48 protein-coding genes and 1 tRNA gene (2 of these 49 only partly in view) are annotated in these 57,671 nt (G+C 71.8%); 29 read left to right on the top strand and 20 right to left on the bottom strand.

The window, feature by feature from the left end; translation table 11 throughout:
* The 8 genes from OG556_RS25610 to OG556_RS25575 form a co-directional block, all read left to right on the top strand.
* A protein-coding gene (locus OG556_RS25610) for an amino acid adenylation domain-containing protein (protein WP_371519745.1) crosses the window boundary here: on the top strand, window positions 1-696 show its final stretch. It extends 8,862 nt beyond the left edge of the window; only the last 696 of its 9,558 coding nucleotides appear in the window; the start codon falls outside the window, past its left edge; the stop codon is at window positions 694-696.
* A 158-nt stretch (window positions 697-854) separates the two neighbouring features.
* Window positions 855-7,973 (top strand): amino acid adenylation domain-containing protein, encoded by a 7,119-nt coding sequence (locus OG556_RS25605; RefSeq protein ID WP_371519742.1) that lies wholly within the window; start codon window positions 855-857, stop codon window positions 7,971-7,973.
* A gap of 132 nt (window positions 7,974-8,105) precedes the next feature.
* Window positions 8,106-9,152 carry an SAM-dependent methyltransferase gene (locus OG556_RS25600; protein WP_371519740.1) on the top strand — a complete coding sequence of 349 codons (1,047 nt, stop codon included), beginning with the start codon at window positions 8,106-8,108 and terminating at the stop codon, window positions 9,150-9,152.
* Entirely contained in the window at window positions 9,152-10,165 is a 1,014-nt protein-coding gene (locus OG556_RS25595; protein WP_371519738.1) for a histidinol-phosphate transaminase, read from the top strand. Before OG556_RS25600 ends, OG556_RS25595 begins: the two co-directional genes overlap by 1 nt.
* A 201-nt stretch (window positions 10,166-10,366) precedes the next feature.
* A complete protein-coding gene (locus OG556_RS25590; RefSeq protein ID WP_371519734.1) occupies window positions 10,367-11,671 on the top strand; it encodes an MFS transporter in 1,305 nt (434 codons plus the stop codon).
* A gap of 52 nt (window positions 11,672-11,723) precedes the next feature.
* The gene (hppD, locus tag OG556_RS25585; protein ID WP_371519732.1) at window positions 11,724-12,821 is read left to right on the top strand and encodes a 4-hydroxyphenylpyruvate dioxygenase; all 1,098 of its coding nucleotides are present in this window, start codon (window positions 11,724-11,726) and stop codon (window positions 12,819-12,821) included.
* Window positions 12,818-14,005 carry an alpha-hydroxy acid oxidase gene (locus OG556_RS25580; protein ID WP_371519729.1) on the top strand — a complete coding sequence of 396 codons (1,188 nt, stop codon included), beginning with the start codon at window positions 12,818-12,820 and terminating at the stop codon, window positions 14,003-14,005. Before hppD ends, OG556_RS25580 begins: the two co-directional genes overlap by 4 nt.
* A gap of 65 nt (window positions 14,006-14,070) precedes the next feature.
* Window positions 14,071-15,300, top strand: coding sequence for a PLP-dependent aminotransferase family protein (locus tag OG556_RS25575; protein ID WP_371522891.1), 1,230 nt, complete (start codon window positions 14,071-14,073; stop codon window positions 15,298-15,300).
* A gap of 109 nt (window positions 15,301-15,409) precedes the next feature.
* Here OG556_RS25575 and OG556_RS25570 read toward each other — a convergent pair whose 3' ends face one another.
* Window positions 15,410-15,964 carry a MarR family winged helix-turn-helix transcriptional regulator gene (locus OG556_RS25570; protein ID WP_371519726.1) on the bottom strand — a complete coding sequence of 185 codons (555 nt, stop codon included), beginning with the start codon at window positions 15,962-15,964 and terminating at the stop codon, window positions 15,410-15,412.
* 232 nt (window positions 15,965-16,196) lie between these two features.
* Here OG556_RS25570 and OG556_RS25565 point away from each other — a divergent pair, with 232 nt between their 5' ends.
* The 3 genes from OG556_RS25565 (at window position 16,197) to OG556_RS25555 (ending at window position 19,598) form a co-directional block, all read left to right on the top strand.
* Window positions 16,197-17,396 carry a cytochrome P450 gene (locus OG556_RS25565; protein WP_371519723.1) on the top strand — a complete coding sequence of 400 codons (1,200 nt, stop codon included), beginning with the start codon at window positions 16,197-16,199 and terminating at the stop codon, window positions 17,394-17,396.
* A gap of 40 nt (window positions 17,397-17,436) precedes the next feature.
* On the top strand, window positions 17,437-17,631 hold the full coding sequence (locus OG556_RS25560; protein WP_371519721.1) for a ferredoxin: 195 nt from the start codon (window positions 17,437-17,439) through the stop codon (window positions 17,629-17,631).
* A 173-nt stretch (window positions 17,632-17,804) separates the two neighbouring features.
* The gene (locus OG556_RS25555) at window positions 17,805-19,598 is read left to right on the top strand and encodes a hypothetical protein (RefSeq protein WP_371519718.1); all 1,794 of its coding nucleotides are present in this window, start codon (window positions 17,805-17,807) and stop codon (window positions 19,596-19,598) included.
* On the opposite strand, the gene OG556_RS25550 is transcribed toward OG556_RS25555, so the two are convergent.
* A complete protein-coding gene (locus OG556_RS25550; protein ID WP_371519715.1) occupies window positions 19,582-21,738 on the bottom strand; it encodes a tetratricopeptide repeat protein in 2,157 nt (718 codons plus the stop codon). The genes OG556_RS25555 and OG556_RS25550 overlap by 17 nt on opposite strands.
* A 782-nt stretch (window positions 21,739-22,520) precedes the next feature.
* Between OG556_RS25550 and OG556_RS25545 the strand changes: the two genes are divergently transcribed.
* Both OG556_RS25545 and OG556_RS25540 read left to right on the top strand, forming a co-directional pair.
* Entirely contained in the window at window positions 22,521-24,422 is a 1,902-nt protein-coding gene (locus OG556_RS25545; protein WP_371519712.1) for a DNA/RNA helicase domain-containing protein, read from the top strand.
* Between the two features lie 264 nt (window positions 24,423-24,686).
* Complete coding sequence (locus tag OG556_RS25540) at window positions 24,687-24,815, top strand: DUF6408 family protein (protein ID WP_371519709.1); 129 nt, start codon at window positions 24,687-24,689, stop codon at window positions 24,813-24,815.
* Window positions 24,816-24,871: 56 nt separating this feature from the next.
* Here OG556_RS25540 and OG556_RS25535 read toward each other — a convergent pair whose 3' ends face one another.
* A complete protein-coding gene (locus tag OG556_RS25535; protein WP_371519705.1) occupies window positions 24,872-26,947 on the bottom strand; it encodes a DUF2075 domain-containing protein in 2,076 nt (691 codons plus the stop codon).
* A gap of 324 nt (window positions 26,948-27,271) precedes the next feature.
* On the opposite strand from OG556_RS25535, the gene OG556_RS25530 reads away from it, so the two are divergent.
* Window positions 27,272-27,559, top strand: a complete 288-nt coding sequence (locus OG556_RS25530) for a hypothetical protein (RefSeq protein WP_371519702.1) — start codon at window positions 27,272-27,274, stop codon at window positions 27,557-27,559.
* 193 nt (window positions 27,560-27,752) lie between these two features.
* Here OG556_RS25530 and OG556_RS25525 read toward each other — a convergent pair.
* Window positions 27,753-27,839: transfer RNA gene (locus tag OG556_RS25525), tRNA-Pro, on the bottom strand.
* A 576-nt stretch (window positions 27,840-28,415) separates the two neighbouring features.
* On the opposite strand from OG556_RS25525, the gene OG556_RS25520 reads away from it, so the two are divergent.
* A complete protein-coding gene (locus OG556_RS25520; protein ID WP_371519700.1) occupies window positions 28,416-29,573 on the top strand; it encodes a tyrosine-type recombinase/integrase in 1,158 nt (385 codons plus the stop codon).
* A 169-nt stretch (window positions 29,574-29,742) separates the two neighbouring features.
* On the opposite strand, the gene OG556_RS25515 is transcribed toward OG556_RS25520, so the two are convergent.
* The 4 genes from OG556_RS25515 to OG556_RS25500 all read right to left on the bottom strand — a co-directional run bounded on the left by OG556_RS25515 (window position 29,743) and on the right by OG556_RS25500 (window position 32,606).
* Window positions 29,743-29,874 (bottom strand): hypothetical protein, encoded by a 132-nt coding sequence (locus OG556_RS25515; RefSeq protein ID WP_371519698.1) that lies wholly within the window; start codon window positions 29,872-29,874, stop codon window positions 29,743-29,745.
* Between the two features lie 91 nt (window positions 29,875-29,965).
* A complete protein-coding gene (locus OG556_RS25510) occupies window positions 29,966-31,105 on the bottom strand; it encodes a hypothetical protein (protein WP_371519695.1) in 1,140 nt (379 codons plus the stop codon).
* 344 nt (window positions 31,106-31,449) lie between these two features.
* Window positions 31,450-31,596, bottom strand: coding sequence for a hypothetical protein (locus OG556_RS25505; protein ID WP_371519692.1), 147 nt, complete (start codon window positions 31,594-31,596; stop codon window positions 31,450-31,452).
* Window positions 31,597-31,643: 47 nt separating this feature from the next.
* Window positions 31,644-32,606 carry a hypothetical protein gene (locus OG556_RS25500; protein ID WP_371519689.1) on the bottom strand — a complete coding sequence of 321 codons (963 nt, stop codon included), beginning with the start codon at window positions 32,604-32,606 and terminating at the stop codon, window positions 31,644-31,646.
* A 625-nt stretch (window positions 32,607-33,231) separates the two neighbouring features.
* On the opposite strand from OG556_RS25500, the gene OG556_RS25495 reads away from it, so the two are divergent.
* From OG556_RS25495 to OG556_RS25480, 4 genes are all read left to right on the top strand, one after another.
* The gene (locus OG556_RS25495; RefSeq protein WP_371519687.1) at window positions 33,232-33,918 is read left to right on the top strand and encodes a type III effector protein; all 687 of its coding nucleotides are present in this window, start codon (window positions 33,232-33,234) and stop codon (window positions 33,916-33,918) included.
* Between the two features lie 189 nt (window positions 33,919-34,107).
* Complete coding sequence (locus OG556_RS25490; RefSeq protein WP_359913391.1) at window positions 34,108-34,578, top strand: hypothetical protein; 471 nt, start codon at window positions 34,108-34,110, stop codon at window positions 34,576-34,578.
* A 93-nt stretch (window positions 34,579-34,671) separates the two neighbouring features.
* Window positions 34,672-36,639, top strand: coding sequence for a molecular chaperone HtpG (htpG, locus tag OG556_RS25485; RefSeq protein WP_371519684.1), 1,968 nt, complete (start codon window positions 34,672-34,674; stop codon window positions 36,637-36,639).
* Window positions 36,640-36,933: 294 nt separating this feature from the next.
* Entirely contained in the window at window positions 36,934-37,575 is a 642-nt protein-coding gene (locus OG556_RS25480; protein ID WP_371519680.1) for a hypothetical protein, read from the top strand.
* A gap of 561 nt (window positions 37,576-38,136) precedes the next feature.
* Here OG556_RS25480 and OG556_RS25475 read toward each other — a convergent pair.
* The 4 genes from OG556_RS25475 to OG556_RS25460 all read right to left on the bottom strand — a co-directional run bounded on the left by OG556_RS25475 (window position 38,137) and on the right by OG556_RS25460 (window position 40,488).
* The gene (locus tag OG556_RS25475; protein WP_371519677.1) at window positions 38,137-38,301 is read right to left on the bottom strand and encodes a hypothetical protein; all 165 of its coding nucleotides are present in this window, start codon (window positions 38,299-38,301) and stop codon (window positions 38,137-38,139) included.
* Between the two features lie 17 nt (window positions 38,302-38,318).
* Entirely contained in the window at window positions 38,319-38,522 is a 204-nt protein-coding gene (locus OG556_RS25470; protein ID WP_371519674.1) for a CsbD family protein, read from the bottom strand.
* Between the two features lie 936 nt (window positions 38,523-39,458).
* The gene (locus OG556_RS25465; RefSeq protein WP_371519671.1) at window positions 39,459-39,815 is read right to left on the bottom strand and encodes a hypothetical protein; all 357 of its coding nucleotides are present in this window, start codon (window positions 39,813-39,815) and stop codon (window positions 39,459-39,461) included.
* Window positions 39,790-40,488 carry a hypothetical protein gene (locus OG556_RS25460; RefSeq protein ID WP_371519668.1) on the bottom strand — a complete coding sequence of 233 codons (699 nt, stop codon included), beginning with the start codon at window positions 40,486-40,488 and terminating at the stop codon, window positions 39,790-39,792. The genes OG556_RS25465 and OG556_RS25460 overlap by 26 nt, the downstream gene beginning before the upstream one ends.
* Window positions 40,489-40,597: 109 nt before the next feature.
* On the opposite strand from OG556_RS25460, the gene OG556_RS25455 reads away from it, so the two are divergent.
* The 4 genes from OG556_RS25455 to OG556_RS25440 all read left to right on the top strand — a co-directional run bounded on the left by OG556_RS25455 (window position 40,598) and on the right by OG556_RS25440 (window position 42,375).
* Window positions 40,598-41,032 carry an Hsp20/alpha crystallin family protein gene (locus OG556_RS25455; RefSeq protein WP_359913409.1) on the top strand — a complete coding sequence of 145 codons (435 nt, stop codon included), beginning with the start codon at window positions 40,598-40,600 and terminating at the stop codon, window positions 41,030-41,032.
* Window positions 41,033-41,165: 133 nt separating this feature from the next.
* On the top strand, window positions 41,166-41,459 hold the full coding sequence (locus OG556_RS25450) for an STAS domain-containing protein (RefSeq protein WP_371519665.1): 294 nt from the start codon (window positions 41,166-41,168) through the stop codon (window positions 41,457-41,459).
* A 51-nt stretch (window positions 41,460-41,510) separates the two neighbouring features.
* On the top strand, window positions 41,511-41,915 hold the full coding sequence (locus OG556_RS25445; RefSeq protein WP_359913415.1) for a DUF2267 domain-containing protein: 405 nt from the start codon (window positions 41,511-41,513) through the stop codon (window positions 41,913-41,915).
* Between the two features lie 61 nt (window positions 41,916-41,976).
* On the top strand, window positions 41,977-42,375 hold the full coding sequence (locus tag OG556_RS25440) for a DUF2267 domain-containing protein (protein WP_359913418.1): 399 nt from the start codon (window positions 41,977-41,979) through the stop codon (window positions 42,373-42,375).
* 378 nt (window positions 42,376-42,753) lie between these two features.
* Here the strand turns inward: OG556_RS25440 and OG556_RS25435 are convergent, their stop codons facing one another.
* Entirely contained in the window at window positions 42,754-42,954 is a 201-nt protein-coding gene (locus OG556_RS25435; protein ID WP_371519662.1) for a hypothetical protein, read from the bottom strand.
* A 917-nt stretch (window positions 42,955-43,871) separates the two neighbouring features.
* Here OG556_RS25435 and OG556_RS25430 point away from each other — a divergent pair.
* Complete coding sequence (locus tag OG556_RS25430; protein ID WP_371522889.1) at window positions 43,872-44,153, top strand: MerR family transcriptional regulator; 282 nt, start codon at window positions 43,872-43,874, stop codon at window positions 44,151-44,153.
* A 390-nt stretch (window positions 44,154-44,543) separates the two neighbouring features.
* On the opposite strand, the gene OG556_RS25425 is transcribed toward OG556_RS25430, so the two are convergent.
* The 3 genes from OG556_RS25425 to OG556_RS25415 form a co-directional block, all read right to left on the bottom strand.
* Window positions 44,544-44,906, bottom strand: coding sequence for a hypothetical protein (locus OG556_RS25425; RefSeq protein ID WP_359913424.1), 363 nt, complete (start codon window positions 44,904-44,906; stop codon window positions 44,544-44,546).
* Window positions 44,907-45,000: 94 nt separating this feature from the next.
* On the bottom strand, window positions 45,001-45,405 hold the full coding sequence (locus OG556_RS25420) for a hypothetical protein (RefSeq protein WP_371519659.1): 405 nt from the start codon (window positions 45,403-45,405) through the stop codon (window positions 45,001-45,003).
* Window positions 45,406-45,633: 228 nt separating this feature from the next.
* Entirely contained in the window at window positions 45,634-45,861 is a 228-nt protein-coding gene (locus OG556_RS25415; RefSeq protein WP_371519656.1) for a hypothetical protein, read from the bottom strand.
* A 519-nt stretch (window positions 45,862-46,380) separates the two neighbouring features.
* Between OG556_RS25415 and OG556_RS25410 the strand changes: the two genes are divergently transcribed.
* The 3 genes from OG556_RS25410 to OG556_RS25400 all read left to right on the top strand — a co-directional run bounded on the left by OG556_RS25410 (window position 46,381) and on the right by OG556_RS25400 (window position 49,039).
* Window positions 46,381-46,584, top strand: coding sequence for a cold-shock protein (locus tag OG556_RS25410; RefSeq protein WP_099897249.1), 204 nt, complete (start codon window positions 46,381-46,383; stop codon window positions 46,582-46,584).
* 370 nt (window positions 46,585-46,954) lie between these two features.
* Entirely contained in the window at window positions 46,955-48,496 is a 1,542-nt protein-coding gene (locus OG556_RS25405) for a DEAD/DEAH box helicase (protein WP_371519652.1), read from the top strand.
* 162 nt (window positions 48,497-48,658) lie between these two features.
* Complete coding sequence (locus OG556_RS25400) at window positions 48,659-49,039, top strand: CBS domain-containing protein (RefSeq protein ID WP_371519649.1); 381 nt, start codon at window positions 48,659-48,661, stop codon at window positions 49,037-49,039.
* 480 nt (window positions 49,040-49,519) lie between these two features.
* On the opposite strand, the gene OG556_RS25395 is transcribed toward OG556_RS25400, so the two are convergent.
* The 3 genes from OG556_RS25395 to OG556_RS25385 all read right to left on the bottom strand — a co-directional run bounded on the left by OG556_RS25395 (window position 49,520) and on the right by OG556_RS25385 (window position 52,179).
* Complete coding sequence (locus tag OG556_RS25395; RefSeq protein ID WP_371522887.1) at window positions 49,520-49,801, bottom strand: MerR family transcriptional regulator; 282 nt, start codon at window positions 49,799-49,801, stop codon at window positions 49,520-49,522.
* A 1,413-nt stretch (window positions 49,802-51,214) separates the two neighbouring features.
* Window positions 51,215-51,496 carry a hypothetical protein gene (locus OG556_RS25390; RefSeq protein WP_371519646.1) on the bottom strand — a complete coding sequence of 94 codons (282 nt, stop codon included), beginning with the start codon at window positions 51,494-51,496 and terminating at the stop codon, window positions 51,215-51,217.
* A gap of 260 nt (window positions 51,497-51,756) precedes the next feature.
* Complete coding sequence (locus OG556_RS25385) at window positions 51,757-52,179, bottom strand: Hsp20/alpha crystallin family protein (protein WP_371519643.1); 423 nt, start codon at window positions 52,177-52,179, stop codon at window positions 51,757-51,759.
* Between the two features lie 724 nt (window positions 52,180-52,903).
* Here OG556_RS25385 and OG556_RS25380 point away from each other — a divergent pair.
* Both OG556_RS25380 and OG556_RS25375 read left to right on the top strand, forming a co-directional pair.
* Window positions 52,904-54,061: a hypothetical protein gene (locus tag OG556_RS25380; protein ID WP_371519640.1), complete on the top strand. Its 1,158-nt coding sequence runs from the start codon at window positions 52,904-52,906 to the stop codon at window positions 54,059-54,061.
* 48 nt (window positions 54,062-54,109) lie between these two features.
* A complete protein-coding gene (locus OG556_RS25375) occupies window positions 54,110-54,532 on the top strand; it encodes an STAS domain-containing protein (RefSeq protein WP_371519638.1) in 423 nt (140 codons plus the stop codon).
* On the opposite strand, the gene OG556_RS25370 is transcribed toward OG556_RS25375, so the two are convergent.
* On the bottom strand, window positions 54,514-57,671 hold the 3' portion of the coding sequence (locus tag OG556_RS25370; RefSeq protein ID WP_371519636.1) for an N-6 DNA methylase. It continues 94 nt past the right edge of the window; 3,158 of the gene's 3,252 nt are visible here — the last part of the coding sequence; its start codon lies off the right edge, out of view; its stop codon occupies window positions 54,514-54,516. The two genes, OG556_RS25375 and OG556_RS25370, sit on opposite strands and share 19 nt — an antisense overlap.

Below are 57,671 nucleotides of genomic sequence, written 5' to 3'. Positions count from 1 at the left end.
ACCGGCGACCTCGCCCGCTGGACCACCGACGGCATCCTGGAATTCCTCGGCCGCGCCGACGACCAGGTCAAGATCCGCGGCTTCCGCATCGAACTCGGCGAAGTCGAAACCGCCTTCACCGCCCACCCCGCCGTCGGCCAAGCCCTCGCCCACGTCCGCGAAGACCAGCCCGGCGACAAACGCCTCGTCGTCTACACCACCCTCACCACCACCTCGACCGACAGCGCCACGGGCACCGTCACTCCCGGCGAACTGCGCGCCGCCGTCACCGACACCCTCCCCAGCTACATGCTCCCCGCCGCCGTCGTCATCCTCGACACCCTCCCCGTCACCGCCAACGGCAAAGTCGACCGCCGCGCCCTCCCCGCCCCCGACTACACCGGCACCACCGAAGGCCGCGCCCCCCGCAACGACACCGAACAAACCCTCTGCGCACTCTTCGCCGACGTCCTCGGACTCACCACCGTCACCATCGACGACCGCTTCTTCGACCTCGGCGGCCACTCCCTCCTCGCCACCAGGCTGGTCAGCCGCATCCGCGCCGCCCTCGGTACGGAGCTGCCGATCCGCACCCTGTTCGACGCTCCCACGGTCGCCGCCCTGGCCGCCGTCCTGCCCGAGCGCGAGCAGACGGCCGCGCCGAAGAAGGCCCGCCCGGCCCTGCGGCCGATGCGCCGCCCGGGCGGCCCGGCCTGATCTGCCGCCCACGTCGCGGCCCCGTCCACCGCAGGATGCGCGCCCGCCGCCGGCCCGGCCGGCGGCGCGGCCCGCCGCGTCCCGCGAGCACCGAACCCCACCAGACCCACCCGCCCCAGCAGTCACAGCACCCGTAAGTCGCCAGTCGGAGGCAGACCTTGATCCCGTTGTCGTTCGCCCAGCAGCGGCTCTGGTTCATCGAGCAGTTCGAGGGCCCGAGCGCCCTCTACAACACGCCGTTCGCCCTCCGGCTGACCGGCGAGCTCGACGCCGCCGCCCTCGAAGGCGCGCTGTGGGACGTGGTGGCCCGGCACGAGGTGCTGCGCACCGTCTTCCCGACCACCGACGGCCAGCCCCACCAGCACATCCTCGACCAGGGTCGCCCGCCACTGCACCGGGTGCCGGTGGCCGACGAGACCGAACTGTCCGAGCGGCTGCGCGAGGACGCCGGGCAGGTCTTCGACCTCGCCGCCGACCTCCCCGTCCGCGCCTGGCTGTACGCCCTCCCCGCGCCGGGCGAGCACGTCCTGCTGCTGCTGACGCACCACATCGCCAGCGACGGCTGGTCCGTCGCCCCGCTCTTCCGCGACCTCGCCACCGCGTACGAGGCCCGGCTCGCCGGCACCGCACCGCAGTGGGAGCCGCTGCCGGTGCAGTACGCCGACTACACCCTCTGGCAGCGCGAGCTGCTCGGCGAGGAGGACGACCCCGAGAGCGTCGTCTCCCTGCAACTCACCTACTGGCAGCAGGCGTTGTCCGGCCTCCCGGAGGAACTGGCGCTCCCGTACGACCGCCCCCGCCCGACCGCGCCCACCCGCCGGGGCGGGGCCGCCGAGTTGGAACTCGACGTCGAACTGCACACCGCCCTGGCCGAGTTGGCGGGCCGGCAGAACGCCAGCCTCTTCATGGCCCTGCAAGCCGCCGTCGCCACCCTCTACACCCGCCTCGGTACGGGCACCGACCTGCCGATCGGCACCGTCGTCGCCGGACGCACCGACGAAGCCCTCGACGACCTGGTCGGCTTCTTCGTCAACACCCTGCTGCTGCGCACCGACACCAGCGGCAACCCAAGCTTCCGGGAACTGCTGGACCGCGTCCGCCGCACCGACCTCGACGCCTACGACCACCAGGACATCCCCTTCGAGCGCCTGGTCGAACACCTCAACCCCACCCGCACCGCCGGCCACCCCCTCTTCCAGTCGCTCGTCACCCTGAACACGGAGCGGGCCGGCGACCTCGCCTTCGGCCCGGTGGCGGCCCGGCCGGTCGAGGCCGGCGAGGCCCAGGCCCAGTTCGACCTGAACTTCAACTTCGTCGAGCACCTCACGGCGGACGGCGACTGCCTCGGCGTCCGCGGCGCCGTCGACTACGCGGCCGACCTCTTCGACCACACCACCGCCACCGCCCTCGCCGAACGGCTGCTGCGCGTCCTGCACGCCGTCGCCGCCGACCCCGACGCCCCGATCGGCAGCATCGACATCCTCGACCCCGCCGAACGCGAGCACCTGCTCACCGGCTGGAACGGACCGACCGCCCCGGTGCCCGACACCAGCCTGCCCCGGCTGTTCGAGGCCCAGGCCGCCGCCACCCCCGACGCCCCCGCCCTGATCACCGACGCCGAACAGCTCAGCTACGCCGAACTGAACGGACGCGCCAACCGCCTCGCCGCCCTGCTGCTGGCGCGCGGCCTGACCACCGAACAGCCCGTGGCGGTGCTGATGGAGCGCTCCGCCGGGCTGCTCACGGCCGTCCTCGCGATCGCCAAGGCGGGCGGCACCTACGTCCCGCTGGACGACCGCTACCCGCTGGACCGGCTCCAGCACATCCTCACCGACACCCGCACCGGCCTGCTGCTCACCGACCCGGCCCACCACGGGCACCCGGTCCTCGCCACCGGCGGCTTCGCCACCGTCGAGGTCACCGACGCGCTGCTCGCCACCGCCCCCGAGGCGGGCGACCCGGCCGTGCCCGTGCACCCCGGCCAGCTGGTCTACGTGATGTACACCTCGGGCTCGACCGGCCTGCCCAAGGGCGTCGCCGTCACCCACCGCAACGTGGTCGACCTGCTGGGCAACCAGCACTTCCGCGAGGGCCACCACGAGCGCGTCCTGCTGCACTCGCCCACCGCCTTCGACGCCTCCACCACCGAGATCTGGGCGCCGCTCGTCACCGGCGGGGCGATCGTGCTGGCCGAGCCCGGCGAGCTGGACGTCCGGCGCCTCGCCGAGACCATCACCACCCACCGGGTGACCCTGGTCCAGGCACCGTCGGGCCTGCTGCGGCTGATGGCCGAGGAGACGCCGGAGGCCTTCCGGGCCGTCCGGCAGGTGTGGACCGGCGGCGACGTCGTCCCGCCCGAGGCCGTCCGCCGGCTCTTCCAGGCGTGCCCGGACACCTCCGTCGTCGCGGTCTACGCGCCCACCGAGACGACGGCCATCAAGACCACCTTCACCATGACCCCCGTCTCGGCGGTCCCGAACGTGGTGCCGATCGGCCGCCCTCTGGCCAACACCCGCACATACGTGCTCGACAACGCGCTACAGCCCGTACCCGCCGGCGTCGCAGGCGAGCTGTACATCGCCGGCGCCGGACTCGCCCGCGGCTACACCGGCCGCCCCGCCCTCACCGCCGAACGCTTCGTCGCCTGCCCGTTCACCACCGGCGAGCGCATGTACCGCACCGGCGACCTCGCCCGCTGGACCACCGACGGCATCCTGGAATTCCTCGGCCGCGCCGACGACCAGGTCAAGATCCGCGGCTTCCGCATCGAACTCGGCGAAGTCGAAACCGCCTTCACCGCCCACCCCGCCGTCGGCCAAGCCCTCGCCCACGTCCGCGAAGACCAGCCCGGCGACAAACGCCTCGTCGTCTACACCACCACGTCGACAGAGAGCGTCACTCCCGGCGAACTGCGCGCCGCCGTCACCGACACCCTCCCCAGCTACATGCTCCCCGCCGCCGTCGTCATCCTCGACACCCTCCCCGTCACCGCCAACGGCAAAGTCGACCGCCGCGCCCTCCCCGCCCCCGACTACACCGGCACCACCGAAGGCCGCGCCCCCCGCAACACCACCGAACAAACCCTCTGCGAACTCTTCGCCGACGTCCTCGGACTCACCACCGTCACCATCGACGACCGCTTCTTCGACCTCGGCGGCCACTCGCTGCTCGCCACCAAGCTGGTCAGCCGCATCCGCACCGCCCTCAGCACCGAACTGCCCATCCGGGCCCTGTTCGACGCCCCGACCGTCGCCGCCCTGGCCGCCGTCCTTCCCGCCTCCGGCACGGCCCGCCCGACCCTGCGGCCGGTCGACCGGCCCGAGCGCATCCCGCTCTCCCCGGCGCAGCAACGCCTGTGGTTCATCGACCAGTTCGAGGGCCCCAACGCGCTCTACAACACCCCGTGCTCGGTGCGCCTGACCGGCCGGGTCGACGCCCCCGCCCTCCAGGCGGCGCTGACGGACGTCCTCGACCGCCACGAGGTGCTGCGCACCGTCTACCCCGCCACCGACGGCCAGCCGCACCAGCTGATCGTCGAGCGTCCCGAACTCCCGCTGCACACCGTGCCGGTGGCCACCGAGGAGGCGCTCCGGGCCGCCCTGGCCGAGGCCGGCGGGCAGGTCTTCGACCTCGCCCACGACCTGCCCGTCCGCGCCACACTGCTCTCCCTCCCGCACGACGAACACGTCCTGCTCGTCCTGATGCACCACATCGCCACCGACGGCTGGTCCGTCGCCCCGCTCCTGCACGACCTCGCCACCGCCTACGAAGCCCGCCTCGCCGGCACCGCACCGCAGTGGCAGCCGCTCCCCGTGCAGTACGCCGACTACGCCCTCTGGCAGCACGAACTCCTCGGCACCCCGCAACAGCCCACCACCCTCCTCACCGAACAACTCGCCCACTGGCAGCAGACGTTGTCCGGCCTCCCCGAGGAACTGGCGCTCCCCTACGACCGGCCCCGCCCGACCGCGCCGACCCGCCGGGGCGCGGCGGTGGAACTGCACCTGGACGGTGAACTCCACGGCGCCCTGGTCGAGTTGGCGCAGCAGAGCCGGGCCAGCGTGTTCATGGTGATGCAGGCGGCACTCGCCACCACGCTGGGCCGCCTCGGCGCGGGCACCGACCTGCCGATCGGCACCGTCGTCGCCGGCCGCACCGACGAAGCCCTCGACGACCTGGTCGGCTTCTTCGTCAACACCCTGGTCCTGCGCACCGACACGTCCGGCGACCCGAGCTTCCGGGAGCTGCTGGAGCGCGTCCGGATCGGCACCCTGGACGCCTTCGGACACCAGGACGTGCCCTTCGAGCGCCTGGTCGAGCTGCTCAACCCGGCGCGCTCGACGGCCCGGCACCCGCTCTGCCAGGTGATGCTGACCTCGGGCGGCGACGCCGGAACGATCAACCTCGGCGGCCTGCCGGGCCGGGTCGAGGCGCTGGATTCGGACCTCGCCAAGTTCGACCTGACCTTCGCCTTCGGCGAGACCTTCGACCGCGACGGCGCCCCCGCCGGGCTGGAGCTGTCGGTCGAGTACGCCGTCGACCTGTTCGACCGGGCCACGGCGGCGGCGACGGCCGCGCGGTTCGAGCGCGCCCTGCGCGCGGTGCTGGCCGACCCGGACCAGCGGGTGGGCCAGGTGGAGATCCTGGCGCCGGAGGAGCGGCGGCAGCTGATCACGGCGTGGAACGACACCGACCACCCCGTCGCCCCCGCCACCTTCCCGGCGCTCTTCCAGGCCCAGGCCGCCGCCCGCCCCGACGCCGTCGCGCTCGCCTTCGGCGCCGAGCAGCTCAGCTACGCCGAGCTGAACGGACGCGCCAACCGCCTCGCCCGGCTGCTCACCGCACACGGCGCGGGCCCCGAGCGTTTCGTCGCGATCGCGCTGGACCGCTCGATCGAGCTCATCGTCGCCCAGCTCGCCGTCCTCAAGGCCGGCGCGGCCTTCCTCCCGCTCGACCCGCGCTACCCGGCCGACCGCATCGCCTACATGCTCGCCGACGCCGCGCCCGTCCTGGTCCTCACCACCGGCACGGTGGCCGCCGGCCTGCCGGCCGACAGCGCCGTCCCGCGCCTGCTGGTCGAGGAGCTCGACACCTCCGGCCACCCGTCGCACGACCTCACTAACGCCGAAACCAACGCCGAAACCGGCACCGAACCCGGTACCGCCACCGACGCCGCCGCGTACGTCATCTACACCTCCGGCTCCACCGGCCGCCCCAAGGGCGTCGTCGTCCCCCACACCGGCCTCGCCGCCCTGGTCGAGAGCCAGCGCCAGAGCCTGGCCGTGACCCCGGACAGCCGCTACCTGCTGTTCGCCTCCCCCTCCTTCGACGCCGCCGTCGCCGAGCTCAGCCTGGCCCTGCTCACCGGCGCCCGCGCCGTCCTCGCCGACGCCGACCAGCTGCTGCCCGGCCCCGCCCTGGCCGAACTGATCGCCGAGCAGGGCGTCACCCACCTCACCCTGCCGCCGACCGCCCTGGCCGTCCTGCCGCCCGACGCGCTCGCGCACGTCGAGACCCTGGCCGTCGCCGGGGAGGCCTGCCCGCCCGACCTCGTCGAGCACTGGTCCGCCCGCCTGCGGATGGTCAACGCCTACGGGCCGACGGAGTCCACCGTCTGCGCCAGCATGACCACCCCGCTGTCCGGCCGGATCGCACCGCCGCTGGGCCGGCCCGTCCTGAACACCCGGCTGCACGTCCTGGACGCCGCCCTGCAGCCCGTCCCCGCCGGGGTCGTCGGCGAGCTCTACCTCGCGGGCGCCGGCCTGGCCAGGGGCTACCTCAACCGGCCCGGCCTGACCGCCGAGCGCTTCGTCGCCAACCCCTACGGCGCCCCCGGCAGCCGGATGTACCGCACCGGCGACCTCGCCCGCCGCCGGGCCGACGGCTCCCTGGAGTACCTCGGCCGCACCGACCACCAGGTCAAGGTCCGGGGTTTCCGCATCGAACCCGGCGAGATCGAGGCCGCCCTCGTCCGGCACCCCTCCCTCGCCCAGGCCTTCGTCCTGGTCCGCGAGGACCGCCCCGGCGACCGGCGCCTGGTCGGCTACGCCGTGGCCCGGCCCGGGCAGACGGTCGACCAGGCCCTCCTGCGGGCCCACGTCGGCGCGACCCTGCCCGACCACATGGTGCCCTCCGCCGTCGTGGCCCTGGACGCCCTCCCCCTCACCGCCAACGGCAAGGTCGACCGCCGCGCCCTCCCCGCCCCCGACACCGCCGCCTGGCCCGGCGCCGGCCGGGCACCCGGCACGCCGCAGGAGGAGGTGCTCTGCGGGCTGTTCGCCGACGTGCTCGGGCTCGAACGGGTCGGCGTGGACGACAACTTCTTCGAGCTGGGCGGGCACTCGCTGCTGGCCGCCCGCCTGGTCGCGGGGCTGCGGGAGCTGGTCGGCACGGGCGAGGGGATCGGGGTCCGCACCGTGTTCGAGGCGCCGACCGTCGCCGGGCTCGCCGAGCGACTCGCCCGCGGGCCGGGCGCCGAGAGCTTCCCCGTCCTGCTGCCGATCCGCACCCGGGGCTCGCGCCCGCCGCTGTTCTGCGTCCACCCGGCCGCGGGCATCAGCTGGGTGTACACGGGGCTGCTGCGCCACCTCGACGCCGAGCAGCCGATCTACGGCCTCCAGGCCCCGGGCCTGGCCGATCCGGGCCACCGCCCCTCCTCCGTCGCGGAGTTGGCGCGCGACTACCTCGCGCAGATCCGCGCCGTCCGCCCCGAGGGCCCGTACGCCCTGCTCGGCTGGTCCTTCGGCGGGGCCGTCGCCCACGCGATCGCCGCGCTGCTGCGCGAGCAGGGCGAGGAGGTCCGGCTGCTGGCCCTGCTGGACGCCTACCCGGGCACCGGCGAGGCCGGGCCCGAGCAGGGGCGGGACGACCCGGAGCAGCTGGCGGTGATCCTCGACTCGCTCGGCCACCCGGCCGGGGAGATCGGCGCCTGGCCCGAGGACGAGGACGGCTACGCCGAGCTGGTCCGGCACGGCGAGGGCCCGCTCGCGGGCCTCAGCGGCGCCGCGGTGGCCCGGGTGGTCGCGGTCTTCCGGACCAACGCCGAGCTGGCGCACGCGCTCCCGCTGCCCGGCTACGACGGCGACGCGGTGGTCTTCACCGCCGCCAAGGACCGCCCGGCCGACGCCCCCGACCCGGACGGCTGGCGCCGCCACGTGGGCGGCCGGATCGACGTCCACGAGGTGCCGAGCACCCACGGCGCCATGACGGGCCCCGAGGCGCTCGCCGTCATCGGCCCGGTGCTCGCCGCCCGCCTGACCGACCGGCCGCCCGCCTGACCGGCCGGCCGGCCACCTGACCGGCCGGCCTCCTGACCCGCCGACTTTCGCATCCCTTCCGACCGCAGGCCACCGACCTGCACCCACCGCACGGGCCGCACCCGGCCCGCCCACCGAGAAACGGACACCACCATGACCACTGCCGCCATCCCCGACACCTGGCGCGGCGTCACCCCGTCGCCCATCACGTCGACCGACGCCTACAACGGCTTCATCGCCGCCAACGTGATCTTCGCGCTGGACCGGATCGGCGTCCTGGAGAGGCTCGGGCGCGGCGAGCCGCTCTCGGCCGTCGAGGCCACCGCCCAGGGCGGCGACACCGCCCGGACCGAGGCCGTCCTGCGCGCCGCCGCCGACTGCGGCTACGTCAAGGCCGACGGCGGCACCTACGTGCCCACCGAGGTGGGTCTCGAAGTCGCCGCCGCGCGCGGCTACTTCACCTGGGCCGTCGGCGGGTACCACGACGTGTTCGGCCGCGCCGGGCACCTGAGCGCGGGGACGCACCGCTACAGCGAGGACGTCCTGCGCGACGAGGCGATGGTCGCCCTCGGCTCCGCCCAGTGCGACCAGTCGCTGTTCGCCGCGCAGCTGACCGACGTGCTCTCCGGCATCGACTTCCGCACCATCGCCGACCTGGGCAGCGGCACCTCCGCCCGGGTGCGCCGGGTGGTCGGGCAGCGCGAGGGCACCCGGGGCCTGGGCATCGACATCAGCCGCCCGGCCACCGACATCGCCCGCCGCGACATCGTCACGGCCGGGATGCAGGACCGCGTCACCGCCGTCCGGGCCGACGTCCTGGGCCTGCTCGGCACCCAGATCGACAACGACGCCGAGGCCGCCGAGGTGGCCGAGGTCGACACCGTGATGAGCTTCTTCCTGCTGCACGACCTGCTGGCCGACCCGGCCACCCGCTCCTCGATCTTCACCCGGATGCGGGAGGCCTTCCCGAAGGCCCGCACCTTCGTGCTCGGCGACACCATGCTCCGCGGCCCGGGCGAGTCCCAGAGCGCCCTGCCGGTCTTCTCGGTCGGCTTCGAGCTGGCGCACGCGATGATGGGCGTGCCGCTGCACACCAAGGAGACGTACGAGGAGCTGTTCACCGACGCCGGGCTGCGGATCGACCGCGTCGAGGCGCTGGCCACCCCGCACTCCTGGCTCTACGTCCTCCAGGCCGACTGATGGCCGCCGCCTCCGCCGCCAGACACCTGCTGGCACAGAACGAGCACCCCGGCCCGCCGCTGCCGTCCGTCGTGGCCGCCCTGGCCGCGGCCGCCGGCGACCTGCACCGGTACCCGGACTTCCGCCCGCAGCGGATCGAGGGGATCATCGCCGACTGGCAGGGCGTCCCGGCCGCTCAGGTCGTGGTCGGCCACGGCTCGGCGGGCGTGGCGCTGGACCTCTTCCACGCCGTCGTCGAGCCCGGCGACAACGTGGTGCACTCGGCGCCCTGCTTCGACGCGTACCCGCTGTTCTGCGAGATCGCCCGGGCCGAGGCCCGGGCCGTCCCGCTCGGCCCCGACGCCCGGCACGACCTGGCCGCGATGGCCGAGCGGCTGGACGAGCGCACCCGGATCGTCGTGCTGTGCAACCCGCACAACCCGACCGGCACGGTCTACTCCTGGGCGGAGCTGACGGACTTCTTCCGCCTAGTCCCGGCCACGGCGCTGATCCTGCTGGACGAGGCGTACGTCGACTTCGCCCGGGACTGGGCGGCCCCGTCGGTACCGGACCGGATCGCCGAGTGGCCGAACCTGGTGGTGCTGCGCACCCTCTCCAAGTCGCACGGCATCGCCGCCCTGCGGATCGGCTACGCGCTCGCGGAGGAGTCCGTGGCCCAGCGGGTGCGGGACCACCAGGTCCCGTACGCGGTGAACCGGCTCCAGGAGGCGGGTCTGCTGGCCGCCGTCTCGGCCCAGGACGAGGTGGACCGGCGGATCGCCGAGATCGCCGCCGAGCGGGAGCGCCTGCGGGCCGAACTGCTGGGTCTGGGCTGGACGGTGGCGCCGAGCCTGACCAACTTCCTCTGGGTCGTCGCGCCGGGTGACCAGCTCCCCCTGAGGGCGGAGCTGGAGCGCCGAGGGGTGGCCGTCCGCTACTACCCCGGCCAGGGCGTCCGGATCGCCGTCGGCGAGAAGGACGCCAACGACGCGGTGATCGAGGGCTTCACCGCCACCGCGCCCACCGCTCCCTGACGGCACCCCGCGCCTCCCTGCACCTCCTCGCGCACGTCCCCGCGCACGGCGCGTGAGGGCGCACCGTCCGCGCCCCACGCGCCCCACCGCCTCACGCACCTCACGCGCCGAGCAGCCCAGTGCCCTCAGCACCTCCAGCAACCCAGCACGCCCAGCACGCCCAGCACCCCGAAGCGCCGTCGGCGCAGCGAAGGAACCACGATGCACCCGCTGTTGGCCCGCCCGGAGTTCCGGCGCTACCTCGTCGGGCAGACCCTGTCCGTCCTCGGCGACAGCGCCCTCTCCATCGCCCTCGGCATCTGGGCCAAGGTGCTGACCGGCAGCAACTCCGCCGCCGGGCTGGTGCTGTTCTGCTTCGCCGCGCCGCTGCTGCTCCTACCGCTGGGCGGCCTGCTCGCCGACCGGGTCCGGCGCAGGCCGCTGCTGGTCGGCGTCAACCTGGTGGTGGCGGCGGGGTTGACGCCCCTGCTGCTCGTCGACGGTCCGGACCGGGTCTGGATCATCTACTGCACGGCCTCGCTCTGCGGTCTCGCCGGGGCCGTGCTGGCCCCGGCGCAGAGCGCCCTGCTGCGCACGATCCTGACGGATCGCCAGGACTTCGGCGCGGCAGCCGGGTTCACCCAGAGCGCCCGGGCCGGCACCACGCTGGTCGCGCCGCTGCTCGGCTCGGGCCTCTACAGCTGGCTGGGCGGGCACGCCGTGGCGCTGGCCGACCTCGGCGTGCTGCTGCTGGCGGCCCTGGCCTTCCTCGGCCTGCGGGCGGACGAGCCCAGGCCGGAGCCCTCGGGCCGCCGGTGGCGCACCGAGGTGCTGGCGGGCTTCGCCCACCTGCGCGGTGCGACCGGGCTGCGCCCGCTGGTGGCGGCCACCGCCGTCACGGGCTTCGTCCTGAGCCTGCTCCAGCCGGTGCTGTTCGCGCTGACCCAGCACGGGCTGCACCGCCCGCCGCAGTTCCTCGGCGTGCTGGAGACGACCGAGGCGGTCGGGGCGCTGGGCGGCTCGGTGGTCGGCGGTCTGCTGATCGGCCGGCTCGGGCCGCGCCGGACGGTCATGGCGGGGTCGGTGGTGTTCGGCCTCGGCACGGTCCTGCTGCTCGCGCCGTCCCTCCCCGTGGTGGCGGCCGGCCTGGTGATCGCCGGGGCGGGCATCCCGGCCGCCATGGTCGGCCTCGCCACGGCCGCCCAGGCGGCCACGCCGCCCCAGCTGATGGGCCGCGCCCAGGCGGCCGTCAACCTCTCGCTCACCGCCCCGCAGGCCCTCGCGGTCGGGGTCGGCTCCGGGCTGGTGGCCGCCCTGGACTTCCGGGTCGTGCTGGCCGTGATGGTGCTCGGCGCCCTGCTCGCGGCCGCCCACCTGCTCGGCAAGCCCGAGGCCCCGACCGAGCCCGAAGCCCCCAACGGCACCGAGGCCCCCGCCGGGACCGAGGCCCCCGCCGAACCCGCGGCCCCCGAAGAGCCCGAGAGCTCCACCGAGCCCGGGAGCGCCCCGGACCTCCAGCGCACCTGATCACCCGATCACCCTCGACACCTCCTCTCCTCCTCACCAGAAAGCTCCTCAGATGACCGACCGCTCCTCGCCCACCGCCGCCCCGCTCCCCGTCGAACTGGACCACGTCGAGTTCTACCTGTCCGACCTCACCGCCGAAACCGCCCGGCTGACCAGCGAGTACGGCTTCGAGCTGCTCGTCCCGCCCACCGAGCGCGGCGAGGCCGCCGAGCGCTGCCTCTCAGCGCTGGTCGGGCAGGGCACCATCCGGCTGCTGCTCACCCAGCCGCTGGCCAGCGGCCACCCGGCCACCGGCTACCTGGCCCGGCACGGCGACGGCGTGGGCGCACTGGCCCTGCGGGTGCCGGACGCCGCCGACGCCTACCGGACGCTGACCGGCCGGGGCGCCGACGGCCTGCGCCCGCCGCAGGCCGCGCACGGCTGCGTCACGGCGGTGGTCGGCGCCTTCGGCGACGTGGTGCACACCCTGATCGAACGCGGCCCCGAGGCCCCCGCCGGCCGGATCCCCGGCCTGCCGGACGCCCTCCCCGTGACCGGTGCCGGCACGGTGGGCCTGCGCTCCGTCGACCACTTCGCGGTCTGCGTCCCCTCCGGCGAGCTGCGCGAGACCGTCCGCCGGTACTGCGAGGTCTTCGGCTTCCGGATGATCTTCGAGGAGCGGATCGAGGTCGGCGCCCTCGGCATGGACTCGGCGGTCGTGCAGAGCGCCGACCACAGCGTCACGCTCACCCTGATCGAGCCGCTCAGCCCGGACGCGGGCGGCCAGATCGCCTCCTTCCTCGCCGACCACGGCGGCGCCGGGGTGCAGCACGTGGCCTTCTCCTCCGCCGACGCCGTGCACTCCGTCTCCGCGATGGCGGAGCGCGGCGTGCCGTTCCTGCGCACCCCGGGCGCGTACTTCGACGTGCTGCCCGCCCGTCTGACGCCGCTGCGGCACTCGCTCGACCAGCTGCGCGCCCTGCACCTGCTGGTCGACCAGGACCACGACGGCCAGCTGTTCCAGATCTTCACCCGCTCCCAGCACCCGCGCGGCACCTTCTTCTTCGAGGTGATCGAGCGCATCCGGGCCCGCACCTTCGGCAGCAACAACGTCCGCGCCCTCTACGAGGCCGTCGAACTCCAGCGCAGCGCCAGCGAAGTGGCGGGATGAGCGCGCCGGCCCTGACCGGGCACCAGCCCTCCCCCGCCCCGTCGCCGTCCTCCCCGTCACCCTCCGCCCAGCCGCTCTCTCCCCAGCCGCTCTCCGTCGCCGAGTACGCGGAGCCCGCCCGGGCCGTCCTCGCGCCCGAGGTCTGGGACTGGCTGGAGGGCGGCGCGGAGCGCGAGCGCACCCTCACCGGCAACCGGGCGGCCTTCGACCAGCTGGCCCTGGTGCCCCGCGTGCTGGCCGACGTCTCCGCCTGCGACACCGCCACCACCCTGGTGCGCAGCCGCGCGAGCCTGCCGGTGGCGGTGGCGCCCGTCGCGTACCACCGGCTGTTCCACCCCGAGGGCGAGCTGGCCTCGGCCCGGGCGGCGGCCGCGGCGGGGGTGCCGTTCACCGTCGGCACGCTCAGCAGCGTCGGCTTCGAGGAGCTGGCCGCGACGGGAGCCACGCTCTGGTTCCAGCTGTACTGGCTGCGCGACCGGGGTCGGCTGCTCGACCTGGTCGCGGCGGCCGAGGCGGCGGGCAGCGAGTGCCTGGTCGTCACCGCCGACGTACCGTTCATGGGCCGCCGCCTGCGCGACGCCAGGAACGCCTTCGCGCTGCCCGCGGACGTCCGCGCGGTCCTGCTCGAAGACGGCGCCGCCGGGCGGGCCCACCAGGCCACCACCGCCGTCTCGGCCGTGGCCGCGCACACCGCCGAGCTGCTCTCCCCCGCCGTCACCTGGGCGGATCTCGCCTGGCTGCGCGAGCACACCAGCCTGCCGCTGATGATCAAGGGGGTGCTCGACCCGGCGGACGCGGTACGGGCCGCCGAACTCGGCGCCGAGGCCGTGGTGGTGTCCAACCACGGCGGCCGCCAGCTCGACCGGGCCGTCCCCTCGATCACCGCGCTGCCCGCCGTCGCCGAGGCGCTGGCCGGCCGCGACTGCCAGGTGCTGCTGGACAGCGGGGTGCGCGGCGGATCGGACGTGCTCACCGCCCTCGCCCTCGGGGCGTCCGGGGTGCTGCTCGGACGCCCGATGATCTGGGGCCTGGCGGCCCGGGGCGAGGCCGGCTGCGCCCACGTGCTCGACCTGCTGGCCGCGGAGCTGCGGCACGCGCTCGGCCTCGCGGGCTGCGCCGACCTGGGCGCGGCCGCCGCGCTGCGCACCACCCCCATGCCCTGCCCCACCTGGAGTGCCCCGTGACCACCACCGCCCCACCCCGCGGCCTGCTGCGGGCCGACCTGCACCCCTCCCTCGCCGACCCGGCGATGACCTCGATGAACCTGCTCAACGAGATCTCCATCCGCTACCCGGAGGCGGTCTCCTTCGCCGCGGGCCGCCCGGCGGAGCAGTTCTTCGAACTCGACGCCGTCCACCGCCACCTGGACCGCTACGTCGCCCACCTGCGCGCCGAACGCGGGCTCTCCGAGGAGGCGGCCCGGCGGCAGGTCCTCCAGTACGGGCGGACCAAGGGGATCATCCACGAGCTGATCGCCACCCACCTCGCGGTGGACGAGGGCATCGAGGTGCCCGCCGAGTCGATCGTGGTGACGGTGGGCTGCCAGGAGGCGATGTTCCTGGTGCTGCGGGCGCTGCGCCGCGGCCCCGAGGACGTGGTGCTCGCCGTCTCGCCCACGTACGTGGGGCTGACCGGCGCGGCACTGCTCGCCGACCTGCCGGTGCGGCCGGTGGCCGACGGCCCGGACGGCGTGGACCTCGCCGACCTGCGCCGCCAACTGGCCGCCGCCCGGGCCGAGGGGCTGCGCCCGCGCGCCCTCTACCTGGTACCGGACGTCGCCAACCCGAGCGGGGCCAGCCTGCCGCTGGAGCTGCGGCGGGAGCTGCTCGCCCTGGCCGCCGAGGAGGACTTCCTCCTGCTGGAGGACAACCCGTACTGCGTCTTCGCCGGCGAGGAGCGACTGCCCTCGCTCAAGGCCCTGGACACCGTACGGCGGGTCGTCCACCTCGGCTCCTTCGCCAAGACGGCCCTCCCGGGCGCCCGGGTCGGGTACGTGGTGGCGGACCAGCCGGTGGCGGACGGCGCGGGCGGCACCGACCTGCTGGCCGACCTGCTCGGCATGATCAAGAGCATGACCACGGTGAACACCTCACCGATCGCCCAGGCCGTGATCGGCGGGGCGCTGCTCGAACACGGTTACAGCCTGCGGGCCGCCAACACCGAGGTCGCCGCGCTCTACCGGCGCAACCTCGCGCTCGTCCTGGCGGGCCTGGCCCGGCGCTTCCCGCCCGGCAGCGGGGTGAGCTGGAACGAGCCGCGCGGCGGGTTCTTCCTGGTGGTCACGGTGCCGTTCACGGTGGACGACGCGCTGCTCGAACTCTCGGCCTCGGAGTACGGGGTGATCTGGACCCCGATGTCGCACTTCTACCCGGGCGCGGGCGGGGAGCGGCAACTGCGGCTCTCCGTCAGCCAGGTCGACCCGGACACCGTCGACCGCGGCCTGGACGGACTGGCCGCCCTGATCGCCACACGGTCCTGATCGCCGCAATCGCCGCACAGTCCTGACCTCCGTACGGCCCTGACCTCCGTACGGCCCTGACCCCGGAGGGGGCGCCCACCCCGGCGCCCCCTCCTTCCCACACCCCGTGTCAGGGGCAGTGGTTCGGGCCCGAGTCGGCGCCCCCGACGCCCCCGGCCGCCCGGTCCGCGGGCGTGGCGTCCTCGGACAGCATCTTGATCCTGACCTGCCGCACGTACCGGTCCACCAAGTGGCGCAGCACGCTGACCGTGGCGGCGACGTCCGGCGCCGGAATGCCGTCCAGCGCATTGGCCAGACCGGCGATGTTGGCCTGTTTCAGACGGTTGAGCATCGCCCGCCCCTCGGCCGTGAGCGCCACCTGGCGGGCCCGGCGGTCGAGCGCGTCCGGAGTGCGTTCCACCAGTTGCTGGGTCTGCAGCCGGTCGATCTGCCGGGTGACGTGGGAGGGCTTGACCATCAGCCGGGCGGCCAGGTCGCCCACCCGGCTGACCTCCTCGGCCTCGGCGAGCGCGCGCAGCAGGTAGACGTCCGAGCGCGCCGCCGTGATGCCGGCCCGCGCCGTCTGGCGCTCGTGCTCCTGCGAGCGGGTCAGCAGGTAGGCCAGCGAGGCCAGCACCTCCTCCAGTTCGGAGGTGGCGGTCGGATTGTCTGTTGCGTCCGGCATGGGGGAACTGTAGCGACCCCGTTCGGGGAGTGGCTCCCCTCTCGACCACTGGCCGGTTTCCGGACAGATTCGTTCGCCACCGGATGGGCCCTTTCGCCACCACTGACCGCGAGTTAGCGTGACGGTGAGTTAGTTGCTTAGGGCATGCAATGGTCCCGGGCGCTACCCCACGGCACCGCAGGCCCATCCGCTCGGCGCCACCGGCAAATCCGCTCCGCGAAGGGAGCCCATGATGGCCACCGCCGCTCACAACCCCCGGTTCACCCACCCCGCCGCCCGTGGCGGCTGCCCGTTCGACCCGCCGCCGGCCTACCAGCAAGCCCAGCAGGACGAGCCGATCAGCCGGATCACCCTCTGGGACGGCGCCCCCAGCTGGCTGGTCACCCGCCACGACGACATCAAGGCCGTGCTCAGCGACGCCCGCTTCAGCTCGGACGCCGCCCGGTCCGGCTTCCCGTTCATCAGCGCCGGCGCCCGGCAGCTGAGCACCGGCCAGCGGACCTTCATCCGGATGGACGACCCGGAGCACGCCCACCTGCGCCGGATGCTCACCAGCGAATTCATGATCAAGAAGGTCGAGGCGCTGCGCCCCGAGATCCAGCGCATCGCCGACGAACTGCTCGACGAGATGACCGCCGGCCGCAACTCCGGCGACCTGGTCCACGAGTTCGCGCTGCCGCTGCCGTCCCTGGTCATCTGCCTGCTGCTCGGCGTCCCCTACCAGGATCACGACTTCTTCCAGGAGTGCAGCCGGGTCCTGCTGCGCCGCGACTCCTCGGCCGAAGAGGTGCAGATCGCCCAGAAGAACCTGGTCGACTACCTGATCAAGCTCACCGACTCCAAGCGCACCGAGCCCGACGACGGCATCCTCAGCCGCCTGGTCGCCCGCGGCGAGCTGAACACCGAGGAGATCGGCGCCATGGGCCGGCTGCTGCTGGTCGCCGGACACGAGACCACGGCGAACATGACCGCGCTCTCCATCCTGGCCCTGCTGCAGAACCCCACCCAGCTCGCCCACCTGCGCGAGCACCCGGAGTCGGTCGCCGGCGCCGTCGAGGAACTGCTGCGCTACCTCACCATCGTGCACTCCGGCCTGACCCGGGTCGCCACCGAGGACGTCACCATCGGCGACGTCCGGATCCGGGAGGGCGAGGGCGTGATCTGCATGATCAGCACCGCGAACCGGGACGAGCAGAAGTTCCCCGACGGCGACGAGCTCGACCTCTCCCGCGACGCGCGCCTCCACCTGGCCTTCGGCTTCGGCGTCCACCAGTGCCTCGGACAGCCCCTGGCCCGGCTGGAACTGCAGATCGCACTGAACTCCATCCTGCGGCGACTGCCCGAACTGCGCCTGGCCGTACCGTTCGAGGAGATCCGCTTCCGGGGCGACATGCTCATCTACGGCGTCCACGAGCTCCCCCTCGCCTGGTAGCGGCCCCCCGCGTCCGAACCGATCCTCCGAAGGGAAAGCCATGCTCATCCACATCGACCAGGAAAAGTGCTGCGGCGCCGGCCACTGCGTACTCGCCGCCCCCGAGGTCTTCGACCAGCGCGACGAGGACGGCATCGTCGTCCTCCTCGACGCCACACCCCCCGCCGACCTCCACCAGGCCGTCCAGGACGCCGCCGCGGTCTGCCCGGCCGCGGCCATCCGCCTCGAACTCTGATCACCCCCCCATCACCCCCACCCCCCCAACCCGTCGCCGAGCGACGACCCTGACCGCGCGTCGGGTCCGGCCGAACCGACCGGCCCCGACCGAGGCCGAGCCTCAACATCCACTCCGTGGGACAATGGACGGACCTCGCGAGGGGAGGCGGCGAGCATCGAAGGAGCGGCGGGTTGGCAGGGCTGGTGACCGACTGGATCCGGGTTCCGGTGGGTGAGGACGCCTCGAGGTGGACCACCCGCGGTGGCTGCCGCCGGGTTCTCCTCGTCGTCCACAACGTGACCTCCGCGACCCGGCTCCTGGACGTCGTTCCGCTGTTCCGCGACGACCTCCGGATCCAACTGCTGGCCACCTGTACGGGATCGTCCCCCTTCAGCGCGGGAGTCGCCGAACTGTTGAGCTCCCTCGGAGTTCCGGTACTTCCGTGGGAGCAGGCCAAGCAGACACCCGTGGACCTCGCCCTGTCGGCCAGCTTCGGCGGTGAACTCTCCGAGCTCCAGGGGCAGTTGGTCGTCCTCTCACACGGAGCGGGATACAATAAAACGCTCGCGACACCGAACACCGAACACCGAACACCGAACACCGAACACCGAACACCGAACACCGAACACCGAACACCGAACGCGCCGCATGCCCCCGTCTTCGGCCTGGCGCCCGAGTGGCTGCTGTCCGACGGGGTTCCGCTCGCCCGGGCGATGGTGCTCTCCCACCCCGAGCAGCTCGGCCGGCTGCGCGAAGCCTGCCCCGAGGCCGCTCCGACGGCGGTGCTCGGCGGCGACCCCTGCTTCGACCGCATCCTGGCCGCCCTTCCGCACCGGGAACGCCATCGCCGCGCGTTCGGCGTCCGGCCCGGACAGCGGCTCATCGTGCTCAACTCCACCTGGAACCCGCAGTCGCTCTTCGGTGACGCCGGCGCGAACGACCCGCTGCCGTGGCTGCTCGACCGCCTCACCGCCGAACTCCCGGTCGACGACTACCGGGTGGCGGCCGTCCTCCACCCGAACATCTGGCACGGCCACGGCCCCGGCCAGGTCCGCCTCTGGCTGGACCGCGCCGAGCGGGCCGGCCTCACCCTGATCGATCCCCTGGACAGCTGGCGACAGGCACTGATCGCCGCCGACGCGGTGATCGGGGACTTCGGCTCGGTCAGCTACTACGCCGCGGCACTGGGCACCCCCGTTCTGCTCGGCGCGGCCTCCGACGAGGTCCTGGGCGCCACCTCGCCGGTGGCGGCCTTCGTCCGCGAAGCCCCCCGGCTCGCCCTGGACTCCCCCCTGCGACCGCAGCTGGAAAAGCTCTTGACGACTCATCAATCTCCCACCAGCCCAGGCGAGTTGACCACCTCGGCACCCGGCGAGGCAGCCGCCCTGCTGCGCTCGCTCTTCTACGAGGTCATGGAGCTGCCCGAGCCGACAGAGCCGGCCCTCCTGGACCTGCTCCCGCTCCCGGACTACCGGCCACCGACCAGAACCGTGCCGCTGCGGGTCCGCACCCACCCGGGGCCCCGCCCGCACGAAGTCACCGTCGAGCGGGTCGCCGAAGGCCGGTACGGTCCTTCCGGGCCGGGCTCCGACCACCTCGCGGTGCACGAGGACACCCTCGACCAGGGCCTCCTCGGCCTGGCCGACGCGATCCTCCGCCACGGGGAGGCCGACGACCCCCGGATCGGTCCGCCCCGGGAGTGGGCCGCGGCGACGCTCGCCCGCTACCCGAACTGCTCGCTCGCGGCCTTCGTCTCCGGCCCGGACACCTGTGAAGTGCTGCTGCGTGACCGGGGATTCGTCCGCCTCACCAGCCCCTCGCTCGACCCGGCGGCGGCCGCCTCGGCGCTGTTCGCCCAACTGGACAACGCCGCCGTCCCCCGACCCCTGCAACCCCTGCGACCCCTACAACCCCTGCCGCCGATGGAGCTGACCGTGCGCACCGGCGGCGCGTCCCACCCGGTCCTGGTCAGTCCCGTTCCGTGAGGCACTGCTGCCGCAGGCCCGCCAGGTAGCGCAGATGGGGCTCCGCCTGCTCACGGTCCAGGATCGCGGCGGCCTCGTCGATCGCGGCCAGCGCCTCCTCCGTCGCCGAGGTGTCCGCCCAGGTCTCGGCGAGATTGGTGAGGGTGCGGGCCGCGTTGTAGTTGTCGTGCAGACGCCGGAAGTCGGACAACGCCTCCGTCAGCCAGACCCGGGCCCGCTCGTACTCGGCCAGGCCTCGCAGCGCCCGCCCCCGGTGCCGCTTCAGCAGCGCCCGGGCCCGCGGAACGTCCCCCGCCCGCTCGTGGTCCGGTCCGATCGAGGCGAGCAGTCCGTCGGCCTGCTCGAAGCAGTCGTACGCGGGCTGCCACCGCCACTGCCGAAGCCTCAGCAGCCCGAGCGACTCGACGGCCGTGGCCTGGCCCAGCAGGTGACCGGCCCGTTCGAACGCCGAGGAGGCGTCGACCAGACAGCTCTCGGCCTCGGCCAGCAGGTCCAGTTCCATCAGGGCGAACGCCAACTGGGTGTGCATCCGGCCGGCCATCGCCGAGTCCGGGTCGTGCGCGACCGCCGCCCGCACGGCGGTGCGCAGCGCCGGCAACAAAACCTCGTGCCGACCGGCCTTGAGCTGCACCGCCCACGACGCCTCCGCGAGCTCGCACGCCGTGGCCGGCGCGGCCAACTCCTCGGCGGCGAGCACCGCCTCGACCAGGTTGCCCACCTCCGCGGCCAGCGCGGCCAACGCCGCACCGGCGTCCGGGTAGTCGCCGGGCCCGAGTTCCCGGTAGAGCGGCCCGACGTGCCAACGCTCCCGCAACGCCGCGTAGTCGGCCCGGACGGCGAAGCGCAGCAGGTGCTCCACGGCACGCGTCACCGCACCCGCGCATGCGGCCAGACCGTCCACCCGCGCCGCCTGCTCCTCGGCGAACCGGCGCACGGCGGGCCGGTAGCGGTAGCGGCCCTCGGGCGTGGCCTCCACCAGTCCGGCCTCGGCGAGCCCGGCCAGCAGGACACCAGCGCGCTCAACCGCGGGTCCGCCGGGTCCGGCGACCGCCACGGCCAGCTCGGGACCGACGGCCGGCCACGGCCGCAGGGCACAGAGCCGGAACAGCCGGGCCTCCTCCGGCTCCAGTACCTCGTACGACTCCTGCACGGCGGCGCGCACCGGATCACCCCCGTGGGGATCGCCACCGCCGTCGCCACCACCACCCCGGCGCTGCTGGGGGATGAACGCCAGCCGGGGAGCCGCGGCGCGCAGGGCGAAGGGCGATCCGCCACACCGTTCGAGAACATCCGCCAGGGCGGTGCCGGCGGCGGAGACGGTCTCCTTCCCCGCAAGGTCCGTGAGCAGCCGCCTGGCGTCCTTGTCGGACAGCGGCCCCACCGGAATCGGGACGGCGTCGAGACCGGTGAGCGGACGCCGGGCCACCACGACCGTGACGACGCCCGGAGCCGCAGTGATCAACGGCCGGACCTGGGCCGCCGACCGGGCGTGGTCCAGCACGACGAGCAGCTGCCGCTCGGCGACCAGCGACCGGAACCGCTCGACCCGGTCCTGCGCGGCCGGCGGAACCCGGTCCGCCGGCATACCGAGGTGGATCAGGAACTGCCGGAGCACGGCGGCCGCATCGGGCGCGGTCGCCGGCGACCCGCCGGAGAGGTCCGCATACAGCTGCCCGTCCGGAAACCGCTTCCGCTGCAGGGCGCCCCAGTGAACGGCCGCGGCACTCACGCCCATCCCCTGAGGCCCGTACAGAACGCTGACGCGGGGCGTGCCGTCCGTCTTCCGCCCGGCCTCCTTGTCCAACAGGGCCAGCACCTTGCGCCGGTCGGTGAAGAAGCGGTCGGAGGGCGGCAGCAGGGAGGGCGCCGCCAACGGCCCGGACCAGCCCCCGCCCTGGCCCCCCAGCCAGGCCCGAATCGCCCTGGCCTGCGCAGGATCCGACCCCGCCACATCCAGCAACAGCTGCGCCACAGCAGCCCGTTCGACGGCACCGGTCGGCGCCGGCACGTCCCGCCCGGTCACCCTGCGGACGAAGGCACCCGCCGACTCCCAGGCCCACTTACCGGCCTCGCTCGCCACGCTCGCACCCACGGCGCCGAAAACAGCGGCCACCGCCGACAGCGACACCGGCTCGAACACCCCACACCCCCTGCTCCACCGCGGCACCCAACCAACACCGCCGCACCCTCGCGTCCGCCCCCACGCTAGCCTGCCGAACCCCACCCCGGACACGACACCAGCAGGCCCACTCCCACCTCCCCTCCCCACCGACCGCCCCCACCGCCCCCAGCGTCTCCCCCACCCAGGCCAAGCGCGCCGACTACGGCACCCTCGCCCACCGCAACGCCCGCAACCTCAACGCCCTGCCCGCCGAGCACCCGACCATCAACGCCCTACTCCGCCCACCCAAGCCCCCCGGGCTGCCAGGCCAGCGAATCCACGGCGATCCCCCAACCAGCGGTCACGGCCCCCAGCTGGTCCCCGACAAGATCGCAAGACACCGACCCCACGGCCGTCGACCACCTGCCGCCCCATCAACAAAAAAGGCCGCCGGCCTGGGATTTCTCCCGGCCAACAACCTTCCGACATCACTCTCAGGACGACAGGATTTGAACCTGCGACCCCTTGACCCCCAGTTTTCCGCGCGACAGCCCCTCCCCAACTCTGTCGCGGCTGTCGTGGCCCACGCTGTCAGAGCAACCCCGTCCAGGACGGTCTGCTCCGGGACTCTGTCGGCCACGCAAGCCGTCCCGGCCGCTCATTCCCGGTTCGCCTTGCGGTTGGTGAAGGCTCAGGTGTTCGGTACGAGTTCACACGCTCCGTTGTAGGTTTGGCCCTGTCATCAGCGCGGCCCGCCGGGCTTCCCTCCAGGGACATGCCCCCACCCGCACGAGTCACTTCGTGCTGCCTGGGAGCATGTTTTGCTGTTCCGCGACTCCGCGTCCGCGGTCGCCGCCGAGAGCCTGGCCGGATCACTGTTCGTGCGCCTCATCGACCAGTTCGTCCACAAGCACGGCCACAAGCCCAGCTCATCCGAGGCCCGCTCCTGGGAGCAGAGCATCCCGGCCCTGACCAACGCGCTCCTGGACGCCGGACTCGGCATGGTCGAGGTACTCCTCGAGTACTCGCTGCCGCTCAACAGCAAGCGAGCTGACGTCATACTCGCCGGCGTCCACCCGAGCACGGGCGAGCCGTCGTACGTCGTGGTCGAACTCAAGCAGTGGAGCAGCGCGCTGCCGGAGGACGGCGAGCCCCTGCTCTGCCGGGTCGACGCCTACGCCCGGCCGGTACTGAACCCGATCGAGCAGGTCCGCGGCTACTGCGACTACCTCATCTCCTTCAACGGCGCACTCGCCGCCCATCCCGAGCGGCTCTCCGGTGTGGCTTTCCTCCACAACGCGACGGAGTTCGGCGTCCAGGGCCTGTACGAGGTGCCGCAGGACGAGCGCGGCCGGCTCTTCACCGCCGAGCGCCGCGGGGAGTTCATCCAGTACCTCCGGTCGAAGTTGAAGCCGGTCTCCGGCGCGGAGGCGGCGGACCAGTTGCTCGCGGGCAAGGTGGCCCCGTCCAAGCAGTTGATGGCGGTGGCCGCCGAGGAGGTCCGCGAGCGCGAGCAGTTCGTCCTGCTGGACGAGCAGCGGGTCGCCTACGAGCTGGTGCTGCGCGCGGTCCGTCAGGCGCAGCAGTCCGATCACAAGGAGGTCGTCGTCATCACGGGCGGTCCGGGTACCGGGAAGAGCGTGATCGCGCTGTCCCTCCTGGGTGATCTGTACCGGCGTGGTGTCACGGCTCTGCACGCGACCGGGTCGAGCTCGTTCACCACGACCATGCGCCGGATGGCCGGGGCGCGGAAGAAGCAGGTGCAGGAGCTGTTCAAGTACTTCAACAGCTTCATGACCGCCGAGCGCAACGGCCTGGACGTGCTGATCTGCGACGAGGCCCACCGGATCCGGGAGACGTCGGCCAACCGCTACACGCGGGCCGCCCAGCGCACCGGCAAGCCCCAGATCGAGGAGCTGATCGACGCCGCCCGGGTGCCGGTGTTCCTGCTGGACGAGCACCAGGTCGTCCGGCCGGGCGAGATGGGCACCGTGGCCCAGATCCGGGCGGCCGCCGCCGTGAAGGGCCTGGGCTGCCAGGTGGTGGAGCTGGACAGCCAGTTCCGCTGCGGAGGCAGCGACGCCTACCTGCACTGGGTGGTGCGCCTGCTGGGCCTCGAGCCCGGTGGCCCGGTCGGCTGGGAGCCCGACGGCAAGGTGGCTCTGGAGGTGGTCGACAGCCCCCAGGCGCTGGAGGCGTTCCTCGACGCCCGCCGCGCGGAGGGATACGGCGCCCGCATGTCGGCCGGGTACTGCTGGAAGTGGACGACGAAGGTGGCCCCGGGTGATCCGCTCCCCCTCGACGTGCACATCGGTGACTGGGCCCGGCCCTGGAACGTGTACGGCGACCGCTCGATCGCGGGCGCCCCGCCGGCCGCGCTCTGGGCCACCGATCCGGCCGGCTTCGGCCAGGTCGGCTGCGTCTACACCGCCCAGGGCTTCGAGTACGACTGGAGCGGCGTCATCCTCGGACCGGACCTCGTCTGGCGGACCGACCGATGGATCACCGACCGGACGGCATCCAAGGACCCCGTCTTCCGCAAGTCCACCACCGACGCCGACATCGACCGCCTGATCCGCAACACCTACAAGGTGCTACTCACTCGCGGAATGATCGGAACGGTCGTGTACTCGACGGACCCGGAGACACGCGCCAAACTGCGGAACCTGGTGGCCGGCCAACAGGTGGAGCAGAGCGAGGTGACGCACGGCCGTCGCGGCTGATCGGCACCCCTGCGGGGCATGGCGGCGGACCGGCGTGCGTCCTGCGAGGTTCCGCTCGCTGATCCCCGACGCCAACGCGTCCACGCGGTAGCATCATTGCGCTGCGCACCTTCCCGGAGGGTACGAGGCCCAGGTTCCATGCGCCCTCGACAGGCGGCGATTGACGAATGGTTGTGCCCGTCAGGTGGTCAACATCTGACGTGAGCGTGGTTGCCCGGTAGGGCGCCCCCTGCCATTCCGATATCACTGTCTGGAGATGGCCGCATGACCTCGATCGAGTACAAGCCTGCGCGTCGTGGACGGATCCGCGAGATCCTCACCGACATCGCCGTCGGAGTCGCCACCAACATGCTGGTGGCGGCGCTGACCTCGGTGGCGCACCTGCTCTTCTGACGCAGGTCAGTGGCGGGCCCGGCGAGCCCGCCACTTCCACTTGTCCACACCTTCCGTCAGAACAAGCGAAGGTCGTTCTTGGGCGTCTTCCGTCCCCGCTTCGGACGGGCGTAGTGCCGTGGCAGGCTCTCCCGGGTCGGCCGCAATCCGTGGATCTCGGTCTCCCCGACAAGGTCCTTGAGGTAGGCCCGGGTCTCCTCGTCCGTGGAATAGAGCACGGTCGCCCGGCTGGCCCGGGTCATCAGCACGTGGTAGGCGTGCCGGATCAGGCGGGCGAACTCCTCGTCACCGACGCTGCTCGCGCTGACCTTCGGATCAAGCGATCCTGGAACCCTCACCCGCCTCACGCCTTGCGCCGACTTCTCCGTCTCCTTGCCTCGGCGGAACACCCACTGGTCATCCCGGCGCACCATGTCATCGCCCATGATCACTCCGCACCAGTCCCACTCGAGGCCCTGCGCGGTGTACACACAGCCGACCTGGCCGACGCCGTTCTCGTGCGTCGACCACCTGACACCGGGCGGGACGCCGTCCGCGCAGAAGGTGTCGCTCTTCGCGTTCCACGGCTGGTGCCAGTCACCGATCCTGACGTCCCGCTCCAGTCGCTTCTCCCGGCCCAGAGGCTCGGTCCAGGGCCAGCAGTAACCGGCGACCATACGCGCGGATGCCCCGGCGCTGTCCTCGCCGAGGATGATGTCCCTGAGCGCGTCCGGCGTGTCCACCACCTCGACATGCATCAAGCCGTCCGGCGTCCAGTGCTCAGGCTCGTCGTCCGACAGACCGAGCAGCGCGTGCACCCAACGGACGTACGCGTCACTGCCACCGCATCGGAACTGCTCGCGGAGGCCGTACCGCACCACCGTGGCTCCACGCCGATCGGCCGCCTGCTGGATCAGGTCGACCGTACCGACCTCCTTCGGACGAACAACCTGGCCTTCGTCGAGGAAGAACACCATCAGCCGGGACGCATCGAGGAGTTCGTCCACCTGCGGCCGGGATCCCTGCTTCTCCGGCGGCCAGAACCGGTTCTCGGAGCGGTCACGGAGTCGGTGTGCCTCATCGCAGATCAGAACGTCGAGCAGCGGGTCGGGCGTCGTGACGTAGTCGAAGAAGTAGGTGAAAGTCTCCTTGAACTCCCGGTCACCGACACCGACGTGCTCCTGCATCGCCGCGTTGAAGGCCCTGCTCCCGCTGGCGTAGTTGACGTTCCGGCCGGCGGCCTCCAGCTCCGCCTTGATCTGCAGGCCGATAGCGCTCTTTCCGGTGCCTGCGCCACCGGTCACCAGGAAAACGACTCGTCGCTCGTCCGGAACCAGCGCGGGCTGCTTCAAGGAGGGCAGTACCTCGGCAGCTGTCTCCAGGATCTGATCAGCCACCGCTTTCTGCCGCCCGCGCAGGGTGAAGACCGTGTCCGTGCCCCGGGACCGCATCATCGCGTCGAGCAGCGGTGCGTTGCGCACGCCGATGCCCTGCAGCAGCAGCTCGGCCTCGGTGCCGCCGCCGTCGGCGGCGAAGTGTCCCTGCAAGTCGGTCAGCAACCGGCGGCGACGATCACCGGTGTACACCTGCGCATAGACACCCGTCGGTGCGTCCACGTCGATCAGTGGACGGACAGAGTCCTCAGTGGCGTTGTGCAGGTAGGCAAAGCCGCCGCACTCGATGTCGACCGTGCCGAAGGGACCCCGGTTGCCGGTGAACGCGTTGTAGTACTCGCGCAGTTGCAACGCAGGGTGCTTCTTGGGCTTCGCCAGGCCCGCCACGTAGATCTGGTCCGCAACGGCCCGCTCGACCCTGGTCACGGTCGACCAACGCTTCAGCTCCACCAGCTGGACGGACGGCCGATTCTCGCGCGGGTGGCGGCCCACCAGGACGACGTCCACGAGCCTGGGACTGCTCCCCTTGATGTCCTCGTCAACAGTCGCGGCGCACTCGACGACCATCTGCACATTGCCACGATCAGCGGCGACCAAATCGTTCGCCAGACAAATCAGACTCTCCGCCCACGCGAACCGCTCCGTCTCCGAAGCCTCGTGCTCCCGGAACTTTCGCCACCGTTCGGCAAGATGCGGCACCATCCGGCGGCGCGAGTTCAGAGTGAGCAGATCCTGCGCCGACAACTTCAGCAGGAGCATGGGCACGAAGGGACTCCCCCAGACCAGACCACGAGTGATTCGTGCGGGTTGGGGGCGTGTCCTCAGCGGGAAGCCTGTCGGGCCGCAAACAGTTCCGCCGATCCTACGTGCAGAGGCGGCCGTCAGTACACAATTCTCAGCGGCGATACGTACATCAGGAGATCATTCTCATCCCGGGCGAAGGCCCAGCCACGCAGTACCCCCAGCCGCCCGGCCATTGCCATCTCTGCACGTCGGACGGTAGACAGCCCGCGCTGTTCGTTCACCCAAAAAGCCCTCAACGGCGGAGGTGAATAGCGCGTGGTCCCAGATCGCCCCCGACCGATGCACCTGCCCCTGAACGCCCTGCGCGACCGACATGTCACCACCTGGTCCCGCGAACAGCTGGCCGCCGGCCGCGGACGCCCCACCGTCCACCGCTGCTGCACCATCCTCTCCAGCGCCATGAACGCCGCCGTCAGCACCGACCTGCCGGCCAGCAATCCCGCCCGCAACGCCGCACTGAAGCGTCCCGCCGCACCCGAGCGCCGGTGCTGGACACCACAGCAGGCATCCGCCTTCCTCCACCACAACGCCGAGACCTACAACGACGTCCACGCCGACTTTCTCTAGGTCATCCCCGGCACCAGAATGCGAGATCAACTGACGCCACGCCAGGAGCTGCGATCACCCCAGACTCACCCCGGCCACAAACCACCAGGTCGGAGAGACGGACGCGGCCGCCCTGCGACCGCACTCCCCCCGGAAACGACTGAGAGCGGGCACCTGGTTTCCCAAGTACCCGCTCTCACAACCGACATCACTGTCGGGACGACAGGATTTGAACCTGCGACCCCTTGACCCCCAGTCAAGGGGTTCAACTATTGTCGACAGCCGGGACCTCAAGGTCCCGGCTTCTTTGTTGCTCAACTATGCTGAGGAGAAAGTGAGTTGGAAACTCTCAGCGAAAGTGGCGCCTCAGAATGCTGACGGTGACTCAGTGTTTACTTTGCGCACAAGCGTCCGTTTTCACCCATCAGCGTTCATGAGCGCTCATCCCGCGTGGTCCCAAAATGGTCCCCAGGCCGACCACCCCACCGCAGCTACTGCCGGTGAGCGGTATCTGTCGCCCCTTCAGCAAGCACCACCGTGCGATCCCGACAGCCGCTGTGTCGACGGCGCTGGCCAGCTTGCGGGTCCGGCTCCTGCGAGCGGATCACGGTCGCTTACCCACTGGCTACGGATGGTGATCTTCCGGGCGGTGTGTCGTCTTGAGCGTGTCTTCGCCGTCTGGTTCTGACGTGCTTCGCGCACCGCCCCGCACGCTCTGCCGCCACACCCGACATGGCAGCCACTCTTGCCCCAGAGGCACCACCCAGTCCGAGAGAAGGGGAAGCTCATGGGACAGCGTGCGCAGCGGGGTCGGGTGTACCGGCGGTGTGGTTGTTCGGACGGTCACGGGAAGCAGTTGGGTCCGTGGTGTGTGCGGTTGTTGGAGGAGGCGGGGCACGGGTCGTGGACGTACTGCGTCGACCTGGCCCCGGATGAGGGCAAGCGTCGTACGCGTCGGCGGGGCGGCTTCGCCAGCCGGGCCGAGGCAGCCCGGGAGATGAGGGCGGTGCTGGACGGTGAGCTGCGCGGGGTCTACGAGAACCGCCGTACCACCGTCGCGAGCTACCTGCGGGAATGGCTGGCCACGAGAAAGCCGCACCTCGCGCCGAACACGTACGCCGGCTACGCCGCGTGCGTCGAGCGCGACCTCATCCCCGCCTTCGGCCACCTCCGGCTCCTCGACCTGCGCCCGGAACACATCGACGACTGGGTCACCACCCAGCTGGACGCCCAGCGCGGGCGCGTCACCGTCTACCGGGCCGTGGCCACCCTGCGCAACGCGCTGAACGCCGCCGTGCGCTCCTGGCGCCTGCGCTACAACCCGGCCAAACACTCCGTGCCGGCCAAGCCCCGCGCCGCCGAACGCACCTGCTGGACCCCCGAACAGGCCGCTACCTTCCTGCAGCACGGCGCCGAGCAGTACGCGGACCAGCTGACCGATCTGTTCGAGGTCATGCTCGGCACCGGCATGCGCCGCGGCGAGATCCTCGCCCTGCACTGGTCCGACGTCCACCTCATGGACCGCAAGCTCTACGTCCGCTGGACCCTCGCCGCCATCGACAACGGAAAGATCCACCTCCGGGAGCCCAAGACCGAGGCCAGCCGCGCCTGGATCAGCCTCTCCCCCAGAGTCATGGCCGCCCTCCACCGCCAGGCCGCGATCCAGATGAACGCCCACCCCGACGGCCGGCTCGAAGGTCTGGTCTTCGCCCGCCCGGGCGGAACGCCGCTGCGGCCCCAGTGGGTCCTCGACCAGCTCCGCAAACGCACCACGGAGCTCGACTTGCCCAGAATCGGGTTGCACGACCTGCGCCACACCGCGGCCAGCATCATGATCGCCGAGAACATCCCCGTCGCCGTCATCTCCAAGACGCTGCGGCACTCCACCATCGCCACCACGATCAACCTCTACGGCCACCTCCTCAAGGACTCCGCCGACCAGGCCGTGCTCGCCTTGGCCCAAGCGCTCGACCGGGCCGCCACCGGGCGGAGTCCGATCCCCGGGCCTGTCGAAGTCCTCCGGCGGGCGGCGTAGCCACACGTCGAACGGCTTCGGCACTACGGCTTGCAACCGAGCGCGGGGCGTCTCTGGCCGGAGCGCCGGTCAGAGACGCCCGAGCCTCGCGTCGGCGGCAGGGTCTCGTCCTCCCCGAGGTCCGGGCGGAGGATGTCGAGGCAAACGTGAGCTGCCCAGTCCGGGAGGGTCATGGCTGGCGGGACCGGGAGTCTGGCTTCGCGCCGCAACGATCCTCCTTGAAGACGGCTTCGATGATCCAGACGAAGGTGTCGTCGGCGAGGAGGTCGGGGTGGCCGGCCGCCACGTCGGCTACGTCCAACGGATCAGCCCTTTGGCCTGATGGTCCGCCACGATCCGCAGCACCGTGTCGGCCGACCCGGGCTCGCCGTTGGCCCACTCGACTTCCCCCGCTACTTCTGCCCGTCGCCCCCCGAGGCCCTCCGGGCCCGTACCTTGCGAAGAACCTGTTCCAACGGCTCGCTCAGGCCCACACAATGGACCTCGCCCCCGTCCGTCTCGATGGTCTCGATCCTCTGAAACTCGACCAGCTCCTCGATGGTCAGCGGCTCGTCCTCGAAGAAGGCCTTGACCTTGCCAAGCCGGTCGAAGCCGGGCGCTTCCTCGCGCGCCAGCCGATCGACGATGCCACCGAGATCCACCTCCGGTCCGTCCTCGGCCCAGGTCTCCGTGAAGCCCCCTTGCGGGAAGTCCTCGGCGGTGCAGCCGCTCGGATGGTCCCGCACCACGCGCAGGACGAACTCCTCCACCGTCCGCGCGGCTTCCCTGTTCGGCACCACTCTCCGTCCGACCGGAACGCCGCCCTGCGCCGCGTGGGACGCGAGCCGGTCGTGCCGCACCCCGGTACCGGTGATGCCCACCTTGTAGGCGCCAAGCCTCGGGAAGTGCACGACGTAGACGAGATGCGAGGCATCCGGGTCGGTGGTCGCAGCGTCACAGGTGAGGCAGGGCGAAACCCCGCTCGCCAGCTCGGAGACGGAAGTCCTGCGCGCCGCCCCGCAGTCGGTGCAGTGCGCCTCGACCCGCTCGCTGAGCCGGGCGTAGCCCACGTGATCGCGCACGAGCCCGTACGCGGCGAAGAACTTGACCTGCCAGGCGGTCAGGGGCAGTGCAGAGCAGTTGGAGCACCGGCTGCGCCCGGGCACGGCCCGGCTGCCGAGGCTCATCGACGCGCTCCACCTCTTGGCCGTTCCACAGACCGCGCACTCCACTTCCACGAGCGACCACACGTGCCCCATCCTCTGGGCAAGTCCGGACTCATCTACCACGGCACCGGCAGCGTCACGCGCGAGGAACTCCTCCCCCAGCACGATCCGCGCGGCCTCCTCCTTCGTGATGTCCCATTTCGCCGGCTCGCGCACGAGGCCCTGTTCGTACATCTTCCGGGAGGCACACGAATTGCAGTATCGGACCTGCTTGTTGCGAATCTCGCTGTACGGGATCGCGTCGGGTTGGTCACAAGTGGTGCACAGGCAACGACGCTCGTGTTCCGTGCAGACATGGGGCTCGCAGGGGTTCCAGCCGAGCTTCACGTAGTGCCCGTCGATGCAAGGCACACACCTGCCGGGCTTTCCCTTGCGGTTGGCACTCGCCCCCTTCCCGCACTCCCTGCACTTCCGTTCCGCAGCCATACCGATCCCTCCCGCCCGAACTTGACCCTCCGATCGGACGGTACCCGGGACCTCTGACACCGGCCGCGTCTGCCATGAGCTTGCCCGCAGCCGGTACGCGACGTCCCGGAGCCCACCGGTCTGCTACGAGAGAGCAACGAGCGGTTCGCCACTCCTTCGAAGCACCGACGCGCAGACAAGGCCCGGGCGGACCACGCCGGGGCGGCAGCCGACACGCCCACCAGCCTCGCGTTCGGCTCCACCTTCTACGCCTCGCCAGCGCCGCATGAGGCCGTCTCGTCCCAGAGTTCGCCCTCCGTCCAGCCGGCCTGGCGGAGCGGTGTGAGCCGGGCGAGCAGCCGGGGGCCGGTGGCGTGCGGCGACAGGGTCGTCTCGCGCGGTGTGCTGGTCATGGGTGGCCTGTTCAGTTCGGTCGCGTTCGGGGCATTGCGCGGTTGGGTCACGGGGTGTCGCGTCCGGCCGCGTCCGCCCTCACCTGCAGCTCGCCGACGATGCGTCGCCAGCGCCGCGCTCCGCTCATGTACCAGTGGTCTTCGCCGATCGGTCGCCAGTCGGCGAGTTCACGGAGCTGGCGGATGATCGTTTCGGCATCGAGGCGGTCGTGGCCGCCTCGACCGGGGTCGAGATTCTGCGCGATGTCGTGGAGCCGGTGGGCGGCGCGGCAGTAGGACAGCTCGGTGTCGGTCAGGCGCCGGACGGCGTAGCCCTGGCACTTGCTGCACCAGTCGTAGCCACCGTCGTCGAGCAGGTCCGCGACGGTCAGCACGTCGTCGCCGGCGACGACGCCGCGTTCACGGGAGTGCGCGCAGAACGGCGAGTGGCCCTTGCCCTGGATCCGGGGGTCGGCGTTGGTCGTGTAGACCTGCACGTCCGCGAGGACGCCGAGCGGGATGCCACTGCCGCCGCTGCGCCACCGGTCGGTGCCCGGGGCCTCGAACGGCTCTCGGTCCAGGTCCTCGGCGTGGGCCAGCAGCCCCAGCCACACCGACTGGGGAAGGGGGCGGGAGCGGCCGTGGTCGTCGTACCCGCCGTCCAGCGTCCGAAGGTCCCGCACGCCGCGCGCCATGGCGAGCAGACGCAGGTTGCGCTCCGCGTCCTCGTGCTCGTACCCGATCCACGCCGCCCGTGTGGCGCCGTGTGCCAGGCCGAGGTCCTCGCCGAAGAGCGGGTCGTGCGCACTGCGCGGGTACTGCGGCCAGAGGCTCTCCTGTCCTTCGGGCCTGGGACCGACCTCACGGGCCCATGGTTCGATCACGTCTGCGGGAAGGTCAACTGTGCCGGCGAGGAGGAAGCACTGCCACCCGCGGGCCAGGCGCTTCTCGATCACCGGCAGGGGCAGGACCTCGGCGCCGCCGTCCGTCGAGAAGACGATGTACAGCTCGTCCGCGGCTGCGGCCCGCATCGAACGCAGCGGGCGCAGATGGTCCGCGGTGAGCGGCTGGCGTCCGTGGACCGGGGTGTCGTCGAAGATCCGGGCCGGATCGGGCTCGCCGAAGGTACGGGCACGGCGGGGACCGGCCTGTCCTGATGGGCTTCGCAGTCGAGGCGGTGGGAGCGGGACAGGAGCCGGTCGGCGACGAGGACAGTGAGGGTCAGGACGCCGTCATGCATGCAGGTGAGCCCCGATGCGGGCCGGGTCGAGGCTGTCGGCCAGCTGGATGCCCCCCCCGGGGCCAGTTCGGCGAGCTGGGTGTGCACGCCCTGGCAGCGCGGGTCGGACCGGCGCTCGACCCTCACGGTGACTATCCGGCCCAGCGCTTGAACCTCGATCGCCTCCAGCGGGATGCCGGGCAGGTCGAGCGCGAGCACGAGGCGGTCGTCCTCGCGTCAGGCGTCCATCGGGATCGGGGTCGGCTACGACCAGGGCTTGGGGGCGCCTGGTGGGTCTCCGCAGTGCGTATGGACATCGTCGGACACCTCCGGTCCAGAAGGTCTTTGGGTGGTTCGCGCCGGCGCGGCCCGCCACGAACCGTTGTAGCATGTCATCCAGACGATGACATTCACCCAGTCAGCGAAAGAGTGACGACATGGATACCCAGGACACCGGCGCGGCCGGGGTGGGGCCGGCCTCGTTCCTGGCCGCCGCCGCCGCGCTGGGCATGATGGACGCCGCCGCCCGCACCGCCCGCCACGCACCCCCGGACAACGCAGGCCAAAGCGATCCACAACAGGCCCTTTCCGCAATCCTGCTGCTACGCCACCTGCGCGAGGAACTCGCCGACTGGGAGACCGGCCTGATCGAGACCGCTCGCGATGCCGGCGCCACCTGGGCCGACCTCGCCGAACCACTGGGCGTCCAAAGCCGCCAAGCCGCCGAACGCCGCTACCTGCGCCTGCGTCCCAGCGCGAACGCCGGCACCGGGGCGGGAAGCACCGGCGAGCAACGCGTCCAGGCCACGCGCGACCAGCGCGCCGCCGACCGCGCGGTGACCACCTGGGCCCGCGACAACGCCGCCGACCTGCGCCGCCTCGCCGGACAGATCGGCGCTCTGGACGGCCTCGGCACACAAGCGGCCCCCACCATAGAGCGCCTCCTGGATGCACTCGGCCACAACGACCCCGCCCGCCTGCTCGCCCCGCTCACCGAGACCCGGCCCCTACTGGAGGCGGAGCACCCGAAGATCGCAGACCGCCTCGATCAACTCACCGCCCGAGCCGACCAGCTACGCGCCGACAGCAACCGGCAGCGCCGCACACCCTCAGCCAGCCCGTGACCACCCCGAGTCACACCCCTGCCGGTCCACGACCCGCACGCCGTGGACCGGCTTACCGCCGCAAGCCCGCACGAGGCGCCTGTGCCCCCACACGGGGCGCGAGTTGACGCCTGACGGCTCGCGGCGTGCAGACCACCCGAATCTTCCGGACGGCGACGGTCGCGCCGTCCCCGATCCCAGCCGACTCCCATGACTCCAGCCGATCTGCAGCAACTGCTCATCGAGCGCGCCCTGGGCATACCGGGCATTACCGGCGCCTGCCAGCGTGACGACGACAGCCCCTACGGACTGACCGTGACCCTGGAGAGCGGCGGACAGGTGTGGTGGACCATCACCGGTGCCAGCGGCACCGCCCCCACCATCACCACCGGCGACGGTGACGGCGCCGAGAGCGTGGAAGCGCCGGACCTGACGGGCTCGTCGATTCCGGTGGCCCTCGTCGAGCAGGCCCTGGTCGCAGCCGCCATGGCGGCCGACGACCCGGCCGCCGGGATCGTGCGCGTCGACCGGTACAGCACGCGCCCGGACCCACCCGCAGTGCGCTACGGCGCGACGCTGGAGTGCCGCGACGGCTGGAAGCTCTTCCTGTCCTGCTACGGCACCGCCCGACCCGGCACCGCCCGCCCCGAGCAGCCCTACCAACCCCTCAGCCACATCTGAACACCCCCGGGGCCGGCCACACAGCACCCCGGCCAGCCCCGGCAGCCCGACCCGAGCCCTTCCCACTACGCGCACACAAAGGAGACGCCTCCCGTGGTCAGCCCGACCGAGACGCTGGAGTTCCAGGCGGAGACCCGCCAGCTGCTGCAGCTGGTGATCCACTCGATCTACTCGAACAAGGACATCTTCCTGCGCGAGCTGATCTCCAACGCCTCCGACGCCCTCGACAAGCTCCGTCTGGAATCCCTCACCGACACCGACCTGGCGGTCGACACCTCGGACCTGCACATCACCCTGGAGGTCGACCGGCAGGCCCGCACCCTGACGGTGCGGGACAACGGCATCGGCATGACCCGCGAGGACGTCGTCGACCTGATCGGCACCATCGCGAAGTCCGGCACCGCCGGCCTGCTGGCCAGGATCAAGGAGGCCAAGGACGCGGAGGCGGCGCAGAACCTGATCGGCCAGTTCGGCGTCGGCTTCTACTCGGCGTTCATGGTCGCCGACAAGGTCACCCTGCACACCCGCCGCGCCGGCACCGAGCAGGGCACCGCGTGGGAGTCCGACGGCGAGGGCACCTACACGATCGCGCCGGCCGACGGCCTGCCGGCGGGCACCTCGGTGACGCTGCACCTCAAGCCGGCCGACGGCGAGGACGGTCTCGGCGACTACCTGGCGGGGTGGAAGATCCGCCAGATCGTCAAGCAGTACTCGGACTTCATCCGCTGGCCCATCCGCATGGCCGCCGAACCCGCCGCCGCGGCCGGTTCCGCGGACGGTGCCGATACCGAGGCCGAGACCGTGGACGGCGCCGAACCCGCAGTCGAGCTCGAGACGCTGAACTCGATGAAGGCCCTGTGGGCCCGCCCCCGCAGCGAGGTGACCGAGGCCGAGTACCACGAGTTCTACCAGCAGATCAGCCACGACTGGCAGCCCCCGGCCGAGACCGTCCACATGCGCGCCGAGGGCACCTTCGAGTACGAGGCGCTGCTGTTCATCCCCGCCCACGCCCCGTTCGACCTGTTCTCCCGCGACACCAAGCGGGGCGTGCAGCTGTACGTCAAGCGCGTGTTCATCATGGACGACTGCGACGCGCTCATGCCGAACTACCTGCGCTTCGTCAAGGGCGTCGTCGACGCCCACGACCTGTCGCTGAACGTCTCCCGCGAGATCCTGCAGCACGACCGCCAGATCACCGCGGTCCGTCGGCGACTCGTCAAGAAGGTCCTCACCGCCTTCAAGGACATGCAGGCCGCCAACCCCGAGGCCTACGCCACGGCGTGGGAGCAGTTCGGCCGGGTGATCAAGGAAGGCCTGCTGGAGGACCGCGACAACACCGACGCGCTGCTGCCCCTGGTCTCGGCCGCCTCCACCCACGACGCGCAGAAGCCGACCACGCTGCGCGAGTACGTCGCGCGGATGAAGGACGGCCAGGACACCATCTACTACCTGACCGGCGAGAACCGCCAGATGGTGGAGAACTCCCCGCACATGGAGGCCTTCACCGCCAAGGGCTACGAGGTCCTGATCCTCACCGACCCCGTCGACGAGGTCTGGACCGACCAGGTCCCCGCCTTCGAGGGCCACCGCTTCCAGTCCATCGCCAAGGGCCAGGTCGACCTCGGCGACGACGCCGACACCGACGGCGACGACGAGGCGAAGGCGCAGAAGGCCCGGCGCGAGGAGGACTTCGCCGCCCTCCTCACCTGGCTGCAGGCCACCCTGGCCGAGCACGTCAAGCAGGTCCGCCTCTCCACCCGGCTCACCACCTCCGCCGCCTGCCTGGTCGGCGACGCCCACGACCTGACCCCCACCCTGGAGAAGATGTACCGGGCCATGGGCCAGGAACTCCCCACCGTGAAGCGGATCCTGGAGCTCAACCCCACCCACCCCCTGATCACCGCCCTGCACCGGGCCCACGGGGCGAAGTCCGACGACCCGGTCCTCACCGACATCGCCGAACTCGTCCACGGCAGCGCCCTGCTCGCCGAGGGCGGCGACCTGCCCGACCCGGCCCGCTTCACCCGCCTCCTGACCGACCACCTCACCCACAGCCTGTAACGTCCCACCGGGGTGCGGCCCGCCGTACGCCTAACCAGCCCGGCCGGCCGCACCCCCGCACCGCTTGGCCGTCCGCGCCCGGCACACGCCGCAGGCAAGGGTCGGGGGCGCCTCACACGAGTCGCATCGAACCGAGCGTCCCGCCAGAGCCGAGCCTGGCCCGGCGGGACGCGCGTGCAGCACCCGGTTCGGCGTCCACACCCCCTGCGGCACCGCCGCCATCACCCGCTTCGACAGCCGGAAACGAACCCCGGCCACGCCGACGGCCACCCGACCGACCGAGGAGACAGAAGCGTGTACCAGTACACCGACCGCAAGAACCGCACCCTGGCCGACCGCGTCAACGCCGCCGCCGAGCGACGCCTCGACCAGGGCACCGAGCAGGACAAAGGCGCCGCGACGGCCCTGCTGGCCGACATGCTCCGGGCCGCCGCCCAGCACGGCGTCACCCTCGATGTCTTCGACTGGGTCACCGACCTGCCCGGCACGTGCTACCGCGCCATGGCCAGGCGCCGTGACCCGGCCGACCGCGTCAACGCCGCCGCCGAGCGACGCCCGGACGAGGGCACCGAGCAGGACCGCGCCGCCGCGACCGCCCTGCTGGCCGACATCCTCCACGCCGCAGCGAAACACGGCATCACCCTCGACACCTTCGACTGGGTCACCGACCTGCCCAGCACGTGCTACCGCGCCGTCCTCAGGCACCGCGACCTGACCGACCGCATCAACGAAGCCGCTCAGCGCCGCACCACACCCGGCACCGAGGAGCAGAAAGCCGCCGCGACCGTCCTGCTGGCCGACATGCTCCACGCCGCCGCCCAGCACGGCGTCACCCTCGACACCTTCGACTGGGTCACCGACCTGCCCGGAAACTGCTACGCCGCAGTCGTCTCCCGTCTGCACGCGCGAACCACCCAGTGGGCCACGGCCAGTTGAACTCGACGAGCCGGGCTACGCCCCACCGTTCCCTTTCACCGACGCTTCGCGCGGGCTACGGCGGCTCCGGCTCCCCCTGAGACTGGAGAACGCGCACGCGCAGAGCGGCCCAGGACGAAAGTCGTGGGCTGAGGCCCGAGTACCCCGGCGATACCGCTATCGCCCAGCCTGGGATCACGTGAAATACCGTGCTCTGAGAACCTCCAGATGCCAGAGTTCCGCGGCCCGCTGGCGCGCTCCTGTGACGTTCCAGTGGATGAAACCGTGCCAGCACGCCCGCCAGCGCGCCACGGACCAGGAGTGCCCGGTACGCCGAGACCGGTTCTGATGCACCTGGGCGGTCTCGGTCACGAACCTGGTAACTCCCGTCCCCCGTGGCCGGTTACGGAATGCCGCTGCGAGACACCGATGGGCGCAGGTGGGGCGGGAGAGGCGGGAGACCTGCCAACACGTGCCACCCCAGAGCCGGTCCTGTCCCCTGAGGATCGTGTCGCAGAGGCCAGCGCAGCGCCTACACAGGCGGCCTGTCCCCTGTGCGGACGGTACGCCTGGGGCCCGCGCCTATCTGCGTGCACCTCGCCCGCGGCCCAGGCGCACGCCGCCGAGCACCAGGGCTGCGACGAACAGCACGGCGCCGATGACGAGCAGCCACAGCAGGCCCTTCACGAGGGCGCCGACGAAGCCGAACACCACGGCGATGAACAGGATGAACAGGAACAGGGCCATTCCGGTGCCTCCCTTGGTCAGTCGTTCCGCTTCAGGGCGCCCTTCACCCGGTCGGCGGCGCCTTGTACGGCGTCCTTGACGTTGTCCGCGGCCTGCCTGACCTTCGAATCGACCTGGTCGGCCTGGCCCTCGCCCTTGAGCTCCTCGTCACCGGTCAGGTCACCGACCTTCTCCTTCGCCTTGCCACCCAGTTCCCGCGCCTTGTTCGACAGGTCGCTCATCAGGTCCTCCAGTCGTCCGCCGGGCGCCGCAGCCGCACCGCCCCTTCTTCACCCCTTTTTACCGATATTCGTCCGTTCATGCGCGCGGGACGGATCAGCGGCCGTCCTGGCCGGCAAGGGCCAGACGGCGGCGACAGAAGCGCGTAGCCGCGGGGGGAGTAGGAGGTAGGTGATGAAGCCGTCGTGAGCTGATCACCGACGAGGGCTGTAAGGACGCAGGAGGCATCCCAGCGCGCGGCGACACGGCAGAAAGCCAGGAACCGGGACGCCGAATCGACACTGCGCCAGCTGCTCCCTGGGCTGCCCGGTGGGCAGGTCAACGCGGTGATCGCCGCGCTGGCAACGCTGAACGCCGCCCTGGTCGAGGCCACGCCGGGCCCCGGCTATCCCGAGCCCTGAACGCACCGCCGCGGGCCGACGCGCACGGTACCCGCCCTGCCGTTGACGGCGTCGGAAACGGCCTACTCACCCGGCCTCCCCGCTTCGTTGATCGTCGGACGGGTCGAGCAGGTCTGGGGGAAATCGCGGATTCTCATCAACACCTGGCCGCTCCGGTTCCGCCGGGCCATTGCCCGGGCTGCGCCCAGGCGATGCCGCCGGCCTCCACCGGCCGCGCCCGCCGCTACTGCACCGACTGGTGCGCTCGCAGGACCCGGGTCTGAGCCGGGCGGGGATGGCTGCCGGGCTGGCTGCCCGAGCTGGCGAATGCCGCGTGACCTGCCCGCCTCCCGCGCCGCGACAGCGCACGTCCGGGGCAGTGTGGGACGCGCACGCGGAGTCCTCCGCCGCAGCCCGGCCGCCTCACCAACGTCAGGGGCAGGGGTGTCCAGCCAGGTAAGACAAGGACGAAGTCGGCGCGGTTCCGCTCGACCGTAACGTCCAATCACGGTGTATCGCCTGGGCCATCTGGGATGGCAGCTCTCCATACCTTCCCTGTCATGCGGGCACCCGGACCGCTGCCTGGCGGCCTCCGAGGCGTGTCGCGGTGAGTCCGGGGACGGTTGGTGCGTGCCGGTGGCCGGCCGTTGTGGGCGGGCTCTCGGTGCGGGCTCGCGCCGGTTGCGGCGGGATGGCCGGAGGGTCCGCGGGCGTGGGGAAGGCCTGCGGGAGCCGGGACCCGTGGGCCAGGTCGTGGCGGAGGGCGTCGAGTCTGGCCAGGCAGGCGTCGACGGTGGCAATGGCGTCGCTGCTGTGCTCGCGGATGCGGCGTTCGATGGCGGCGAGCCGGTCTTCGATGTGCTGCCAGCGGTCTTCGGTGATGAGGGGGTCAGGTTCGTCGTTGGTCGCTGTCATGGCGGAGGCGGTCGGTGCGGTTGGTGAGGTCGTCGAGGCGGGCAGCGAGGTCCGGGTGGGCGGCGGCGAGGTGGGGTCGCATGTCGGCGAGGGGCGCTATCAGGTCGGCCGGGTCGGGGGCGCCGAGGGCGGTTATGAGCTCGGTCAGCGCTGGGCGGGCCCGGGGTGTGAGGCCGGGCGCGGCAGTGATCTGGGCGGCGAGGACGCGCAGGTCGGCTGCGTTGTCGCGGGCCCAGGCGGTGACAGCGCGGTCGGCGGCCCGGCGGTCGCGTACGGCTTTGACGCGCCCCGCTCCGGTCTCCGCGTCGGTGGAGCCGCTGTCGGCGGGGCGCAGGCGCAGGTAGCGGTTCTCGGCGGCCTGACGGCTGGCGACGCCCATGGGCCGGGCGAGGTCGGCCCATGTGGCGCCGCCGGCGCGGGCGCTCTCCACCAGGCCCGCCTCCCAGCCGGCGAGCTCGGTGCGCAGTTCGCGCAGCAGCACCAGCGCGGCCAGGGCCGGCCTCGGTCCCTCGTCCGGTGCACCGGCGCCGGGCCGGGTGGCCGGGCTGGTGTTCTGGGCGGTGCGGACGGCGTCGGCGATGGCGGCGAGCGCCGCGGCGGCGGCGGCGAGGAAGGACGCCGGTCCTGTGGGTGGGCTGCCGCCGGTGGCGGGCGGGTCGTGCCGCTTTCCCATAGGTGTCACTCCTTTGGCGACTTCGCTGCTTGTCATCGGATGGATGACATGCTAGAACAGATTCAGGTGAAGCGCACTGGCTCCCATCGATCAGTGGAGGTGTTTCGCGATGCTGATGCGCACTGACCCGTTCCGCGAGCTGGACCGTCTGACCCAGCAGTTCCTGGGCACGAACGGCACCTGGTCCCGGCCGGCCCCGATGCCGCTGGACGCCTGCCGTGTCGGCGACGAGTACGTGATCTGCTTCGACCTGCCCGGGGTGGACCCGCAGGCGATCGACATCGACGTCGAACGGAACATGCTGACGGTCAAGGCTGAACGCCGCCCCCGCCACGAGGGCGACAATGTGAAGTGGGAGCTGTCCGAGCGACCGCTCGGCGTGTTCTCCCGCCAGGTCATGCTCTCCGACACCCTCGACCCCGCGGGGATCAGCGCCGACTACGACGCCGGCGTACTGACCTTGAAGATCCCTGTCGCCGAGAAGGCCAAGCCCCGCAAGATCGAGATCAGCCATAGCGGAAGCCGCAAGCAGATCCAGGCCTGACCGGCCCCCGGACCGCCGTCCCGCACCGCCGATCCCCCGGGCCCTGCGGGACGGCCACCCCACCCAGCCACGACCCGCCCGGCCCAGCGGCCCCTGCACACCACGGCGTCCCGGGCCGACAGCTAGAGACACCATGCACGACCAAGGGCACGACCCCTTCGTGGTCCGGGCGGACGGCGAGATCGACCTCGGCACCGCCCCCTCGCTGCGCCGTGCCCTGACCGCCGCGCTCAAGTCACATCGGGAGGTGGTCCTCGACCTGTCGGAGGTGACGTTCATGGATTGCGCGGGCCTGGGCGTCCTGGTCCAGGCCCACAACCAGGCCGACCGGTGCGGCGGGCGCCTGGCCCTTCGCGGCGCCGGCCGCTGCGTGGTCCGGCTGCTCAAGCTCACCGGTCTGAACGGGCGCCTGATCGTCGAGCCCTGACCGGGCGCCGACGGCGTTCGCGCCCGTCTTTGGGACAGAGGGAGAACTGTGGTGACTCTTCGATGGGAGGCGTTCCTGGAGGAGATCCGGGAACGCGGTGAGTACGACACACCCCAGGAGGCCGAGCGGGCGGCGCGTGTCGTTCTGGCCCTGCTCGGCGCCCACCTGGCGGGCGGTGTGCGCGCCGAACTGGCCGCCCGCCTGCCGGAGACCATGGCCCTGGTCCTGCTCAGCCCGCTGCGGGCGGTCGAGCCGCTCAGCCCGGAGAGGTTCGTGCGCGCGACGGCGGCCTGGATCGAGGGCGCCACCGAGACCACCGCCCTGTGGGACATCGGCGCCGTCCTCAGCACCGTGGCCGACGCGGCCGGCGACGACCTCATCGAGCGTGTCCTGCTCCAGCTGCCGCCCGGCTACGACCTCCTGTTCGGCCGCCCCCAGCCCGGCCACCGGCCCTGACCCCTACCTTCGCGCCGCCGTACCGCCAGCGGCGGCCCACCCCTGGAAGGCCACCACCGCCATGACCCGGTACCGTCTCCTTCTCCAGCAGGTCCGTACCCTCGGCCGCTACACCTCCGACGAGGAGGCCGAACGCGTCCTGCACGCTGTCCTGGCCGTCCTCGGCTCCCAGCTCACCGGCGAGGAGCGCTGCGACGTCGCCGCCAGCCTCCCCGACCGGGCCCGCGCTGTGTTCGCCGCCCAGATCCCCCTGCCCCAGCCGGTCGCAGCGCCCGCCTTCGTCGAAGCCGTCGCCCGCGCCCTGAACACCAGCCTCACCAGCGCCCGCTGGGACGCGTCCTCCGTCCTGGCCGCCCTCAACGACCTCGCCGGCGACCACCTCACCGACCGCCTCCTCGCCGGCCTTCCCCGCGGCTACGCGCTCCTGTTCGGCCGCGCCGACCTCACGATCGCGGCCTGACCCGGGGCGGCACTACCGGCGCCGGCCACCGGCCACACAACGTGGCAGGGTGGCCGGCGCCGGGCCGTTCAATCCGGCCGGCGTCGGCCTCCAAGCGCTGACCGACGACGAGAGACCGACCGCCCCCGCCGGGCGCCCGGTTCGAGTCCGGCGCCACGGTGGTGCGCCGCGACATCGACCTCGGGCAGGTGCGAACGGCCCAGCCGTGCCGGGCGCCGGCCGACACGGGCACGGTGCCGGAGCCAGTTGGCCTGCGGAACCCGCTCCCTCGCACCGGTCAGCCAGGGCGAGCGCGCATTTCGCAGCAGCCGCGACGCCAGGCCCGGGGTCGACCTGAACGCCTGGCCGGGCAGGGTCGCGAGTGCGTTCCGGCAGGAGTCACCTCTGCCCGTGGTCGCCGGATGGGCGGGTGGTGTCGAGGGCGTCGCGCAGGGCGTACAGGTCGGCGATGGTGGCCTGTTCGGCGAAGCGGGCCAGCAGCCGGCGGACGGGGCGGTCGTCACCGTTGCGCACGGCCTCGGTGATCGCTTCGATCAGGGCCGCCTGTCCGTTCCGGGCCGTCTCTGGTGCTGTGGGCACCAGCTCTTCCACTGCCGCCTCCATGCGGTGTGTCGCTCGTTTCTTCGGGCGCACGGCGGCGGCTCGGGGGGTTGCCGCCGCCGCGCAGCGGAAGGCTACCTCACACACGGGTGCCGCAAAATCTATGCGCGCCGGAGTAGACATTGCTCGTGGGTGGGTCTAACGTTTCTCTCGTAGACAGCAGTCGGCGATACCGGCCAGACACGAACTGGCCGGGGTTGTTGGACCGAAGTTCGCAGTTCGGTCCGGCAGTGGAGTTCCGAAGCCAGGCAGGCGCAGGACGGCGACGGGACTGGCTGCCGGACTGGGCGGCCCGCAGGCATCAGGGGCCGCCACCAGCGGTACCGAGCAGTGCGCAGTTCAGTGAGTGCAGTACCCGGCAGTCGCCAGACAAGCAGGACCTCGGCAAAGGCGCCCAGACTGCGGGCGCGCGTGCCGAGGAGTCCGGGCAGTGGGGTTCCAGGCCACCGCAGACGCGGGGCGGCCGGCGGGCCCGGGCTGCCGGACCGGGTGGGCCGTCACGGCCACCGACCAGCAGGACGCAGTTCAGCAGGTGCAGTACCAGCAGTACGAAAGTGACAGTTCAGTACAGAGGATGAACGGAGGGCGCAAGCGCCATCAGGATCGCCCGGCCCGTGAACACTCGCCCGGGCGGACACCGCAGACCCCAACGCAAGGACGGTGGTTTCCGGTCACGCATTCGCGATCCCCGCACACCCCTCCCCCGGGGCAGTGCGGAAGTAGAAGGACCGGCCCAGGCCGGTAGATGGTGTTGTTCCCCTTCGGGGCCCCGGAGCCGACACGGCCCCGGGGCCCCTCGACGCGTTCTCCCCGAGAACCAGAGAGGTGCAGTGACTACAACGGCCAGCCCCGACACACCCGACAAACTCGACGACGACGACTACCCCGCCTACACCATGGGCCGCGCCGCCGAAATGACCGGCACCACCCCCGGCTTCCTACGAGCCCTCGGCGAACACCGCCTCATCACCCCCCTACGCTCCGACGGCGGCCACCGCCGCTACTCCCGCTACCAACTACGCATCGCCATGCGCGCCCGCGACCTCGTCGACCAGGGCACCCCCATCGAAGCCGCCTGCCGCATCGTCATCCTCGAAGACCAACTCGAAGAAGCCCTGCGCATCAACGAGCAACTCCGCCGCACCCAACACCACCAGGAACCCGCCGCGGACACCTGACCGGACCGGCAACCCGGCCACAGCTCCCTCCAGCCGCACGGCCACGCCGCAGGGGCCGGATCGGGGACGGCCTCGCGCTGCACGCTCTGGCCGTCGCCCCGGACGGCAACACCGCAGCGCGGCACAAGACGTGGCGACTGGAGGGCGCAGCCGGGCTGGACGCCGTCGGGCGCGTCCTCGGGATGGTCCGCTCGGAGATGGACGGCACCGCCCGGGGCGCCGGCGCCTTCCGCCTGCCCGCTGTGCCCTTCGTCTCTCCGGCCGGGGCCGTCAGCGGCTCCACCCCGACACCCTGGCCAGCGGTCACGACACCCCACTCGAGGCTCAGCGACTCCTTGCAGCGGGGACGTAGGGCGTCGAGCCGGGCGGCCGCTCGGCCTGCCGTGGTCCTCAGGAATCGGAGTAGCTGAGGTCCCCGACCGTCCAGCTGCTGACATCCTCGATGGCGATGCGGTACATGCCGCCGGTGTGGGGCAGCCCGAAGTCGCCCTGAAGGATCTTCGCCCGGTGGAGATGCAGATGGGTGGGCCGTGCGGGCGGGCCGTCGGCGGGCGGGGCAAAGAGAGCGGCGAACGGCTTCAGGTGCTCCGAGGCCTGGAGGACCTCCGCCACCCGATCCAACCACAGGGTCACCGGCGCGAGCCTGCCGGTGATCACCGCGCCGGGGACCACCACGGTCAGGGACATCTGATTGCTGTGCTCGGACTCGACCATCGCGGCGATGTCGACGAGCAGCCCGTCAGGGTTCGACATGCCCACCAGAATAGGACACGGCCTCCGCGGCGCCCACGGGTCGGGGCAGCGGCCACGGCGACCACGGGCCTTGCGCCTGCTGCACGGCACGGCGCTACATGGCGGCGACCTGACACGCCGATCGGCTGCGTCGTGGTGCGGGGCAGTTGAGAGCAGCCGTGAGGGTCGGGGCATCGCCCGGATCGTACGGGCCGGCGGTGACGAGCAGGTCGGCTCCGAGGGCGGTGACGGTGAAGCCCTCGGAGCCGAGGACCTCCGCCAGGGCCAGCATCAGCGCGCCGCGGATGCCGCGGAACTCGGTGCGCCCGGCGGCGTCGGCGGGATGCGGGCAGGCGTGGAGGGTCGGTCCGATCAGGTCCTGGCCCGGGCTCCATTCCAGCACCAGGCCGATCCCCGGACGCCGCCGGGCGCAGAGCCCGGACGCCTGGGGCGGCGCCGGCTCGAACCCTCGGAGGGAGAGCACTGCACAGACGGACTCAAACAGATGTTTGTCATCCACGCGCAGAGTTTATCGCCTGCCCAGCCCGCAGCCAGCCGCCCTTGACGTTTCGTCACATGCTGTTCCAGTCATGGCCGGCGAGGCTACAGGGCCGGAGCTGCGGATTCCCGTTCGACCCGATCGGGGTGCGTGTCCCCTGGACGGCGTGCCGACGCGGCGAGCCAGGGGCGTACCGCAGGGGTCCGCACACTCGCGGCACACTCGGCGGAGAGCCGCGTGCGCCCTGGGTCAGAGTTTGAACATCGCGGCGTAGGGGTGGGTGATGCGTTCCCGCCGCGATCCGAAGTCGACGAGTACCGCGATGTCGCTGTCGCCTTCGACGCCGATGGCCCGGCCGAGGCCGTACGTGTCGTGGGTGACGCGGTCGCCGACGGCGAAGTGCTTGCGCGGCGCTTCGATCCGGGCCTTGAAGGGACTGGTGGGCAGGACACGGCGGACTGCTGCAGATTTCGTCATTCCCTGCAGTATGCGCCGAAAGTCGCGGGAGCGGGACTTCTCGACGCACTCAATTTCGGAGCTACGACAGGAATTTCGCGCAAGCCGTACAGCGCGCCCCCGGATGGCGCCGGTGGGCGTGGTGCGTCGCTTTCACGGGTCTGGCGCGGCCAGGGCAGGCGCTGCGCACCCGCGCGACTCGCCTTCCCCGGGGAAGGCGAGTGGTCGGCGCCGAAGGAGTACGGGTGATCGCTCAACCAGGCCGCTCTCCATGTGTGTTGGTGGTCCTGTCGCCTCGCGGCCGACGGCCCCGGGGGAAGGCTCCCGGAGAAGTGGGGGTGAAATATCCACCCGCGACGGGCCTGGGCCTGCTAGAGTCGCTTTAGTTGCAGTAGTGGTTCCCATGAACTTTGTGTGCGCCTGCTGATGTTTCGCAGGCGCCTTTTTGTTTCCCGGCTCTTCCCCGGGTGGGTGCTCATCGCGGCGACTCGAAGCGCGCGCTGTGCGGGCTTCGGACAGCCCCTTGAAGGAGATTTCTTTATGGCTAATGGCACTGTGAAGTGGTTCAACGCGGAAAAGGGCTTCGGCTTCATCGAGCAGGACGGTGGCGGCGCTGACGTCTTCGCCCACTACTCGAACATCAACGCCAACGGCTTCCGTGAGCTGCTCGAGGGCCAGAAGGTCGAGTTCGACGTCACGCAGGGCCAGAAGGGCCCGCAGGCCGAGAACATTCGTCCGCTGTAGTTTTTCTGCCACGGCACCCGCCTGGTAGCGAGGGGCCCGCACCGCGTACATGATGCCCGGTGCGGGCCCCTCGGCATTGCGCCACGACGCGCTTCCCCGGCTGATTCCGGCCCCCTGGCTCCGCCACCGGCTGCCATCCCCACGCGAGACGCACAGCGCCGCGTCCGGATCGCCGCCCTGCCGTGACACCCCGCGGTTCGAGGTTCTCCGCTCCCGCCCTCCGCGGTGAGCGCCGACCTCAAGGTGACGTGCCGCACGGTTCCACCGTCCACGCCCCGCACTCCACACTTCGGCCCGTTCCTTGCGGCCTCCTGCCGGCGCCCCGCGCTGCGGAGCTTCCTCGCGACGTGCCGCCCCAGGAAGGTCTCACATGAACCGCTCCAGCCGCTCCCCGTACCAGAACGCCAACTCCCGCTCCTCGTCCTCCTCCCGCTCCTCGTCCTCCTCCCGCTCCGGCGGCAGCTCCTTCTACGGTGACCGGCCCGCCGGCGGCCGTGGCGGCCGCCAGGGTTCTTCTCCGCAGGGCGAGTTCGCGATGCCGGTGAGCACCACCCCGGCGCTGCCGGCCGTCGAGGCGTTCGACGCACTGGACATGCCGAAGGCCCTGCTCTCCACCCTGACCCGTCAGGGCGTCACCGAGCCGTTCCCGATCCAGGCCGCGACGCTGCCGAACTCGCTGGCCGGACGCGACGTCCTCGGACGTGGACGGACGGGCTCCGGCAAGACCATCGCGTTCGGTCTCGCGCTGCTGGCCCGCACCGCCGGCCGGCGCGCCGAGCCGCGCCGCCCGCTGGCCCTGGTGCTGGTCCCCACCCGCGAGCTCGCCCAGCAGGTCACCGACGCCCTCACCCCGTTCGCCCACGCGGTGCGGCTGCGGATGGTGACCGTGGTCGGCGGGATGTCGATCGGCCGCCAGGCCCACGCCCTGAACCAGGGGGCGGAGGTCGTGGTGGCCACCCCCGGCCGGCTCAAGGACCTGATCCAGCGCGGCGACTGCCAGCTCGACGGGGTCGGCGTCACCGTCCTCGACGAGGCCGACCAGATGGCCGACATGGGCTTCCTGCCGCAGGTCACCGAACTGCTGGAACAGGTCGCCGAAGGCGGCCAGACGATGCTGTTCTCCGCCACCCTGGACCGCAACGTCGACCGCCTCGTGCGGAACTTCCTCAAGGACCCGGTCACCCACTCGGTGGACCCGTCCGCGGCGGCGGTCACCACCATGGAACACCACGTGCTGCACGTGCAGAACTACGACAAGAACGCCACGATCGCCCACATCGCCTCCCGCGACGGCGGCGTCATCATGTTCACCGACACCAAGCACGGCGCCGACCGCCTGGTGGAAGACTTGCTCGCGAACGGGGTGAAGGCCGCAGCGCTGCACGGCGGCAAGTCCCAGCCCCAGCGCACCCGCACCCTGGAGCAGTTCCGCAACGGCCAGGTCACCGCACTGATCGCCACCAACGTCGCGGCCCGGGGCATCCACGTCGACGGGCTCGACCTGGTCGTCAACCTCGACCCGCCGAGCGACCACAAGGACTACCTGCACCGCGGCGGCCGCACCGCCCGGGCCGGGGAGTCCGGCACCGTCGTCACCCTCGTCCTGCCCAACCAGCGCCGCGAGATGGCCCGCATGATGACCACCGCCGCCATCACCCCCGTCACCACCCGCGTCAGCGCCGGCGACGAGGACCTCGCCCGCATCACCGGAGCCCGCGTGCCCACCGGCATCCCCACCACCATCCCTGCGCCCGTCGTCGAACGCCCCCGCCGCAGCACCTCCACCAGCCGCAACCGTCGAGGACGCCCCGCCCGCGCGGCCGGTGACACCCGCGCCACCGCCGCCGGCCGCGACAACCAGGGCTCCTCCGGCCGCCGCCGGGCACCCCGACGCGTCGCCCTCGCCGCCTAGTAGGCAGGTGTGGGCCTGGACCGCCGCCGCGGTCCAGGCCCACACGACTCACCAGCGCGAAACACGAGTCCCGGCCCGCTCCGGCGGACCCCGCCGGCCCTCCCACCGCCGAGGCCCCGACCACCGCCGGCCCCGGCGGAACCGACACCAAGGAGTCCGCCCATGACCCTCACCCTCGAACACCCCGCGACCACCGCCACGGTCGGCGACCTCATGAGACACCCCGAGCTGCAGATCAGCGACGACGTCATGCTCGACATGGCGATCGACATCCTGCAGAGCTCCGGCGCCGACCACCTCCTGGTCCGCGACGACGACGGCCGCTGCGCCGGCCTCCTGACGCGGCGCCACCTCGCCCCGTTCCAGACCCGCACCCGGGCCACCGAGCGCACCCCCGTGCGCGACATCGTCCTCGACCAGGCCCCGTTCGCCACCGCCGACATGCCCGCCGACACCGCAGCCGCCGCCATGCGCGCCCGCGGCCTGGACACGTGGCCGGTGGTCGACCCCGACGGCCACGCCATCGGCCTGCTCAGCTTCTAGGCCCGCCCTGCCGGCGCCGACGCGCCGGCAGTCGCGTGCCCAGGGCGCTGTCCACGACGGCGTTCAGCATTTCGGCCGCTGTCCTGGTCCCGGTCGCCCATCGCGTCGAACACCAGGGCGCCGGTCCCCGGTCGCAGGCGGATGTCGAGGGCAAGGAGTCGGACTCCGCGGGGACCGCCACCGAAGTACTCCTCGCAGCCCCGGTCTCGGGCAGGCCGGGGCCCACGCTGCGGGGCACGCGTCATGACCCGGGCAGAACGGTGGTGGATGAACCCCTGGCGTGCACTTCAACGGGCGGCGTGCCGTCATACCGGGCGGCCTGGAACCGGTCCGCGCCAGTGAGACAGGGGGTTGGGCAGCCTGGCCGTTGGAGAACGGTCGGCCGGCGATCGGGGACTGAGGGGTAGTCGTGTCCCGGGGCGGCCTGCGGTGAGCACGTGTCGCTCACCGCGGACCGGTCTCGTCAGCCTGGCAGGCGGGTCAGGTGTCGGCGGCGGACTCCTGGCCGCGCGGGGAACGGCGGAGCTCTTCGTTGATGCGCAGGGCTTCTTCGAGTTGGTCTTCGAGGATGATGATGCGGCAGGCGGCGTCGATGGGGGTGCCCTGGTCGACGAGGTCGCGGGCGCGCATGGCGATCCGTAGTTGGTAGCGGGAGTAGCGGCGGTGTCCGCCGTCGGAACGCAGGGGGGTGATGAGGCCCTGTTCGCCGAGGGCGCGTAGGAAGCCGGGGGTGGTGCCGGTCATCTCGGCGGCGCGGCCCATGGTGTAGGCGGGGTAGTCGTCGTCGTCGAGGGAGTCGGGGGTGTGCGGTCGGATGGTTGCCGTGGTCACTGCACCTCTTCTTGTTGTTGTGTCCGGGGACGCGCTGAGGGGCCCCGGGGCCGAAGTGGCTCCCGGGGCCCCGAAGGGTTTTACACCATCTACCGGCTCTGGGCCGGGTTCCTTATGTCCGCGTCGCCCCGGGGGAGGGGGTGTGCGGGGATCGCGTATGCGTGACCGGAAACCACCGTCCTTGCCTTGGGGTCTTCGGATTCCGCCCGGGCGACTTCCTCACGGGCCGGGCGATCCTGATGGCGCGCTGTCCCCTCCATTCATCCTCTGTACTGGCCTGGTACTGCGAACTGCTTGGTACTGCGGAACTGCTTGTACTTCGAACTGCGTGGTAGTGCCAACCACTCGGTACTGCTGTGGCGGTCCTTGCGGTCCACCGGGTCCGGCAGCCAGCCCCGTCGCCCGTCCTGCTAACCACTTGGCTTGGAACCCCACTGCCGGACTCCCAGCGCGCGCGCCCGCAGTCTGGGCGCCTTCACCGGGATACCGCGTACTTCGACTGCTGGTACTGCCCAACTCGACTTCACACTGCTGGTACTGCGCTTACCGAACTGCGGTACTGCTCGGTGGCGACCCCTGATGCCTGCGGGCCACCTGGCCCGGCCGCCAGTCCCGTCGCCGTCCTGCACCTGCCGTGGCTCCGGGACTCCGCTACCGCGCCGCTGTTGCGTCACTACTTCACGCCCACCTGCTCGGCGCGTCCTGCGTCCTTCTCACCTACGGGTACTGCTCCTGCTGAACTGCGGTACCGCTGGGCGGCGGCCCCTGATACCTGCGGGCGCCCGGCCCGGTCACCGGTCATGTCGCCTTACTGCACCATCCCTGGCTTCAGGACCCTGCAACCGTTCCTACCTGCGAACTTCTGTACTGCTGCCCGCCAGTTCGTGTCTGGCGGGTACCGCTGACCTCGTCTACGAGAGAAACATTAACCACGGTGCGCGGCAATGTCTACTCCATCGGGCACAGATTTTTCGGTGCCGGTCGAGGAGGTAGTCTTCGCCCCGCACGGGGTGAGGCGGCCGGTCGCCGCAGCCGCGCAAGGACGGAAGACGCCGCGCCCAGCGGCCAGGACCACAAGTTAACGGGAGGCGAGCGGTGGAAGGGCCGCAGGCCGCGCGGCAGGTGCGCACCCCCGACCCCCATACCCAGGCGTCGCTGGCGGCGGCCATAGGCGAAGCAGTCCGAGACCGGGACGAGCGGGGCCTCCGTAGGCTTCTGGCCCGCTTCGCCGAACAGGCCGCCATCACGGACCTGCCCGCCCTGCGCGACGCCATCGATGCCCCCCACGACGATGACAGTCCGCCGCGGGCCCGATAGGCCCAGCCGGCCCGCCGCATTCCTGAATCAGAAGGCGCGGACAGCGGCATCACAGGTCAGGCAGACGTATCCGGCCCAACGCGGCGGATGCCACCCCTGCCCCGGCCGTTCCGGGCTCCATCGCTCGACCACCATCGCGCCGGTGTCCATTCCGCACGCGGTCGAAGGCCCCGGGCCACCGGGGGCATCCGGATCCGAGAGAGCGGCGTGGACCCGGCACACCGACAGGACGTCCACCGGATCACCGCCCACCCCCAGGATGCGCGCGTCCAACGGCTCGACCAGCTCCAGCAGAACCACGATCCCCATGGGTCAACCGTGCGCGCCCAAGGCCGCGCACGCGACCGCACCCGGGCAAGGGCGGCCGGCCGGCCGGCCAGCCGTGGACCACGCCGGCACCCCGCTGGCGGCCCGCCGTACGGGCCCGGACCGGAAGGGGGGTCCGGGCCCGTACGAACGGGTCCGCTCGCGCCCAGGGTGCTCGCCGGTGTCGGCGAGCGACACCCGGCAGGGCGGCGGCCGGTCAGCGGCAGGGACTGGGAACGAACCTCCAAGCCGCGCCGCCAGGGTCAGGCGGAGATGGCCTCGCGTTCGGCCTTGGCCGTGATGGTGATCTTGCGGGGGCGGGCCTTTTCGCCGATCGGCACGCGCACGCTCAGCACGCCCTGGTCGTAGTCGGCCTCGATCCGGTCGGTGTCCAGTGCATCGCTCAGGAGCACCTGCCGGGAGAACCGGCCCAGTACCCGCTCGTCCGCCAGCACCTGCGCACCCTGCGGGAGCCCGGACGCGCGCTCCGCGCGCACGGTCAGCACGTTGCGCTCCACGTTCAGGTCAACGGTCTGCGGGTCGATGCCCGGCAGATCCAGGCACAGTACGAACACCTCGCCGTCGCGGTAGGCGACCAGCGGCATCCCTGCCGGCTGGGAGACTGTGCCGACCGGCTGCGGAGGGAGCCGGTCGAGGTCGCGCAGGGAGTTGGTACGCATCAGCAAGGGGGATCAGCTCCTCACAGTCGTGAACGGCCACGGGTGCCCACGGACGGCATGGCGCCGGGCCTGCCCAGCCCTGCTCTCCCGCCCGGGCACCTCGACGAGAAAGTTATAGCGCCACCAAAGCTTTCTTGACAAGATGGCACTCAACTTTGGCGAGCCTTCCAAGCGCCACCTTCAGCGCACTGCCAGCCTGCGGCCAGGGCCCCAGTGAGGACGGGGCAGGCAGTCGAGTCGCGCCGCCGAGACCAGTCCGCGCCAACCGCGGACCCACGACCTGGCCACCCTGCGCAACCTGGCGATTACTCGACAGCACAGACACCTCAACATCGCCGTCGACCCCGTCCCTACGGGTCCTTCACGCGCCTATCGGAGATGTCCGCGGGCTTATGCATAAAGTCAGTGCCGCCAGCGACAGGCCGTGTAGCTGGCACTCAACGTCACCGGCATCCCGCCCTCGCACGCCTCCGGCCGGCTCTCACCTCTGTACCAGCGGAGCTGCGGCACGCCGACGGCCACGACGGCCCCAAGTGGTCGCGCTGAACTCGGGACCGCGCCCCTTGCTCGACCCTGCCCGACCGACATCAGCCCCCCTTCCCCAATCACCACGTCCATCCCACCCGGCAGGTCAACCGGGCCCAGGGCACCTCCAGCCGCGACGCCCCGGTCGCCTGCCAGTGCGTCAGAATGGCGAACGGCCATACGGTGCACAGCAATACCATCGGAGGTGCAGCCCAGGACGCGCTACAGCGTCGACCTTCACCGACGTGAGTTGATCGCCTCCTGGGGAACCGGCGAGGGCGACCTCGCTACCCGCATCGCGGCCCTCCCCGACGGCGCAGGCACGTCCACGCTGCTGGGCCTGGCCCGTACCCTCAGCCAGCTGTCGGACGCTGCGTGGCGCACCTACACCCGCCCCGCGAGCGCCGCCCCGTCGCTGGAGCCCAACTCCGAGGGCCGGCGCCGCGAGGAGGAGCGCAAGGCCTTCGCCGAGGTCGCCGGTGCGATCACCGGACCGAATCTCCCGAGCGGCGGCGCGATGGTCGTCTCCTACAGCCACCTCACCGAATCCGCCAACCGGATCGGGCGTGCCCTGCACGACCTCGACGACTCCGACCTCACCAAGGCCGTCCTCACCGAGAGCGCCACCGAGCTCGCCGCTGTGGAGAGCGCAGAGCTCGGCGACCTCACCGGCCGCGCCCAACAGGCCGTCCTCCTCAGCCGCGAGGACGCCTCCCCCGTCCAGGTCGCCGCCGCCGACCACCTCCTGCAGCAGAACCCCTTCGGCCCCGCCGAACTCTTCCTGGCCGTCGACCCCACCGCCACTGCCGTCGCCGCAGCCCACTGCCTCGCCGCCGCGGCCGAGGTCGCCGCCGAAGTCTCCGGCGAACACCCCACCCAAGTTGTCCTCGAAGCCGACAACATCGAGGCTCTCCCCCACAAAACCCCCACCCTCGTCCTCGGCCTCATCGCCGACGGCGCCACCCCGCACCAGGCCGTCACCGGCCTCGTCCGCCACGCCATGCACATCACCGACGGCGTGCTCCCCGACCCCACCGCCCTGCGCGAACAGCTCCACGACCTCGAAGAGACCCTCGGCGACTACACCGACGAGGACGAACCCGACCTCGAGGACATCGAGCTGCGCCTGACCCCGCTCGACCCCAAGCGCCCCGCCCGCGACCTCCTCGAAGACCTCCTCGCCGGCATCCACGGCTGCTGGCTCCTCCACAGCGAGCACGCCAGCCTCGACACGGACGAAGACCTCGGCCGCGCCGAGGACTGGGACGACGAACAGGCCGAGGAACACCAGCGACGCAGCCGCGACCGCTTCGCCCAGCGCGTCCGCGAGACTGCAGCTCAGCACCACGACCGCCTGATCTGACCGGCCCGCCCGGCAGTAGGACCGGGCCTGCCTCCTACCAGGTCTCCCTTGAGCACTGGCCAAGGGAGACCCGCACCGCCGGTAGACCCGTCCCCGCCGCGCACGCTGTCCCATGAGCTTCCAGGGGCAGTCGGCGACCTCGACCAAGACACCGCGCCGCTGCTGGAGGCAGCCGTGGAGAACGCCACCGGCCTGCCCACCCTCCAGGGGGAGCTGGTGGTGGACATGTCCCGCGTCGCGTTCTGCGACTCCGGCGGCCTCAGCGCCCTCATCCGCGCCCACCTGCGGGCCCGCGAAGCAGGCGCGCAGCTCCACCTGCTCCGACCGACCGAACCGGTCGCCGCCCTGCTGCGCCGTACTGGTGCGGCCCGGGTGCTGAGCAGTGGAGAGCTGCGGCCGCGAACTCCCATCGGCAAGCCAGTGCCAAGCCCAGCTGACGGAGCAACTCGCCGCTACTGGGGCAGGTCGTAGGTGATCTCCAGCGAATGCTCCTCCAGGCTGCGGAGCGTCAACTGGCCGTCCCGGACCTCATTGAGCAGGAAGAGCTCCCGGGTCCGACACTCCTCGCACAGGCTGACGGCGGCGAACGGCCAGAGGTCGACCGGAGCCCCGTGCGGTGCACTGTCCACGTAGATGCGGTCGGGCCGCAGCGGCTGGGTGCTCGACCGCTCGAACGGCTCCCAACTCGGATGGCTGCCCCTTAGCCGGAGCCCGACGATCCGGTACGAGCCCTCGTCGAGGTACTCGCACCGCTCCACCCAGTCCCAGTGTGCCCCGGAGAGCCAGCTGACCGCGCTGATCGCCCGCACCACGTGCGGTTCCAGCCGCTCGACGTCCTCCGCCAGTTGATGGCTGGCGCGGACACCGTGGGCGTGGTGCGAGGTGTTCCTGAAGTCCTTGATGTGGCCCAACAGGGCGCGTGCGTTACCCCGGTCGCGCACGGTGGCGAGCTGTTGAACGCGGGGCGCGATGCCCTCGGCCTCCAACCGGTCTAGGAGCCAGAGCCAGGTACCGAAGGTAGCGCCGGTCCGGAACTGCTTGCGCAGGTTCCTGGAGAAGCCGTTCGACGCTGCGAGCTCGGTGAGCGCCAGCACGCCCAGCACCCGGGCAAGGCCCTCGCCCAGCTTGAGCAGTCCGTCCTTCCGCTCCGCCGGGTGTGTACTGACCCGGTACCGACGGGACAGCGCGGCGACATGGTGCGGAAAGCTCCACTCGGCGCGCCAGATCGGGTCGTCCAGCGGCCGCACGAGTTCGCCGATCAGGCCGGCCTCGTGGGCGGCGAACCTGATCTCGTTCCGAACGCCTTGGACGTCCCGCTCGCCGCTGCCGAAGACATTGGGCAGGATTCCCGACATCGTGGTCCGCAGTGCGCGCCGCCCCTCCTGCACGGTCTCCAGGAGGCTCTCCACCTCGCTGTCGGTCACCAGGTCGACGGGGACGTGCGTGTCCAGCAGATCGCGGGCGCTGGGGTACTGGCCGTTGTCCTTGCGGGAGTTCAGCCACTCGCAGAGCGCCTGGCCGCTGCCGCGCAGCGGCTGCAGCACGAAGAGGGAGGTCGCCGCCTCACCGAAGCCCTGCGGCAGCAGGCGCCAGTTGCCCGGCCGTCCGACGAGCATGCCGCCCGAGCACAGGGTCAGCGACGTCCCATCCTCCGGAGCGTCGGGGAGCTCGACGGCCGAGTCCGCCTCGTGGAGGTCCTGGGCGCGCAGGTGCTTGGGCCGGTCGGCGCCGTCCTCCTGTTCCCCGCTCTGCGGCGGGTTGACCCGGGTGGTCTCCAGCCGCGCGAGGTTGCGCAGCAGTTCGAAGTCGCCGTCGAGTTCCGGCCGGTAGAAGAGCGCGGGTGGAATCTCGCAGCCCACCCGTGTCCTGCTGTCGTCGATCCAGGCGTCCGGAGCGGTCGGGTGCACTTCGCGTCGGAGGTGGTCGCTCGGATCCACCTGCAGCGGCAGGTGGACGAACTCGCGCAGCTCGGAATCCGGCTCGTACGCCTCGCCGATCCGCTGCGGCTCTCCGTCGCCGTCGCGCACGCCGACGGCCTTGCGGACCGCTGCCTCGAAGACCTTCCCGCGCGGCCAGCTCACGCCGGCCGAGGCGACCGCCCCGCGCAGCGCCGTGACGGCCTCTTGGCCCCTCGTCCACGTCGAGCCGACCAGCGGACGCAGGGCGGCCACCAGGGCGGCGGGATCGCGGGTCTTCTGCATCATGCGCGATTCGGCGAGCCGAGTCAGGACCTCCTCGGACAGTTCGTACCGGAGCCGCAGCGGTCGTTCGATTGTGACCCGCTGGTACATCAGTTCGTCGGTGGAGACGATGCGGACCCGGTCGTCCGGCTGCTGGGCGGGGTCGGCGGACAGGGTGTCCAGGTAGAGCCCGGTGATCTCGGCGATCTGGTCCGACGTGATGTAGTTGCGCTTCGAGCCGATGGAACGGCGCATCCGCTGGTACTGGTCCTGGGCGTTGAGCAGCAGCACCTGGCCCCTGCGCTGTGCCGGCTTGCGGTTGCTGAGGACCCACAGGTAGGTGCTGATGCCGGTGTTGTGGAAGAGGTGCTCGGGCAGCGCGACCACGGCCTCGAGCCAGTCGTTCTCCACGATCCACCGCCGGATGTCCGATTCGCCGGACCCCGCGGCCCCGGCGTACATCGGGGAGCCGTTGAAGAGGACCGCGATCCGGCTGCCGCCCTCGCCCGAGGCGCTCACCGGCTTCATCTTCGCCAGCATGTGCTGCAGGAAGAGCAGTGAGCCGTCGTTGATCCGAGGAAGACCGGCCCCGAAGCGGCCCGCGAAGCCGAGCTGCTCGTGCTCCGACCGGACCGCGTACACACTCTTCTTCCAGTCGACGCCGAACGGCGGATTGGCGAGAAGGTAGTCGAAGGCGGTTCCTTGGTGCCCATCCTCGGCGAAGACGTTCCCGAAGGCGATCGTCGAGGCCCGGCGGCCGCTGGTCAGCAGGGTGGAACGGGAGATCGCCCATGACTCCCGGTTGATCTCCTGACCGTACAACGTGATGTCTGCCCCGGGGTTCATCAGCGCGATGTACGAAGCCGCCTCAGTCAACAGGCCAGCCGTCCCGCAGGCCGGATCAAGGATGGTGCGGACGGCGTGCGGCGACGCCAGGAGGTCCGAGTCTGCGGAGATGAGGAAGCCGGCCATCAGGTGGGCGACATCCCGGGGGGTGTAGTGCTCCCCGCTCGACTCGTTGCTGCTCTCCGCGAACCGGCGCACGAGCTCCTCGAAGAGGTCCTTCATGTGGTCGTCGGTGATCATCTGCCCCAGGTCAATCGAGGCGAACTGCTTGACGACGGGGTAGAGGAGTCGTGCCTGGTGCAGGCGGGCGACGGTCCGCTCGAACTCGAAGCCGTCCAGCAATTCCCTGACGTTCCGGGAGTACCCGGCGACATGGCCCAGGAGCACCCGGTCGGCGTTCTCCGGATCGCTGAGCACGCTCTCCATGGAGAACCGGCTGAGGTTGTAGAAGGGCCAACCCGAGGCCGCCGTCAGGCGCTGCTCCCGTTCCTGCTCGCCGTCGGTGCGCTCGGCCTCGTCGAGCACCGCCGGCCGGCTCGGTGCCAGCAGGCAGTCCAGCCGGCGCAGCACCGTGAACGGCAGGA

The sequence above is a fragment of the Kitasatospora sp. NBC_01300 genome (assembly GCF_041435235.1).
Classification (GTDB): Bacteria; Actinomycetota; Actinomycetes; order Streptomycetales; family Streptomycetaceae; genus Kitasatospora.
The sequence above is the reverse complement of the archived record's forward strand: the minus strand, read 5'-3'. Positions and strand labels throughout refer to the sequence as shown.

Bases quoted from the DNA above. Each gene is read 5' to 3' on its own strand.
- hppD (WP_371519732.1), top strand. From the start codon at position 11,724: ATGACCGACCGCTCCTCGCCCACCGCCGCCCCGCTCCCCGTCGAACTG.
- OG556_RS25505 (WP_371519692.1), bottom strand. From the start codon at position 31,596: ATGACCAGCACACCGCGCGAGACGACCCTGTCGCCGCACGCCACCGGC.
- OG556_RS25600 (WP_371519740.1), top strand. From the start codon at position 8,106: ATGACCACTGCCGCCATCCCCGACACCTGGCGCGGCGTCACCCCGTCG.
- OG556_RS25540 (WP_371519709.1), top strand. From the start codon at position 24,687: ATGACCTCGATCGAGTACAAGCCTGCGCGTCGTGGACGGATCCGCGAG.
- OG556_RS25455 (WP_359913409.1), top strand. From the start codon at position 40,598: ATGCTGATGCGCACTGACCCGTTCCGCGAGCTGGACCGTCTGACCCAG.
- OG556_RS25575 (WP_371522891.1), top strand. From the start codon at position 14,071: ATGACCTCGATGAACCTGCTCAACGAGATCTCCATCCGCTACCCGGAG.
- OG556_RS25450 (WP_371519665.1), top strand. From the start codon at position 41,166: ATGCACGACCAAGGGCACGACCCCTTCGTGGTCCGGGCGGACGGCGAG.
- OG556_RS25430 (WP_371522889.1), top strand. From the start codon at position 43,872: ATGGGCCGCGCCGCCGAAATGACCGGCACCACCCCCGGCTTCCTACGA.
- OG556_RS25500 (WP_371519689.1), bottom strand. From the start codon at position 32,606: ATGCGGGCCGCAGCCGCGGACGAGCTGTACATCGTCTTCTCGACGGAC.
- OG556_RS25535 (WP_371519705.1), bottom strand. From the start codon at position 26,947: ATGCTCCTGCTGAAGTTGTCGGCGCAGGATCTGCTCACTCTGAACTCG.
- OG556_RS25460 (WP_371519668.1), bottom strand. From the start codon at position 40,488: ATGGGAAAGCGGCACGACCCGCCCGCCACCGGCGGCAGCCCACCCACA.
- OG556_RS25565 (WP_371519723.1), top strand. From the start codon at position 16,197: ATGGCCACCGCCGCTCACAACCCCCGGTTCACCCACCCCGCCGCCCGT.
- OG556_RS25400 (WP_371519649.1), top strand. From the start codon at position 48,659: ATGACCCTCACCCTCGAACACCCCGCGACCACCGCCACGGTCGGCGAC.
- OG556_RS25410 (WP_099897249.1), top strand. From the start codon at position 46,381: ATGGCTAATGGCACTGTGAAGTGGTTCAACGCGGAAAAGGGCTTCGGC.
- OG556_RS25465 (WP_371519671.1), bottom strand. From the start codon at position 39,815: ATGACAGCGACCAACGACGAACCTGACCCCCTCATCACCGAAGACCGC.
- OG556_RS25530 (WP_371519702.1), top strand. From the start codon at position 27,272: ATGCACCTGCCCCTGAACGCCCTGCGCGACCGACATGTCACCACCTGG.
- OG556_RS25395 (WP_371522887.1), bottom strand. From the start codon at position 49,801: ATGGGCCGCGCCGCCGAGATGACCGGCACCACCCCCGGCTTCCTACGC.
- OG556_RS25475 (WP_371519677.1), bottom strand. From the start codon at position 38,301: ATGGCCCTGTTCCTGTTCATCCTGTTCATCGCCGTGGTGTTCGGCTTC.
- OG556_RS25440 (WP_359913418.1), top strand. From the start codon at position 41,977: ATGACCCGGTACCGTCTCCTTCTCCAGCAGGTCCGTACCCTCGGCCGC.
- OG556_RS25405 (WP_371519652.1), top strand. From the start codon at position 46,955: ATGAACCGCTCCAGCCGCTCCCCGTACCAGAACGCCAACTCCCGCTCC.
- OG556_RS25570 (WP_371519726.1), bottom strand. From the start codon at position 15,964: ATGCCGGACGCAACAGACAATCCGACCGCCACCTCCGAACTGGAGGAG.
- OG556_RS25595 (WP_371519738.1), top strand. From the start codon at position 9,152: ATGGCCGCCGCCTCCGCCGCCAGACACCTGCTGGCACAGAACGAGCAC.
- OG556_RS25590 (WP_371519734.1), top strand. From the start codon at position 10,367: ATGCACCCGCTGTTGGCCCGCCCGGAGTTCCGGCGCTACCTCGTCGGG.
- OG556_RS25490 (WP_359913391.1), top strand. From the start codon at position 34,108: ATGACTCCAGCCGATCTGCAGCAACTGCTCATCGAGCGCGCCCTGGGC.
- OG556_RS25560 (WP_371519721.1), top strand. From the start codon at position 17,437: ATGCTCATCCACATCGACCAGGAAAAGTGCTGCGGCGCCGGCCACTGC.
- OG556_RS25425 (WP_359913424.1), bottom strand. From the start codon at position 44,906: ATGTCGAACCCTGACGGGCTGCTCGTCGACATCGCCGCGATGGTCGAG.
- OG556_RS25415 (WP_371519656.1), bottom strand. From the start codon at position 45,861: ATGACGAAATCTGCAGCAGTCCGCCGTGTCCTGCCCACCAGTCCCTTC.
- OG556_RS25495 (WP_371519687.1), top strand. From the start codon at position 33,232: ATGGATACCCAGGACACCGGCGCGGCCGGGGTGGGGCCGGCCTCGTTC.
- OG556_RS25580 (WP_371519729.1), top strand. From the start codon at position 12,818: ATGAGCGCGCCGGCCCTGACCGGGCACCAGCCCTCCCCCGCCCCGTCG.
- OG556_RS25470 (WP_371519674.1), bottom strand. From the start codon at position 38,522: ATGAGCGACCTGTCGAACAAGGCGCGGGAACTGGGTGGCAAGGCGAAG.
- OG556_RS25390 (WP_371519646.1), bottom strand. From the start codon at position 51,496: ATGGGGATCGTGGTTCTGCTGGAGCTGGTCGAGCCGTTGGACGCGCGC.